This window comes from Aeromonas sp. 600479, from assembly GCF_049175515.1.
GTDB lineage: Bacteria > Pseudomonadota > Gammaproteobacteria > Enterobacterales > Aeromonadaceae > Aeromonas > Aeromonas veronii_A.
In genome coordinates this window covers 1-57,671 of sequence record NZ_JAAKVF010000023.1, presented here as the reverse complement: position 1 = coordinate 57,671, position 57,671 = coordinate 1, and the positions used below count along the sequence as shown (strand labels likewise).

General features: G+C 58.6%; 50 protein-coding genes and 1 riboswitch (1 of these 51 running past the window's edge). Of the genes, 21 read left to right on the top strand and 29 right to left on the bottom strand.

Annotated features, from left to right (window positions below):
- Positions 1-446, top strand: the 3' portion of a protein-coding gene (gene hemB, locus G5149_RS19180) for a porphobilinogen synthase (RefSeq protein WP_421213388.1). It extends 571 nt beyond the left edge of the window; 446 of the gene's 1,017 nt are visible here — the last part of the coding sequence; the start codon falls outside the window, past its left edge; the stop codon is at positions 444-446.
- 64 nt (positions 447-510) lie between these two features.
- Here hemB and G5149_RS19175 read toward each other — a convergent pair whose 3' ends face one another.
- Positions 511-2,700 (bottom strand): immunoglobulin-like domain-containing protein, encoded by a 2,190-nt coding sequence (locus G5149_RS19175; protein WP_421213386.1) that lies wholly within the window; start codon positions 2,698-2,700, stop codon positions 511-513.
- 55 nt (positions 2,701-2,755) lie between these two features.
- Positions 2,756-2,841, bottom strand: a riboswitch (cyclic di-GMP riboswitch).
- A 437-nt stretch (positions 2,842-3,278) separates the two neighbouring features.
- Between G5149_RS19175 and prlC the strand changes: the two genes are divergently transcribed.
- Both prlC and G5149_RS19165 read left to right on the top strand, forming a co-directional pair.
- A complete protein-coding gene (gene prlC, locus G5149_RS19170) occupies positions 3,279-5,321 on the top strand; it encodes an oligopeptidase A (protein ID WP_421213384.1) in 2,043 nt (680 codons plus the stop codon).
- A 204-nt stretch (positions 5,322-5,525) separates the two neighbouring features.
- The gene (locus G5149_RS19165) at positions 5,526-8,072 is read left to right on the top strand and encodes a putative bifunctional diguanylate cyclase/phosphodiesterase (RefSeq protein ID WP_421213382.1); all 2,547 of its coding nucleotides are present in this window, start codon (positions 5,526-5,528) and stop codon (positions 8,070-8,072) included.
- Positions 8,073-8,078: 6 nt separating this feature from the next.
- Here G5149_RS19165 and G5149_RS19160 read toward each other — a convergent pair whose 3' ends face one another.
- Entirely contained in the window at positions 8,079-8,819 is a 741-nt protein-coding gene (locus tag G5149_RS19160; protein ID WP_216979822.1) for a substrate-binding periplasmic protein, read from the bottom strand.
- Positions 8,820-8,888: 69 nt separating this feature from the next.
- Here G5149_RS19160 and G5149_RS19155 point away from each other — a divergent pair, with 69 nt between their 5' ends.
- Positions 8,889-9,638, top strand: a complete 750-nt coding sequence (locus tag G5149_RS19155) for a class I SAM-dependent methyltransferase (RefSeq protein WP_337073712.1) — start codon at positions 8,889-8,891, stop codon at positions 9,636-9,638.
- A gap of 70 nt (positions 9,639-9,708) precedes the next feature.
- Here G5149_RS19155 and G5149_RS19150 read toward each other — a convergent pair whose 3' ends face one another.
- From G5149_RS19150 to rhlB, 3 genes are read right to left on the bottom strand one after another with little or no spacing between them, the layout of a single operon-like run.
- Complete coding sequence (locus tag G5149_RS19150) at positions 9,709-9,963, bottom strand: Rho-binding antiterminator (protein WP_337073713.1); 255 nt, start codon at positions 9,961-9,963, stop codon at positions 9,709-9,711.
- Between the two features lie 30 nt (positions 9,964-9,993).
- Entirely contained in the window at positions 9,994-11,484 is a 1,491-nt protein-coding gene (gppA, locus tag G5149_RS19145) for a guanosine-5'-triphosphate,3'-diphosphate diphosphatase (RefSeq protein WP_421213379.1), read from the bottom strand.
- An 11-nt stretch (positions 11,485-11,495) separates the two neighbouring features.
- On the bottom strand, positions 11,496-12,785 hold the full coding sequence (gene rhlB, locus G5149_RS19140) for an ATP-dependent RNA helicase RhlB (protein ID WP_005339414.1): 1,290 nt from the start codon (positions 12,783-12,785) through the stop codon (positions 11,496-11,498).
- 113 nt (positions 12,786-12,898) lie between these two features.
- On the opposite strand from rhlB, the gene trxA reads away from it, so the two are divergent.
- The 6 genes from trxA to G5149_RS19110 all read left to right on the top strand — a co-directional run bounded on the left by trxA (position 12,899) and on the right by G5149_RS19110 (position 19,389).
- Positions 12,899-13,225 (top strand): thioredoxin TrxA, encoded by a 327-nt coding sequence (gene trxA, locus G5149_RS19135; protein ID WP_005339416.1) that lies wholly within the window; start codon positions 12,899-12,901, stop codon positions 13,223-13,225.
- Positions 13,226-13,432: 207 nt separating this feature from the next.
- The gene (gene rho, locus G5149_RS19130) at positions 13,433-14,698 is read left to right on the top strand and encodes a transcription termination factor Rho (protein WP_005342418.1); all 1,266 of its coding nucleotides are present in this window, start codon (positions 13,433-13,435) and stop codon (positions 14,696-14,698) included.
- Between the two features lie 108 nt (positions 14,699-14,806).
- Positions 14,807-15,799, top strand: a complete 993-nt coding sequence (locus G5149_RS19125; protein WP_421213377.1) for a hypothetical protein — start codon at positions 14,807-14,809, stop codon at positions 15,797-15,799.
- Positions 15,800-15,832: 33 nt separating this feature from the next.
- The gene (gene ubiD, locus G5149_RS19120) at positions 15,833-17,302 is read left to right on the top strand and encodes a 4-hydroxy-3-polyprenylbenzoate decarboxylase (RefSeq protein ID WP_158114355.1); all 1,470 of its coding nucleotides are present in this window, start codon (positions 15,833-15,835) and stop codon (positions 17,300-17,302) included.
- Between the two features lie 146 nt (positions 17,303-17,448).
- Positions 17,449-18,147, top strand: coding sequence for an NAD(P)H-flavin reductase (gene fre, locus G5149_RS19115; protein ID WP_128816411.1), 699 nt, complete (start codon positions 17,449-17,451; stop codon positions 18,145-18,147).
- A gap of 330 nt (positions 18,148-18,477) precedes the next feature.
- Positions 18,478-19,389: a GGDEF domain-containing protein gene (locus G5149_RS19110; RefSeq protein ID WP_421213376.1), complete on the top strand. Its 912-nt coding sequence runs from the start codon at positions 18,478-18,480 to the stop codon at positions 19,387-19,389.
- 54 nt (positions 19,390-19,443) lie between these two features.
- Here the strand turns inward: G5149_RS19110 and ubiK are convergent, their stop codons facing one another.
- A complete protein-coding gene (gene ubiK / locus G5149_RS19105) occupies positions 19,444-19,701 on the bottom strand; it encodes a ubiquinone biosynthesis accessory factor UbiK (RefSeq protein ID WP_005339429.1) in 258 nt (85 codons plus the stop codon).
- 297 nt (positions 19,702-19,998) lie between these two features.
- Between ubiK and G5149_RS19100 the strand changes: the two genes are divergently transcribed.
- Complete coding sequence (locus tag G5149_RS19100; RefSeq protein WP_421213374.1) at positions 19,999-22,437, top strand: VolA/Pla-1 family phospholipase; 2,439 nt, start codon at positions 19,999-20,001, stop codon at positions 22,435-22,437.
- 66 nt (positions 22,438-22,503) lie between these two features.
- Here G5149_RS19100 and glpG read toward each other — a convergent pair whose 3' ends face one another.
- The 7 genes from glpG to G5149_RS19065 form a co-directional block, all read right to left on the bottom strand.
- Complete coding sequence (glpG, locus tag G5149_RS19095; protein ID WP_421213372.1) at positions 22,504-23,337, bottom strand: rhomboid family intramembrane serine protease GlpG; 834 nt, start codon at positions 23,335-23,337, stop codon at positions 22,504-22,506.
- Positions 23,334-23,657 (bottom strand): thiosulfate sulfurtransferase GlpE, encoded by a 324-nt coding sequence (gene glpE / locus G5149_RS19090; protein WP_005342431.1) that lies wholly within the window; start codon positions 23,655-23,657, stop codon positions 23,334-23,336. The genes glpG and glpE overlap by 4 nt, the downstream gene beginning before the upstream one ends.
- A gap of 122 nt (positions 23,658-23,779) precedes the next feature.
- Complete coding sequence (locus G5149_RS19085; protein WP_005342433.1) at positions 23,780-24,481, bottom strand: ABC transporter ATP-binding protein; 702 nt, start codon at positions 24,479-24,481, stop codon at positions 23,780-23,782.
- A 10-nt stretch (positions 24,482-24,491) separates the two neighbouring features.
- A complete protein-coding gene (gene livG / locus G5149_RS19080; protein WP_005339435.1) occupies positions 24,492-25,265 on the bottom strand; it encodes a high-affinity branched-chain amino acid ABC transporter ATP-binding protein LivG in 774 nt (257 codons plus the stop codon).
- Positions 25,262-26,530 carry a high-affinity branched-chain amino acid ABC transporter permease LivM gene (locus G5149_RS19075; RefSeq protein WP_421213370.1) on the bottom strand — a complete coding sequence of 423 codons (1,269 nt, stop codon included), beginning with the start codon at positions 26,528-26,530 and terminating at the stop codon, positions 25,262-25,264. Before G5149_RS19075 ends, livG begins: the two co-directional genes overlap by 4 nt.
- A complete protein-coding gene (livH, locus tag G5149_RS19070; RefSeq protein ID WP_005339439.1) occupies positions 26,530-27,456 on the bottom strand; it encodes a high-affinity branched-chain amino acid ABC transporter permease LivH in 927 nt (308 codons plus the stop codon). Before livH ends, G5149_RS19075 begins: the two co-directional genes overlap by 1 nt.
- A gap of 66 nt (positions 27,457-27,522) precedes the next feature.
- The gene (locus G5149_RS19065) at positions 27,523-28,644 is read right to left on the bottom strand and encodes a branched-chain amino acid ABC transporter substrate-binding protein (protein ID WP_005342436.1); all 1,122 of its coding nucleotides are present in this window, start codon (positions 28,642-28,644) and stop codon (positions 27,523-27,525) included.
- Between the two features lie 434 nt (positions 28,645-29,078).
- Between G5149_RS19065 and G5149_RS19060 the strand changes: the two genes are divergently transcribed.
- Complete coding sequence (locus G5149_RS19060; RefSeq protein WP_005355925.1) at positions 29,079-30,083, top strand: substrate-binding domain-containing protein; 1,005 nt, start codon at positions 29,079-29,081, stop codon at positions 30,081-30,083.
- Positions 30,084-30,147: 64 nt separating this feature from the next.
- Here G5149_RS19060 and G5149_RS19055 read toward each other — a convergent pair whose 3' ends face one another.
- Together G5149_RS19055 and G5149_RS19050 are read right to left on the bottom strand one after the other, a co-directional pair.
- The gene (locus G5149_RS19055; protein ID WP_206665121.1) at positions 30,148-31,473 is read right to left on the bottom strand and encodes a 6-phospho-alpha-glucosidase; all 1,326 of its coding nucleotides are present in this window, start codon (positions 31,471-31,473) and stop codon (positions 30,148-30,150) included.
- Positions 31,470-33,059, bottom strand: coding sequence for an alpha-glucoside-specific PTS transporter subunit IIBC (locus tag G5149_RS19050; RefSeq protein ID WP_421213397.1), 1,590 nt, complete (start codon positions 33,057-33,059; stop codon positions 31,470-31,472). The genes G5149_RS19055 and G5149_RS19050 overlap by 4 nt, the downstream gene beginning before the upstream one ends.
- A 282-nt stretch (positions 33,060-33,341) precedes the next feature.
- Between G5149_RS19050 and G5149_RS19045 the strand changes: the two genes are divergently transcribed.
- Together G5149_RS19045 and G5149_RS19040 are read left to right on the top strand one after the other, a co-directional pair.
- Positions 33,342-34,049, top strand: coding sequence for a GntR family transcriptional regulator (locus tag G5149_RS19045; protein ID WP_421213368.1), 708 nt, complete (start codon positions 33,342-33,344; stop codon positions 34,047-34,049).
- Positions 34,050-34,205: 156 nt separating this feature from the next.
- On the top strand, positions 34,206-35,423 hold the full coding sequence (locus G5149_RS19040) for a 4Fe-4S binding protein (protein ID WP_421213367.1): 1,218 nt from the start codon (positions 34,206-34,208) through the stop codon (positions 35,421-35,423).
- Positions 35,424-35,545: 122 nt separating this feature from the next.
- On the opposite strand, the gene G5149_RS19035 is transcribed toward G5149_RS19040, so the two are convergent.
- From G5149_RS19035 to glyQ, 6 genes are all read right to left on the bottom strand, one after another.
- Positions 35,546-36,310, bottom strand: coding sequence for an EAL domain-containing protein (locus tag G5149_RS19035; RefSeq protein ID WP_421213366.1), 765 nt, complete (start codon positions 36,308-36,310; stop codon positions 35,546-35,548).
- A gap of 258 nt (positions 36,311-36,568) precedes the next feature.
- The gene (locus tag G5149_RS19030) at positions 36,569-37,162 is read right to left on the bottom strand and encodes a DUF4326 domain-containing protein (protein ID WP_108541168.1); all 594 of its coding nucleotides are present in this window, start codon (positions 37,160-37,162) and stop codon (positions 36,569-36,571) included.
- Positions 37,162-37,602, bottom strand: a complete 441-nt coding sequence (locus G5149_RS19025; RefSeq protein WP_139433822.1) for a DUF488 family protein — start codon at positions 37,600-37,602, stop codon at positions 37,162-37,164. Before G5149_RS19025 ends, G5149_RS19030 begins: the two co-directional genes overlap by 1 nt.
- Complete coding sequence (locus G5149_RS19020; RefSeq protein WP_375061369.1) at positions 37,603-38,304, bottom strand: dual OB domain-containing protein; 702 nt, start codon at positions 38,302-38,304, stop codon at positions 37,603-37,605.
- A 126-nt stretch (positions 38,305-38,430) separates the two neighbouring features.
- Positions 38,431-40,512: a glycine--tRNA ligase subunit beta gene (gene glyS, locus G5149_RS19015; RefSeq protein ID WP_421213363.1), complete on the bottom strand. Its 2,082-nt coding sequence runs from the start codon at positions 40,510-40,512 to the stop codon at positions 38,431-38,433.
- A gap of 9 nt (positions 40,513-40,521) precedes the next feature.
- Complete coding sequence (gene glyQ, locus G5149_RS19010) at positions 40,522-41,445, bottom strand: glycine--tRNA ligase subunit alpha (RefSeq protein WP_005339464.1); 924 nt, start codon at positions 41,443-41,445, stop codon at positions 40,522-40,524.
- Positions 41,446-41,667: 222 nt separating this feature from the next.
- Between glyQ and G5149_RS19005 the strand changes: the two genes are divergently transcribed.
- On the top strand, positions 41,668-42,240 hold the full coding sequence (locus G5149_RS19005) for a DNA-3-methyladenine glycosylase I (protein ID WP_047434822.1): 573 nt from the start codon (positions 41,668-41,670) through the stop codon (positions 42,238-42,240).
- 129 nt (positions 42,241-42,369) lie between these two features.
- Positions 42,370-43,026: an OmpA family lipoprotein gene (locus tag G5149_RS19000; RefSeq protein ID WP_005339468.1), complete on the top strand. Its 657-nt coding sequence runs from the start codon at positions 42,370-42,372 to the stop codon at positions 43,024-43,026.
- Positions 43,027-43,104: 78 nt separating this feature from the next.
- On the opposite strand, the gene G5149_RS18995 is transcribed toward G5149_RS19000, so the two are convergent.
- Together G5149_RS18995 and tusA are read right to left on the bottom strand one after the other, a co-directional pair.
- On the bottom strand, positions 43,105-43,452 hold the full coding sequence (locus G5149_RS18995) for a RidA family protein (protein WP_005355943.1): 348 nt from the start codon (positions 43,450-43,452) through the stop codon (positions 43,105-43,107).
- Positions 43,453-43,473: 21 nt separating this feature from the next.
- Positions 43,474-43,719 (bottom strand): sulfurtransferase TusA, encoded by a 246-nt coding sequence (gene tusA / locus G5149_RS18990; RefSeq protein ID WP_005339470.1) that lies wholly within the window; start codon positions 43,717-43,719, stop codon positions 43,474-43,476.
- Positions 43,720-43,888: 169 nt separating this feature from the next.
- Between tusA and G5149_RS18985 the strand changes: the two genes are divergently transcribed.
- The gene (locus tag G5149_RS18985; RefSeq protein WP_005339471.1) at positions 43,889-44,080 is read left to right on the top strand and encodes a hypothetical protein; all 192 of its coding nucleotides are present in this window, start codon (positions 43,889-43,891) and stop codon (positions 44,078-44,080) included.
- A gap of 75 nt (positions 44,081-44,155) precedes the next feature.
- Here the strand turns inward: G5149_RS18985 and G5149_RS18980 are convergent, their stop codons facing one another.
- The 6 genes from G5149_RS18980 to G5149_RS18955 form a co-directional block, all read right to left on the bottom strand.
- Positions 44,156-45,394 (bottom strand): ABC transporter substrate-binding protein, encoded by a 1,239-nt coding sequence (locus G5149_RS18980; protein ID WP_021229266.1) that lies wholly within the window; start codon positions 45,392-45,394, stop codon positions 44,156-44,158.
- Positions 45,395-45,398: 4 nt separating this feature from the next.
- Positions 45,399-46,844 (bottom strand): ATP-binding protein, encoded by a 1,446-nt coding sequence (locus tag G5149_RS18975; RefSeq protein ID WP_021229267.1) that lies wholly within the window; start codon positions 46,842-46,844, stop codon positions 45,399-45,401.
- Complete coding sequence (locus tag G5149_RS18970; RefSeq protein ID WP_005339475.1) at positions 46,841-47,563, bottom strand: response regulator; 723 nt, start codon at positions 47,561-47,563, stop codon at positions 46,841-46,843. Before G5149_RS18970 ends, G5149_RS18975 begins: the two co-directional genes overlap by 4 nt.
- Before the next feature lie 278 nt (positions 47,564-47,841).
- Positions 47,842-49,005: an acetyl-CoA C-acyltransferase FadA gene (fadA, locus tag G5149_RS18965; RefSeq protein WP_005342451.1), complete on the bottom strand. Its 1,164-nt coding sequence runs from the start codon at positions 49,003-49,005 to the stop codon at positions 47,842-47,844.
- A gap of 21 nt (positions 49,006-49,026) precedes the next feature.
- Positions 49,027-51,174: a fatty acid oxidation complex subunit alpha FadB gene (fadB, locus tag G5149_RS18960; protein WP_421213361.1), complete on the bottom strand. Its 2,148-nt coding sequence runs from the start codon at positions 51,172-51,174 to the stop codon at positions 49,027-49,029.
- A gap of 204 nt (positions 51,175-51,378) precedes the next feature.
- On the bottom strand, positions 51,379-53,316 hold the full coding sequence (locus G5149_RS18955; protein ID WP_421213359.1) for an acetoacetate--CoA ligase: 1,938 nt from the start codon (positions 53,314-53,316) through the stop codon (positions 51,379-51,381).
- Positions 53,317-53,507: 191 nt separating this feature from the next.
- On the opposite strand from G5149_RS18955, the gene pepQ reads away from it, so the two are divergent.
- From pepQ to hemG, 4 genes are read left to right on the top strand one after another with little or no spacing between them, the layout of a single operon-like run.
- A complete protein-coding gene (pepQ, locus tag G5149_RS18950; RefSeq protein ID WP_263085018.1) occupies positions 53,508-54,830 on the top strand; it encodes a Xaa-Pro dipeptidase in 1,323 nt (440 codons plus the stop codon).
- Complete coding sequence (locus G5149_RS18945; protein ID WP_236348643.1) at positions 54,830-55,447, top strand: YigZ family protein; 618 nt, start codon at positions 54,830-54,832, stop codon at positions 55,445-55,447. The genes pepQ and G5149_RS18945 overlap by 1 nt, the downstream gene beginning before the upstream one ends.
- Before the next feature lie 36 nt (positions 55,448-55,483).
- On the top strand, positions 55,484-56,941 hold the full coding sequence (locus tag G5149_RS18940) for a TrkH family potassium uptake protein (RefSeq protein WP_421213358.1): 1,458 nt from the start codon (positions 55,484-55,486) through the stop codon (positions 56,939-56,941).
- A 7-nt stretch (positions 56,942-56,948) separates the two neighbouring features.
- Positions 56,949-57,473: a menaquinone-dependent protoporphyrinogen IX dehydrogenase gene (gene hemG / locus G5149_RS18935; RefSeq protein WP_005339483.1), complete on the top strand. Its 525-nt coding sequence runs from the start codon at positions 56,949-56,951 to the stop codon at positions 57,471-57,473.
- Positions 57,474-57,671 lie beyond the last annotated feature (198 nt).

Genomic DNA, 57,671 nt, shown 5'->3' with positions numbered 1-57,671 from the left:
ACGGCTTCATCAACACCCAGATCATGGCCTACTCCGCCAAGTACGCTTCCTGCTACTACGGCCCGTTCCGTGATGCGGTTGGCTCTGCCGGCAACCTCGGCAAGAGCAACAAGGCCACCTATCAGATGGATCCGGCCAACAGTAACGAAGCCCTGCACGAAGTGGCGCTGGATATTCAGGAAGGGGCCGACAGCGTGATGGTCAAGCCGGGCATGCCCTATCTGGACGTGGTTCGTCAGGTGAAGGATCAGTTCGGCGTGCCGACTTTCGCCTATCAGGTCAGCGGCGAGTACGCCATGCACATGGCGGCGATCCAGAACGGCTGGCTGAAAGAGAAGGAGACCATCATGGAGTCTCTGCTCTGCTTCAAGCGGGCCGGGGCCGATGGCATCCTCACCTACTTCGCCAAGCGCGTAGCGCAGTGGCTGAAGGAAGATGCCCGCTAAGCGGGTTGAATAGATAAACGAGAGGGGGAGCCGATGGCTCCCCCTCTTTGTTATGGCTGGCTGATTACAACTGGATCCAGGCATCGCTCCAGGCTGTGCCGGTACCCGGCGCATAGTGGCTGCTCGAGCCGCCACACCAGCCGCTGTAGGGCCAGGGTTTGCACTCGTAGTTGCCACCGGCATTGCTGACCCGATCACCGGCCTGATAGCCGGTGTTGGGGGCATAGGCCGGGTAGTCACCTTCGCCACCCCCGCTGCTCTCTTCGGTCAGCGCAACCGGGAAGCGCTGCACCACCGGCTGCTGGCCGTCAGCCAGACCGGTGATCACAACGTCGTAGCTGCCATCGGTGACATTGCTGCCCTGCAGTACCAGGGTGCTGGTGCCATTCACCTGGCTGCTGGTGGTACCGTGGCTGTGGCCGCTCTGCTCCAGAGTCGCGGTGATTTGGACCGGGTTGGCGGTCGTCACGTTGAAACGGATGCTGACCTGACCGTTGACTATGGTGTACTCGCTCGCCATGGCGCTGACGGTGAAGTCGCTGCTGCCTTCGGCGGGTGGCGTTGTGCCGCCGCAGTCGCTGTCGCCCTGTACGCGCCAGACGCCCCAGTCACCCGTGGTGCCCGGCTCTTCGTTCTGGGTCCACCAGCCTGCCAGCCAGTTCTTGCCGTTGTGGCTGACGATGTCGCCGCCCACGTAGACCTTCTTGGCATCCCAGCTGTTTTCACAGACGGCGCCCTGCTCCCTGACGGTCACGTTGCGCTGCTGGGTTACCTGCTGACCGGCGCTGTCGCTTACCTGATAGGTGAGGGTGTAGCGGCCGACCTTGCTGCTGTCGACGCTGCCGCTGACCTTGATTTGGGCGGTCAGGTCGCCATCTTCTTCATCATGGGCGCTGACGCCAGCCATCGGATCGAAAGCGGTACCCAGCTCCAGCGTGGTGTCGGTGACGCCGCTGAATACCGGCTTCATGCTGTAGACCTCGACGCTGCGAACCTGCTCGGTGGTCTGGTTGTCGCTGTCGCTCACCTTGTAGGTGAGGGGATAGAGACCGATGCGCTGGGTATCAACGCTCCCTTCTACCTGGATCTGACCAGTCAGATCGCCATCTTCCTTGTCACTGGCGCTGACGCCGGCCAGCGGATCAAAGGCGGAGCCCTGCTTGATGCGGGTATCGCTCAGGCCGCTGAACACCGGCTTGCCGTTCTCGTCCGGCGGGGTGATGTTCTGATCGTGGATGAAGGGGCCGTAGCTCTTGATGAAGGCTTCGTTGTAGGCCTGACCGGCCGCGTTGCGACCCATGTCCCAGTTGATGGACCAGGTCATCACGCCGCGCAGGGGCTGACCCTGGCTCTTCAGCTTGTTGAAAGCATCGAACAGATCCTGCGGATTCTTGACGTAACCGGTGGCGGCCGCATCGATATTGGTCGGAATGCCGAATACCAGCTTGTCGTGGGGGATCTTGTAGTAGCCGCGACTGCCGTTGATGAGGGAGTCCGCCATGTAGTAGATGAACTCTTCTTTCAGGGCATCGTTGTTCTGGGCGATCCAGCCTACCCCGTCGATCCAGATGCCGTCGCCACCCTGGTTGTAGAACTGGGGATTGATCCAGTCGTAGTAGCCTTCCAGCGCCCGCAGATAGGGGGTATAGAGACCGCTGGCGGTCAGGTAGGGGAACTCGGGCGCCATGGTGATGAGGAAGTTTTTCCCCTGGGCGCGGTAGTGATCCTTGACCAGCCGCAGGGCCGCCGGGATCACGGTCTGGTTGTTGGCGGCAGTGATGGCGGACTGCTCCAGATCGATGTCCAGACCGTCGAAGCCATAGGTCTCCACCAGACGGATGATCTCGTCGGCGAAGGTCTGCTCCTGACCGGTACGCAGCTCGATGTGTGCATCGGCGCCGCCCAGCGCCAGCAGCACGGAGCGGCCCTGGCTGTTCAGCAGGGCAATTTGCTCGATAAACTGGCTCTCGCTCATGCCGGTGGCTGGGTCGAGTTTGAAGGTGGGGATGGGATCGCTGCCGTACACCTTCATGAAGGAGACATCGACCACGTTGTATTGCGGATTGACCTGGTCGAGCTTGACGCAGGGGGCAGTACCGCCCTGATAGCCGGCGCCACCGCACCAGTTGTGCCAGTAACCCACCACGACACCGGACTGGGGATTGACCATGGCCTGGCCGGCTGAGGCAGCCTGCGCCATGGGGGCGCCCATGCCGAGCAGACAGCCCAGCAGGGATAACTTCAGTTTGTTCATCTTGATATCTCCATACAGTACAAAATGGAGCGGTCAGCTTTGGCCGAACGCTCCCGGGGGCAGCCCCGCTGTCATAGGAAATCTCCCTTAGACCGGTAGCTTTGCGTCGCGCCCTTTCGGGTCACTTTGCCTTTTTCACCCGATTTCTGTGCATCACAGAGAATCAAGTGACCTGCATGGCAGGTTGCCTATGATAGATGCTTGAAAATAAATTAATCAATAGTTGGTTTTGATTCTAATTGACTGAAAAATATTGATAATTTGTTACGGCTACCACATTTTGTCAGTTTCCATGATTGAGCATGACGGTACTTGGCTGGCAGCTGTGGCGCCGGTAAATGGCGACTTTTTGCCCCTTGAAAGTAGCGGTAAGAGCCAAAAAAGGCCCACAGATTCATTCTGTTACTGGCTGTTGATAGCAAAACTGCGGCAACTGCAGAGATCCGGGTCGCAATGGCTGGAAAAGTACAGGGTTGCGGCGGATTCCCGCTTGATTATTGCGTGGCTTGGCCACATGTTAGAAAGCCATACAGAGCTGCTAAAGCGGTCTGTTCAAGACCAAACAAGAGGTAACCGGGATGAATAACCCTTTGCTGACAATGGATTCACTGCCCCCTTTCAGCCAGATCAAGCCGGAGCAGGTTCAGCCTGCCGTGATTCAGGCGATTGCTGACTGCAAGCAGAAGATCAGCGATGTGCTGGCCCAGCGTGATCCCCATACCTGGGATAGCCTGATTGCCCCGCTGGAAGAGGTAAATGACCGTCTGTCACGGATCTGGTCACCGGTCAGCCACCTCAACTCCGTACTCAACAGCGAAGCGCTGCGCGAGGCCCATGATGCCTGCCTGCCGCTGCTCTCCGAATTCCAGACCTATGTCGGTCAGCATGAAGGGCTCTATCAGGCCTATCTGGCCCTCTCCCAGAGCGATGATTTCCCGCTGCTGAGCGGCGCCCAGCGCAAGGAGATCCAGAATACCCTGCGTGACTTCCGCCTCTCCGGTATCGGTCTGCCTGCCGAGGCGCAGCAGCGCTACGGTGAAATTCAGGCCCGCCTCTCCGAGCTGGCCTCCCGCTTCAGCAACAACGTGCTGGATGCGACCCAGGGCTGGCACAAGCTGGTGGCCGATGAAGCCGAACTGGCCGGCTTGCCCGACAGCGTGCGCGCCGCTGCCCGTCAGATGGCTGAACTTAAAGGCAAAGAGGGGTGGCTGTTCACTCTGGATATCCCTTCTTACCTGCCGGTGATGATGTATGCCGACAACCGCGAGCTGCGCGCCGAGATGTATGAGGCCTTCACCACCCGCGCCTCCGATCAGGGCCCCAATGCGGGCAAGTGGGACAACTCCGCCATCATGAGCGAGCTGCTCACCCTGCGCCGCGAACTGGCTCAGTTGCTGGGCTTTGCCAACTATGCCGAGCTCTCCCTGGCCACCAAGATGGCGGACAAGACCGAACAGGTGGTGAGCTTTCTCACCGATCTGGCGGCCAAATCCCTGCCGCAAGGCAAGGCCGAGCTGGAGGAGATCCGCGCCTTCGCCGCCGAGCAGCATGGTCAGAGCGAGCTGGCCGCCTGGGATCTCGCCTACTACGCCGAGAAGCTCAAACAGCACAAGTTCTCCATCTCCGATGAGCAGCTGCGCCCCTATTTCCCTGCCAACAAGGTGGTGAAAGGGTTGTTCGAAGTGGTCAAGCGGGTGTTCGGCATGAAGGTTCGCGAGCGCCTCGGCATCGACACCTGGCACCCTGACGTGCGCTTCTACGACATCTTCGATGCCGACGACGAGCTGCGCGGTAGCTTCTATCTCGACCTCTATGCCCGCGAGCACAAGCAGGGCGGGGCCTGGATGGATGTCTGTCTGGGTCGTCGCTACCGTCAGGATGGCTCGCTGCAAAAGCCGGTGGCCTACCTGACCTGCAACTTCAATGGTCCGGTGGATGGCAAACCGGCGCTGTTCACCCACAACGAAGTGGTCACCCTGTTCCATGAGTTTGGCCACGGCATTCACCACATGCTGACCCGTATCGACGTTGCCGGTGTCGCCGGTATCAACGGCGTGGCCTGGGATGCAGTGGAGCTGCCGAGTCAGTTCCTCGAGAACTGGTGCTGGGAGTCCGAGGCGCTGGCCTTTATCTCCGGCCACTACGAGACCGGCGAGCCGCTGCCTGCCGATCTGCTGGAGAAGATGCTGACCGCCCGCAACTTCCAGGCGGCGATGCAGATGCTGCGTCAGCTGGAGTTCGCCCTGTTCGACTTCCGCCTCCATCAGGAGTTTGACCCGGCTAATTCGGCACAAATCCCGGCGCTGCTGGACGAGGTTCGCAGCCAGGTGGCCGTGATGACGCCGCCAGCGTTTAACCGCTTCCAGCACAGCTTCTCCCACATCTTCGCGGGCGGCTATGCGGCGGGCTACTACAGCTACAAGTGGGCCGAGGTGCTCTCTGCCGATGCCTTCTCCCGCTTCGAGGAGGAGGGGATCTTCAACCCGGCCACCGGCCAATCCTTCCTGAAGAATATTCTGGAGAAGGGGGGCTCGAAGGAGCCGATGGAGCTGTTCCGAGCCTTCCGTGGTCGTGAGCCCAAGGTGGATGCACTGCTGCGACACAGCGGGATTGCCGCATGAGGCTGATGGCCACGACTGCACAGAGCCTCAAGCAGATACATTTTTGAGCCATAGTGAGATCAAGACGTGATTTCTGCGATAAAAAGGGACCTTTTGGTCCCTTTTTTCAAGGCTTTTTAATATCTTGCTGATTGCATATTTGCACAGTCCACTGCTCTTCAGTAGAGTCGTGTTCTAACCTTCAAGGAGAGAAAGCCACTTGCCATGAGGCGAGCACTCGATTCCGTCTGTCAAATCATCTCCAGTCTGGCTCACTCGAGCGGTCAGGGATATTTCGATACCTTTGTGAGTGAAATCGCCGCTGCTGTGATGGCTGATGTCGTCCTGATCGCCAGCAGGGAATCAAATGCTACCCACCTGACGGTTCAGACCGCTTATCCCTCCTCTCTTGACACCGATACCCTGACGCTGCCACTTGCTGACTCTCCCGATGCCATTACCTGGCAGGAGGGGGAAGCCTGGTTTATCGATCGTCTGCTCCAGCTCTTTGCCAACGTTCCCCTTGCGCAGGAATGGCAACCTCAGGCTTATGCCGGGATCGCCCTCAAGAATGCAGATGGCGAGACCATAGGTATCTGCGCTCTGCTTTACCGTCAGCCACAGGCCAATATGGGCAAGGTGATGGGGCTGCTTCGGTTGCTGGCTCCGTTGGCGGGTCGTGAGCTGGCGCTGATGCTGCAACGACAGCTGCCCCCCCCTATGCCTGAACCGTCCCATGCATTGCAGAGCATGCTGTTCCAGGCTCCGGTGGGGATCGGCAAACTGGATCTGGCTGGCCGTATCCTCTGGGCCAACCCGGCCATCGAGCAGATGCTTGGCTATCCCCTCGACGAGTTGCTACAGCGATCCATCTCCGACATCAACCATCCTGAGGATTGGCAGGGCAGCCTCGTCTGCTACGAAGAGATCCGCCGTGGTGAGCGCAGCAGTTTCACCCGGGAGAAGCGCTACTTCTGCAAGGGGGGTCAGATCCTGTGGGGCCGGGTAACCGTCACCCTGATCCGTGACGAGCAGCAGCAACCTGACTACCTGATGGTTTTGCTGGAGAATATCGATCCTCTCAAGCGCCATGCGGAGCAGCTCAAACTCTCTCACCGTGTCTATGACAATCTCTCCGAGGCGATTCTGGTATGCGATGCCGATAGCCGCATCATCTCGGTCAACCCGGCCTTCGAGCAGATCACCGGTTATAGCAGCGACGAGGTGCGGGGCCAGCGCCCCAGCCTGCTCAAGTCGGGGCTGCACGATCAGACCTTCTATGCCGATATGTACCACGCGCTGGAGCGGGTGGGGGTATGGCGTGGTGAGGTGTGGAACAAGCGCAAGAATGGCAAGCTCTATCCACAGCAGCTGATGATTAGCACCCTGCGTGAAGGAGGCAGGATCAGCCAGTACATCGCCATTTTCAGCGATCTTTCTCAAACCAAGCTGGCCGAGCAGAAGATCGCAGCCCAGGCCAACTATGACAACCTCACCAGCCTGCCCAACCGCTGGCTGTTCAGTCGCTGTCTCAGCCGCTTCTGCGAGCGGGGCGAGCGCTTCGCGCTGATGGTGCTCGACCTCAACAACTTCAAGGCGGTCAACAACAGCATGGATCACCATGCCGGAGACGCCCTGTTGCGGGAGGTGTCTGACCGGCTGGTGAGCCGGGTGCGCACCGAGGACCTGGTGGCCCGCATCGGTGGTGACGAGTTCGCCTTTCTGGTGACAGGCATCGTCACCCGTCGTCAGGCCGAGGTGTTTGCCAAGCAGGTTATTGGTAGCTTTACCCGTCCCTTCATGCTGGCCAACCAGCATCTCTATGTTACGGCAACCGTGGGGATGACCCTCTGCCCCGTCGATGGTAGCGAGAGTGACGAGCTGCTGCGCAACGCCGAACAAGCGCTGTTTGCCGCCAAGCGGCAGGGGCGGTTGATCGGTACCTACTGCTCCTCCATGCGGGAAGAGGTGCGTCAGCGCCACCAGATGCAGCAGGATCTGGCGGAGGCGATCAAGCTGGAGCAGTTAACCATGGCCTACCAGCCGATCTGGGACAACCGCAGCGGTCGGGTCGCCAAGCTGGAGGCGCTGGTGCGCTGGTATCACCCCCAGTGGGGACAGGTGTCGCCAGCCGAGTTTATCCCGCTGGCGGAAGAGGCGGGGTTGATTCAGGGGCTGGGGGCGCTGGTGTTGTGGCAATCATGCCGGGATCTGGCACGGTTGCAGCAGTCCGGCTTCCCTGATCTGCAGATGTCGATCAACCGCTCCACCATGGAGTTCCAGACTATCGACCCCGAGGCGAGCGAGTGGCTCAAGGTGATCCAGCACTTCGGGCTCGATCCTGCCGACATCGTCATCGAAATCACAGAATCTCTGCTGATGGAGAGCAGTGATCAGCACCGGGTGCGGATCGATGCCCTGCGCGAGGCGGGTTGCAAGCTGGCTATCGATGATTTCGGTACCGGCTACTCTGCCCTCAACTATCTGCGCTCTTTCCCTGTGGATCTGGTCAAGATCGACCGCTCTTTTGTGCGCCATATCCCCTTCAACGAGCAGGATCGGATGCTGCTGGACGGCATCATCAACATAGTGCACAACCTCGGTATGCAGGTGGTGATTGAGGGGGTAGAGACCCGCGAGCAGCTCAATTTCCTCTGCCAGAAGGGATGTGCCTTCACCCAGGGTTATCTGCTCAGCCGCCCGCTGGCCTATGACGATCTCACCGAATATCTGCAGCTCAATGACAAGGGGATGTTTCTGCAGATCAGTTAGGTGTGCTTACTCCTTCGATGTCATCTGTTCCTGCTTTGCTTGCAGTGTCCGGTAATCCTCGCCGAGATAGCGCAGGTAGATGCGATCCAGGACTCCCTCGTCCAGCATCTGTTGCAATGCCTTGTTGTAGGCAGGCAACAGGTCTGCTTTCTGCTTGCCAAAACAGAGGTAGAGCGGTGTCGAGTCGATAAAGGGGGTGAGGGGGCGGATCTTTACGTCCTGCTCCCTGGAGAGGATGGGGGCCGAGAAGTAGTCGAGGATGATGAGGTCAACCCGGCTCTTCTCAAGCAACAGCAGCAACTGCTTGTCTGAATGGGCCTTGATGGGGTCCCATCCGGTGAAGTTCCTGATCTTGTCGGTATAGTCATAGCCCCTGACCATCCCTACTTTCAGTCCCTTGGCCATCTCCCACGAGAAGGTCTGTAACGGACTGTCGGTACGCACATAGGCGGCCAGCGGGTAGAAGGCTGTGGCAAGGTCAGAGTGATAGCAACCGGGGAGAGGGGCATTGTCGAGAATGCCATCCGCCAGCTGGGTGCTGACATACTGTTCGCAGCGGCCCCAGGGCAGTTCGAGCAGGGTCAGGGTCATACCGAGGCGTCTGGTTGCTTCCTGATGGATCTCCACTGATATCCCTTCCATCAGTTTGCCTTGTTCGGCGTAGGAGAAGGGAGGCCAGTCTACACCGCATACCTTGAGACTGGTGCTGCTCTGGGCGGCAAGCAACAGGGCTATCAGCAGCTGCATGGGATTCTCCGGGATATGAGGGGGTTGTGGTACACTCGCTTCACTGAACTTAGAACGCATCCAGAGACCATGCAAATCCTCCTCGAAGACCCCGCCAAGGCCGCGCAGGCAGACGCGCTGGCCAGCCAGCTTGGCCAAATCGACCTTCCCCTGTTTGCTCTGGTGTTTACTCCGGAGCGGCTGGAGTTGCGCAAGCTGGATGAACCCAAGCTGGGTGCCGTCTATGTGGATTTCGTGGCGGGGACGGTGGCGCATCGCCGCAAATTTGGTGGAGGTCGTGGCCAGTCCATCGCCAAGGCAGTGGGGCTCAAGGCCGGTGCCACACCGACCGTGGTGGATGCCACTGCCGGTCTGGGACGCGATGCCTTCGTGCTCGCGTCCCTCGGTTGCAAGGTGACCCTGATCGAGCGCAGCCCTGTGGTGGCAGCTCTGTTGCAGGACGGGCTGGCACGGGCGGCGCAAGATCCCGAGATTGGCCCCTGGGTGCGCGAGCGGATGCAACTGCTGCACGGGCCTGCCGTGGACAATCTGCTGGCGCTGCCGGAGCGGCCCGAGGTGATCTACCTCGACCCCATGTTCCCTCACAAGCAGAAGTCGGCGTTGGTGAAAAAAGAGATGCGGGTATTCCAGTCGCTGGTGGGACCGGATCTCGATGCGGATGCCCTGTTGCCTGCCGCGCTCAAGATGGCTGAGAAGCGGGTAGTGGTGAAGCGGCCGGACTATGCGGGTTGGCTCAACGAACAGAAGCCCAGCATGGCCATCGAGACCAAGAGCAACCGCTTCGATGTCTACGTGATGGCTGCATTGGCAGCGAGTTAACGGCCGGAGTGAGCTGCAGATGCAAAAAGGAGGGCCAACATGACGTTGGCCCTCCTTTTGCGTATTGGGTTCAGTTGCTTGGCGTGAAGTGGATCAGCTTCTCTTCCCCTTGCCAGCTCAGGCGCAGGGTCGCCAGATCCGCGAGGCTGAGCCGCTCGCCACTGTGCAGCAGCAGATACTCGACCCCTTCGCTGGCCTCGATGGTGCGGATCTTGTCAGCCCATTGGCGCTCGTCGCGACTGGTGAGGGTCACCGACAGTTGCCAGCTGGCGGCAATTTCGAGCCAATCGTAGAGATCGCAGCTGATAGGTTGGTAATCCGGCATGATCGGCTCCAAAACAGGTAAACTACTGGTTCAGGCTTCCTGCACGCGGGTCGGCCAGCCCATCTTCTGCTGACGTTCCATTTCGAGCCGTAGCTCGCTGGCGCGCAGGTAGTGCTCCTCCATCCATCCCTTGGGCAGGGTCAGGGTCAGTGACTCCTCTTCTGCCTGCAGGGTGAAACTAGGTACCGTGCCCTGGGTGCGGCGCATGCAGAGGATCAGGGCGATGCGCAGGATGCGGGCCAGCCGGATCGCCTGACGAGCGGTGACCGCCCCCTGCTTCTCCAGTGGCTCCAGCTTGAATTCATCCCGCTGGTTGAACAGCAGGGCCGACAACAGCTTCTTCTGCGCAGGGGTAAAGCCCGGCATATCGATGTTGTCGATGATGTAGGCGGCGTGTTGCGGCGCCTTCTTGTACTCGATACAGAGACCGATTTCGTGCAGCAGTGCTGCGTAGCGCAGGATCGGGCGACCGTAGCGTTTGGAGAGCCGCCAGGCCGGTTGCAGCTGGTTGAACGCCTCGACGGCGGTATCACGCACCCGCTCGGCATGCTCCTTATCCAGCTGATAGCGGCTGATCAGGCTGTCTGCGGTGCGATCCCGGGCATCACAGTCGTGATTGTTGCCCAGCAGGCCATAGATCAGCCCTTCACGCAGGGCGCCACCCGCGAGGGTCATACTCTCGATATTGAGAGTTTCGAAAATGGCGATGAGGATGGCGAGGCCGGAGGGGAACACGGTCAGCCGCTCGGCCGCCAGCCCTTCCAGTTGCAGCTGGTCCAGCTTGCCGCAGGCGATGGCCTGACCCATCAGCTCCTGCAACTTCGGCAGGGTTACCCGTTCGCTCTTCCCTTGCGCCAGCATGATCTCTTGCAGCGCCTGTACCGTGCCGGAAGCGCCGACGCAGGTACGCCAGCCGAGGGCGCGGTAATCTTCCGCCACCTTCTCCAGCACCGCCTTGGCGGCAGTAATCGCCTGTTCGAAACGGGCTTCAGAGAGCTCGCCATCACCAAAGTGATTGTTGAGCCAGGTGACGCAGCCCATGTGCAGGCTGTTGAGCAGTTTTGCCTCGCTATGTTCGCCGATCACCAGTTCGGTACTGGCACCGCCGATGTCGATCACCAGCCGGTTGCCTTCCCCGGCAGAGGTCCAGGAGACCCCTTCATAGATAGTCTTGGCCTCTTCCTCGCCCGAGATGATCTCGATGCTGTGGTTGAGAACCCGTTCCGCTTCGCTGAGGAACTCATCGACGTTGGTGGCAAGCCGCAAGGTGGCGGTGCCCACCACCCGGATGTTGTCGGCCGGAATGTCCTGCAACTGTTCGGAGAAGAGACGCAAACAGTCCCAGCCCCGCTCCATGGCGGCACGGCTGAGACGAAATTCCGGATCGAGCCCGGCTGCGAGGCGAACCTTGCGCTTGACCTTGGCGACGGTGCGCAGAGCACCGGCGACCTCGCGCACCACCAGCATATGAAAGCTGTTGGAGCCGAGGTCGATAGCGGCATAGAGAGGCGAGTTGTGCAACGGGCCTGTCCTTAGCTCTTGCGCGGCGGACGACGACGGTTGTTGCTGTTGCCACCGCCCTGACGATCTCGCATGTTGCGGTTCACCGGCTGACGGTTGCGGAATACCCGTTTCGGCGGGGTGACATCATCCAGCAGCGCTTCACGGTCGTACTTGCTGACCGGAATGGCGTGGTGGATGTACTCCTCGATGGCCGGCAGGTTGAAGGCATAGTCTTCACAGGCCAGGCTGATGGAGTGACCGCTCTTGCCGGCACGACCGGTACGACCGATACGGTGTACATAGTCTTCGGCGTCGTCGGGCAGATCATAGTTGAAGACGTGGGTCACGTCAGGGATGTGCAGACCGCGGGCGGCAACGTCGGTGGCGACCAGAATATCGAGCGCACCCTTGGTGAAATCCTCGAGGATCTTCATCCGCTTCTTCTGCGGCACGTCACCGGTCAGCAGACCGACGCGGTGGCCGTCGTTTTCCAGCCAGGCATGGACGTCTTCACAGACATGCTTGGTGTTGGCGAAGACGATGGCTTTTTCCGGCCACTCCTCTTCCATCAGGGAGAGCAGCAGCAACATCTTGTCTTCATTGGAGGGGTAGAACAGCTCCTCCTTGATCCGCACGCCGGTCATCTGCTCCGGCTCTACCTGCACATGTTCCGGGTGGTTCATGTGTTCATAGGCCAACTCCTGCACACGCAGTGAGAGGGTGGCGGAGAACAGCATGCTCAGACGCTCGGTCGCGGGCGGCATGCGGCGGAACAGGAAGCGGATGTCCTTGATGAAGCCCAGATCGAACATGCGATCTGCTTCGTCCAGTACCACGACCTGAATGTTGCTCAGATCGATCACCTTGGACTTGAAGTAGTCGATGATGCGACCGGTGGTGCCGATCAGGATATCGACGCCCTGCTCCAGTACGGCCAGCTGCTTGTCGTAACCTTCGCCACCGTAGGCGAGGCCGAGTTTCAGGCCGGTAGAGGCGGCGATGCTGTCGGCATCGTTGTAGATCTGTACTGCCAGTTCCCGGGTGGGGGCCATGATGATGGCTCTGGGTTGGTTAACCAGACGGGGCTTGGTCAGCGGGTGAGTCAGCAAATAGTTGAAGGTGGCGGCCAGGAAGGCGATGGTCTTGCCGGTGCCGGTCTGGGCCTGTCCGGCGAGGTCATGGCCTTCTACCAGCAGTGGCAGAGAGAGTGCCTGGATGGGCGTACAATAGTGAAATCCCTTTGATTCCAGACCAGCCAGAACTTCGGGTTCGAGGCCCATTTGGGCGAATTTGTCGGTCGTTAAGTGTGTTTTGCTCATGGCGGTAGGTTATCAGGTTAGGCTTGCAATAATAAACAGGATCATTTCAAATAGGGCAACTATTGCCTTTATTGACGAGTCAATAAAGCCTTATTTACTGACTGGAGTTGGAGATGAGTGACAAGATTGTTCAGCTGAGCGATGCCAGCTTCGAGGCAGATGTAATCAAAGCCGATGGCGCCGTTCTGGTCGACTTCTGGGCCGAGTGGTGTGGTCCGTGCAAGATGATTGCCCCGATCCTGGAAGAAGTTGCCCAAGAGTACGAAGGTCGCGTAACCGTAGCCAAACTGAACATCGACCATAACTCTGATACTCCGCCGAAGTACGGCATTCGTGGTATTCCGACCCTCTTGCTGTTCAAGAATGGCGAAGTGGCAGCGACCAAGGTCGGTGCTCTGTCCAAGACTCAGCTGAAAGAGTTCCTGGACGGCAACCTGTAATAATCGAAGAGGAGCGCATTGCAATAATGCGCTCCTTCTGTTTTATCACCTAGACGCTCACCCCGATTGGTGCTAATTTATCGCTCGTTTGCTAACCTTTTTGCCTGACTCTTTGCTCACACATCAGCCTGGCAAATCAAATCCGATCAGCATCAATCCAGCAGACTGTCTCCTCATTTCAATCCTTGCTTACAGACTTTCACCACTATGAATCTGACTGAATTAAAGAACACTCCTGTGTCCGAGCTGGTCAAGCTTGGCGAATCCATGGGGTTGGAAAATCTGGCTCGGGCGCACAAGAAAGATATTATTTTTGCCATCCTCAAGGCACACGCCAAGGGTGGTGAAGATATCTTTGGCGACGGTGTGCTGGAAATCCTGACCGATGGTTTCGGCTTCCTGCGCAGTGCAGACGGCTCCTATCTGGCGGGCCCTGACGATATCTACGTCTCCCCGAGCCAGATCCGCCGCTTCAACCTGCGTACTGGCGATACCATCTCCGGCAAGATCCGGCCACCGAAAGAGGGCGAACGCTACTTCGCACTGCTCAAGGTCAATGAGGTCAACTACGACCGCCCGGAAAACTCCCGCAACAAGATCCTGTTTGAAAACCTTACCCCCCTGCATGCCAACGAACGTCTGCGTATGGAACGGGGTAACGGCTCTACCGAAGATATCACCGCCCGTGTACTGGACCTGGCTTCCCCCATCGGTAAAGGCCAGCGTGGCCTGATCGTGGCGCCGCCCAAGGCCGGTAAGACCATGCTGCTGCAGAACATCGCCCAGAGCATCGCCTACAACCACCCGGACTGTGAACTGATCGTTCTGCTGATCGACGAGCGTCCGGAAGAGGTGACCGAGATGCAGCGCATGGTAAAAGGTGAAGTGATCGCTTCCACCTTTGACGAGCCGGCTTCCCGCCACGTTCAGGTTGCCGAGATGGTGATCGAGAAGGCCAAGCGTCTGGTTGAGCACAAGAAAGATGTGGTGATCCTGCTGGACTCCATCACCCGCCTGGCCCGTGCCTACAACACCGTTATCCCGTCATCCGGCAAGGTACTGACCGGTGGTGTGGACGCCAACGCCCTGCACCGTCCCAAGCGCTTCTTCGGCGCCGCGCGTAATGTGGAAGAGGGCGGCAGCCTGACCATCATCGCCACCGCGCTGATCGATACCGGCTCCAAGATGGATGAAGTCATCTACGAAGAGTTCAAGGGTACCGGCAACATGGAACTGCACCTCTCGCGCAAGATTGCCGAGAAGCGTGTCTACCCGGCTATCGACATCACCCGCTCCGGCACCCGCAAGGAAGAGCTGCTGACCACTGGTGACGAGCTGCAGAAGATGTGGATCCTGCGCAAGATTGTCCACCCGATGGGCGAGATCGACGGTATCGAGTTCCTCATCGACAAGCTGGCGATGACCAAGACCAACGACGAGTTCTTCGACGCCATGCGGCGCCAGCAGAAGTAAGTCCGGTCAGAAAATGACGAAACCGCGGCCCTGGTCGCGGTTTTTGTTTATCTGTTTTCCGGTCGCCCTAGTAGTATGAGATCCCGATGTCACATGGATGGAGACGTCATGAAGCCTGTTTTCTGGTTATTGCTGGGGTTGCTGAGTGCAATGCCGGCCTGCGCACAGAGTGTTCCAGCCGTGCTGACAGCCGAGACGTTACAGACTCACCAGCGCTATCTGGCGGGCCGTCTGAAGGAGGGGCAATTTGCAGCCATCGACTCTCTGCTGGCGACCCTGAGTCGCGAGCGGCGGGAGTTCCTGCTGCTGCAACTGCTGCGGGATATTCCCGCTACCACCCTTGCATCCCCTGCGTTGCAACAGTGGGTCGAGGCTCAGGCCGACAAGGCCCCCGAGTGGCTCATGGAGCAGCAGGTCGACGGTTTTCTGGTGCAGCAACCAGTCTATGATTTTGCCGCGCAGGCCCGTCAGCTGCTGGGGGAGTGGCAGCTGCAATCACTGATGCAGCGCTATCGGCATCAGCTTGCCCAGGGCAGCTTCCAGCTAAAGTCCATCTACTACAGCAGTAACCCCGATCTCGCCATGCAGCAGCAAGCCCTGTTGTTGGCCCTCGACAGCTTGCCGCAACCGATCTGGATGCGGGAGGCGCAAGTGCTGGCCAGCCAGAATATCTATCTGCCCGACAATCATCTGTTGTTCCATCTGTTGCAGCGCACCGGGGAACCGGCGCTCTATAGCATGCTGTGGCGGCGGCCGGCAGATCAGGATGCGCTGCGCGCACTCTCCACCATCAGCCGCTTTCATCACGGCAGTGCTGCCAGCGATCTGCTGATTGCCGCCAGTGGCAATGAGGGATTGAAGGGGGCCGCACTGCGTCAGCTGAGCGCACTCTCCCCCTTGCCACCGCAAGCCCAGAAATACCTGCTGGCGGAGCTCTCCAACCGCCAATACGGGGCGCTGGTTGCCGGTTTGTTGATGGAGGTGGACGAGCCCCAGCTGCTCTCTGCGCTGGCCAGACGCCTCGGCCAGCGTGACATGCCACCCATTGCACCGAGTCTGCTGCCCGATTCGGGTACACCCGATGGGCAGCCAGGGTTATAATGCCTGACCTCCTGAACCCGGTTGGGAACTTGCATGAAATACAAGGATTTGCGTGATTTCATCGCGCAGCTGGAACAAAACGGACAACTCAAGCGCATCACCCGCGAGATAGATCCCTATCTGGAGATGACCGAGATCAGCGATCGCACCCTGCGTGCGGGTGGCCCGGCTCTGCTGTTCGAAAATCCCAAAGGCTACACCATGCCGGTGCTGACCAACCTGTTCGGTACCCCGGATCGGGTTGCCATGGGCATGGGGCAGCCCGATGTGGGCGCCCTGCGTCAGGTCGGGGTCTGGCTCTCCTATCTCAAGGAGCCCGAGCCGCCCAAGGGATTCAAGGAGCTGATGGAGAAGCTGCCGATCTTCAAGCAGGTGCTCAACATGCCGACCAAGCGCCTCTCTTCCGCCCCCTGCCAGCAGGTGGTGCAGGAGGGAGATGCGGTCGATCTCGACCAGATCCCGATCCAGCACTGCTGGCCCGGCGATGTGGCGCCGCTGGTCACCTGGGGCCTCACCATCACCCGTGGCCCCTACAAGAAGCGCCAGAACCTCGGTATCTATCGCCAGCAGAAGATCGGCAAGAACAAGCTGATCATGCGCTGGCTCGATCATCGTGGCGGTGCCATCGATTTTCGCGAGTGGCAGGAGGCCCATCCGGGCGAGCGCTTCCCGGTGGTGGTAGCGCTTGGCGCCGATCCGGCGACCATCCTTGGTGCCGTGACGCCAGTGCCGGATACCCTCTCCGAATATGCTTTTGCCGGTCTGCTGCGCGGCAGCCGTACCGAGGTGATCAAGGCCATCAGCTGCGATCTGGAGGTGCCCGCCAGCGCCGAGATCGTGCTGGAAGGCTATCTTGAGCCGGGTGAGATGGCGCCGGAAGGCCCTTATGGCGACCACACCGGCTACTACAACGAGGTAGACGAGTTCCCGGTCTTTACCATCACCCACATCACCAAGCGGCGCGATGCCATCTATCACAGCACCTACACCGGCCGTCCGCCCGATGAACCGGCGGTACTGGGTCTGGCGCTGAACGAGGTGTTCGTGCCACTGCTGCAGAAGCAGTTCCCCGAGATTGTGGACTTCTATCTGCCGCCGGAGGGGTGCTCCTACCGGATGGCGGTGGTGACCATCAAGAAGCGTTACCCGGGCCACGCCAAGCGGGTGATGCTGGGAGTCTGGTCATTCCTGCGCCAGTTCATGTACACCAAGTTCGTGGTGGTGTGTGACGATGACGTCAACGCTCGCGACTGGAAGGATGTGATCTGGGCTATCACCACCCGGATGGACCCGGCACGGGACACCACCTTGATCGAGCACACCCCGATCGACTATCTGGACTTCGCCTCGCCTGTCTCCGGCCTCGGCTCCAAAATGGGGCTGGATGCCACCAACAAGTGGCCGGGCGAGACCAATCGGGAGTGGGGTCAGCCCATAGTTCAGGATGAGGCGGTGAAGCAGAAGGTTGATGCCATCTGGGATGAGCTCAATATCCTCGGATGAGGCAAACATGACAGCTTTGCTGCAAAAAGTGATGCGATCCGCACTGATTTGAGTATTCTCGACTGACGGGGCCAGGGCTGCTGGTCGTCACTCCATAGTGAAACAATGAGCGAAGCGGGCCGAGCGAGCCCGCCACAAGGACAAGAATGCAACGTATCAAATGCCGCGTAGAGGAACTGCGCGAATATGTCGACACCATCTGGCATGTGGCCCTGACGCCGCAGCAAGCGATCAGCTTCAAGCCGGGCCAGTATCTGCTGGTGGTGATGAGCGATTCGGACAAGCGCCCCTTCTCCATCGCCAACTCGCCGACCCGCCCGGGCGTGCTGGAGCTGCAAATTGGTGCCACTCCCGAAAATGCCTACGCCGGTCAGGTGCTGGCCCGCATGCGCGAGCAGGGGGAGATCGAGGTCGAATTGCCCGCTGGCAAGGCGTTCCTGCGTGATGAATCCCCCCGTCCGCTGATCCTGATGGCGGGCGGCACCGGCTTCTCTTACGCCCGCTCCATTCTGGAGTACCTGATCGACACGGGCAGCAAGCGCCCAGTGTTCTTCTACTGGGGAGTGCGTCAGGCTCACTGGCTCTACGAGCTGGAGCAGATGCAGCAGTGGGAACGTGACTATGCACCGCTCACCTTTATCCCGGTGGTACAGGAGCCTGATACTGACTGGACCGGCAAGAGCGGGCTGGTGCACAAGGCGATCATGGATGACTTCGTCAGCCTCCACGACTACGACATCTATGTCGCCGGTCGCTTCGAGATGGCGGGTGCCGCACGGGAGGAGTTCAAGATCCTCGGTGCCGAGCCGGAGCGCATCTTCGGTGACGCCTACGAATTTATTTGACGGTATCCCCGTATAGATGACGCAGCCCCCGGTTTTGCCGGGGGCTTTTTTTGGGCCTTCCACCGTGCACAATGATGCACCTTGGTATGGCAATCGCAGCTTTACCCCATGACCTTCCACCATTTTTAACATGGGTGGCTACTAATTAACCGTGGCTGGTGGCATCTTGGTCGGGGATTCTCAGCGGACTGGATAAGGATATCCATAGTGATAGCACGAGGTGGAACAGTGTTGAGTGAAGAGGGCAGGGCATCTGCGGAGGATAACCGGTTGGAGTCCGGCGCTGTCGAGCTGATCTCAACCTTGATCCCGTCCCTTCATGGTAGTGAAATGGCCCGTTTGCAGGCTGAAATCGCCGCACTGAAGCATGAAAATGCCCTGTTGCAGGAGAAGCTCAATGCCGCCCTCGATGGCACCGGCATCTGTCTCTGGCAGGGCACCATTCCCACCGGTGAGCTGCGGGTCTTCAATCTGCAAAACTTCCAGGCTGGCGATATGGCTCCCAGTTTTGAGCTCTGGAGCGCCAAGCTCCATCCCGACGATCGCGCTCATGCCATGGGTAGCTACTTTGCCCATCTTGAGGGTCAAACGCCCTTCTACGAGGCTGAATATCGTACGGTCAGTCCGGATGGATCTGTCACCTGGCTATGGGATCGGGGGCGTGTCGTGGAGCGGGATGGTGATGGCAAGCCGCTGCGGATCATGGGCTCCCATATCGATATCACCCAGCGCAAGGCCTATGAACAGCGGCTGGCGGAGCGGGCCAACTGCGATGCGCTCACCGGGCTGCTCAACCGGCAGGGATTTGGCAAGGCGTTCGCTCTGCAGCCGCCGCAAGGAGCTGGGGCGCTGCTCTTTATCGATCTGGATGATTTCAAGGGGATCAATGACCAGTTGGGGCATGCCTGCGGTGATCAGGTTCTGCAGCAGATGGCGGAGTGGTTGCGTCTCATCATGCCGGGCTCGGCCCTGTGCGGCCGTTATGGCGGTGACGAGTTTGTGGTTTATCTGCATCGTGATGTATCAAACCATGCACTGGCTCATCTGGCCGATGCCCTGATCAGCCGGATGTATGGTTATGTACCCAAACCCGGTTGCCCGCAACGGGTCGGGCTCAGTATCGGTATCGCCCTGTGGGAGGAGGGGCCATTGACCTTCCGGCAGGCGCTGGAGGTGGCTGACAGGGCCATGTACGAGGCCAAGGCTCGCGGCAAGCGGGCCTGGTATCTGCTTCAGGTGTGATGTTTTTTACAGGTTCAATTTAAAGCAAAAACCCCAGCCGAGCCGGGGTTTTCGTTATTCGCCTTTGGCGCCGAGCTGCTGCTCGAGCTGAGCCAGCTTGCTTTCGAGGGCGGCCAGTTTTTCACGGGTACGCAGCAGTACCTTGGTCTGCACGTCGAACTCTTCGCGGCTGACCAGATCCAGCTTGCCCAGCTGGGCCTGCAGCACCTGACGCATCTTCTTCTCGGCCTCTTCACCCATGCTGCGAATGCCGGGTGGCAGGGAGTTGTGCACCTGCTTGGCGATCTCTTCCAGTTTCTTCGGGTCGATCATGATGTCCTCCTTAAGCGTTGGTGGACATTCTACCGACAATTCCCTCACTTTGCCGAGATCGCGACGGCTTTTTAGTCGTGATGGTGCCTGCTGGCTGGTCGGGTCTGGTTAATCCTCCACTGTTGCTACCCTTGCGCCCCTTTGTTGCCGTAAAACCTTGATTTTCTCCACAAACCTGAGCAGAAGATGACCAACATGAGTCTCGTTGGTTGTTGGTTTTATGTTAACTTTGAGCGGTCGAAGTGGTGAATGCTTCGTTGGCTTGTGATGGACAACAACCTATAAAGAGAACAAAAAATGAAGAAGAAGCTAATTTATGCAGCTGTGGTCAGCGCCCTGCTGGCCGGATGTGGTGGAGATAACAACAAGGGAGACACCACCAGCTCCCTGGACTATGCCCTGAGTGGTGGCAGTGGTCTTCGCCCGAGTGTGCTGGCCCCCCGTGCCAGCGACGGTACCCTGAAGTTTTCCACCGAGACTGCCGATCTGTCGAACCCGGTATCTGCCCTCTCCACCCTGGATGGCTGGTCAACCACCCAACCTGTCCAGCTGGTGCCGGCGACCGTGACCGGCGTCTCTGTGCCGGCACCGGCCGCCGGCGAGTATGCCTCGGCCATTGCACCCCTCTATCTGCTGGAGCTGGTGCTGGATCCGGTGACTCAGCGTCCTGTCGGAGTGAAGAACAACAAGCCTCTGACCTATGGCACCGATTTTGTGGTAAGCGATGGTGGTGGCAAACTCAATCTGGTGCCGCTCAAGCCGCTTAATCCCTCTTCCTACTACATGATCGTGGCGACCGACGCCCTCAAGGACAGCCGTGGTGTGCCACTCAAGGCCGGTGGTGATTACAGCAACTTCAAATCGACGGCTGGTGCAACCGTGCAGGAGCAGACCATCAGCAGCCTGATTGCGCTGCAGGAAGGGCTGTTCAAGGCAGCTACCGGGATCACCAGCGATCGGGTGATCTTCTCCGACTGGTTTGCCACCCAGTCCGGTGCCGATGTGCTGCTGGCAGTGAAGGGCGCTGCGGCCACCGTGTTGCAGAGCCCGACCCTGGATGCTGCATCGCTGTGGAAGCAGGACGCCAAAGGCAACACCAGTCTGCCGGGAACATATACGATTGATGCGCTCAATGGCGGGGTGCCCTTCCTGACACAGCTGGCGAACGAGCCATTCTTGCCTCAAGATGATCGGGATGCGATTGCTGCAGCTGTGGCTGCTAATGCCACATTGAACGGCGTCGCGGCGGCGACCAAGGTGTATACCGGTACCGTCAAGCTCCCTTATTTCCTCTCTACTCCAGCGATAGCCGGTTCCTGGGACAAGGCCAAGACCCAATCCTGGCACGGCGCCATTCCCAGCCTCTATGCCATCGCCAACGCGCTGAAAGCGGGTGATAGCGAGGTGATCGGTGGGCTGGTAGGCGCCGGAGTGAATCCGGAGCTGCTGGGTGAGCTGATTGCCGATCCGAGCCGTCAGGCCGATCTGCTGAGGGAGGCGAGCAAGCTGATCGGGGTGACTCTCACCTCAGGTGGCAAGCCGCTGGATGCCGAGCGCAATATTGGCCGTTTCAACCCGCTGCCGACCCTGACCGAAGTACAATCTGTACCGCTGCGGATCTTTGCCCCCACCACTGACCTCAGCACTGTCACTGATGTGATCATCTATCAGCACGGGGTCACTTCTATCAAGGAGAACGCCTATGCGCTGGCGCTGAGCCAGATAGGTGCCGGGTTAGACCCCTCAGTGAACAAGGTGGTTGCTGTCGTGGTGATCGATCACCCGCTGCACGGCGAGCGTGGCTATGCCCTGAGCGGCAGCATGGATACTGTCACCACCTCCGAGAATCCGACTCCCTACCTGAATCTGGGTTATCTGACGGTGGCGCGGGATAACCTGAAGCAGAGCGTGGCCGATCTGCTGGGTCTGCGCCTGGCTGTCGGTCTGGCTAATGCCAAGGGGCTGGGCGGTCAGTTGGGCGGTGCCGGTCTGAAAGTTCACTTCCTTGGGCACTCGCTCGGCGCCATTACCGGGGCCAATCTGCTGGCGGTGGCCAACCAGAAAATGGGTAACGCCGCTGATAGCATGTTCGAGTTTTCAACCGGTGGTCTGTCGATGCCGGGTGGCGGCATCGCCCCGTTGCTGCTCAACTCGCCGAGCTTCGGGCCGACCATCAAGATGAGCGTGCTTACCTCGGGCAGTCCCGAGTTGAAGGCCGGGTTTGAGGCTTATGCTCCCGGTTGCCAGACGGCGGTGCCGACCTGTTTCGTGAACGAGTTCCTGCCCAGTCTGGATGCGGCTACTCAGGCGGGGGCTGCGAGCACCTTGCAGAGCTATACCTTTGCCGCCCAGTCAGTGCTGGACTCTGCCGACCCGATCAATCTGGGCAGTGGCGTCGCCAAGAGCTTCCCGCTATTCGCCACCGAAATTGTTGGTGATGGTGCGCTCAGCTTGCCGGATCAGGTGATCCCCAACAGCATTGCCTCTGCGCCGCTGGGTGGTACCGAGCCGCTGTTCCGGGTGATGGGATTAAAACCGTTGACCGATAGTTACCTTGGCCCCGTCCATCATGCTGCGCGCTTCCTGAAAGGGGGCCATAGCTCGCTGCTGGCCCCTGATGCGAACTTCGATCAGGTTGGTGCGGTCACTTCAGAGATCCAGACCCAGTTTGCCAGCTTCTTTATGAGTGGCGGTGCGGCGGTCAAGGTAACCGATGACACCCTGATCAAGCAGTAACTGCCTATCGCGTAAAAAAACGCCGCCCTTCGGGGCGGCGTTCTCGTTTCTGCAACTGCTGAAAAATCAGGTCGGCTGGTGGTTGCGATCCAGCCAGCCTTGCAGCAGGCCGACCAGCAGACCGGTCAGGTGGGCGATGTTGGCGGTGCTGGTGCCGAGCATGTCGAAGAAGCCGAGCACCATCCAGAACAGCATAAAGCCCATCAGCGCCGGTGGCAGAGTGAGGCCGCAGGCCGGTTGCAGCTTGCTGCGCAGCCAGCAGTAGCCGAGCAGGGCATAGACCACGCCGGAGAGGCCGCCAAACAGTGGGCCGCTGGCAAAGAACTCGGCGATATTGGGCAGGGCAGCGCCCACCAGCAGCAGGATCAGCAGCTTGCCGCTGCCGAGGCGCTGCTCGATCTGGCCCCCCAGATACCACCACCAGAGCAAGTTGAACACCAGATGGAGCACCGAGAAGTGGATCAGAGCGGGGGTGAAATAGCGCCACGCCTGCCAGTCGGTGAACTGGGCCAGCGTCGGGTGGAATGCCAGTTCATCGTAGATGGGCAGGCCGATGGCCTCGATCCCGTAGATGGCGAGACAGGCGATGATCACCACCAGCGTCAGCGGCCCTGCCTGATGGAGGAAGTCGGTGATGGGATCCGTCATCCCCTTGCTGTAGTCGATGCGGGCATCGGCGCGGCCGGATTGCCAGGAGGCCTCCATGTAGCGCGGGTGGGCCGGCTCGGCCAGAAAGCGCTTCACCTCCAGCTGGGCCTGAGCAAGGCGCTGCTCGTCCGCCAACCAGATGGTGACCCCCAGCTCGGACTGGGTCAGCTCGCAGGAGATGCCCAGGGTCGCCAGATAGTCCACCAGCGCCTGCGCCATGCGGGCGTTGTCGAGCACCAGCAGCTGGATCATGCCTCGCCTGCCTCGATGGGAAACTCCCGGCGCCACGCCTCGAAGCCGCCATCCAGACTGTAGACCTCGTCATAACCCTGTTGCAGCAGGTATTGGGCCGCCCCCTGACTGCTGTTGCCGTGATAGCACATCACGATGACCGGGGTATCGAAATCCACTTCGTTCATAAAGCGCACCAGGGTGCCGTTGGTGAGGTGGAAAGCGCCGACCGCGTGGGCCGCTTCAAAGGATTGTGGGTCGCGAATATCCACCAGACGGGCTTCACCCGCGCTCAGTTTCTGGTAGGCATCATGGGCATTGATATGGGCAAACTGGTCCATCGGGATGTCCTGCGAATAGGTTGATTACGGGCCAGTGTACCGCAAGCTTGGGCGCAAACTAACCCCACAAAAGATAAGGGAGCCAGCGGCTCCCTTGTTGATATGGCATGCGGGTGAGTGGGTTAACCGCCCAGATAAGCCTGCCGTACCGCCGGGTTGGCGAGCAGGGCGGCCCCTGTGTCTTGCAGCACCACGTGGCCGTTCTCCAGCACATAGCCGCGGTCGGCCAGCTTGAGCGCCTGGTTGGCGTTCTGTTCCACCAGAAAGATGGTCATCCCCTTCTGGCGCAACTGCTCTATGGTGTCAAAGATCTGCTGAATGACGATGGGGGCCAGCCCCAGCGAGGGTTCATCCAGCAGCAGCAGGCGCGGTTTGCTCATCAGGGCGCGGCCGATGGCCAGCATCTGCTGCTCGCCGCCGGACATGGTGCCCGCCCGTTGTTGCAAGCGTTCGTGCAGGCGCGGGAACAGGGTGAACACCTGATCCAGCAGGCCATGCTGCTCTGCCTTGTCGACGAAGAAGGCGCCCATCAGCAGGTTCTCCTCCACCGTCAGGCGGGCGAAGATGCGGCGTCCCTCCGGCACTACGGCGATATCTTTGCGCATGATGCGGGCGGTGGTGAGGGAGCTGATCTGTTCCCCCTCAAACCAGATGGAGCCGCTGCTGGGCTTGGGTTCGCCGCAGAGGGTCATCAGCAGGGTGGTCTTGCCTGCGCCGTTGGCGCCGATCAGGGTGACGATTTCACCCTCTTTCACCTCGACGCTGACATCGTGCAGTGCCTGAATTTTGCCGTAGTGGGTCGATACGTTGCGAAGTTCTAACATCTTTTTGTCCTTACGACTCGCCCAGATAGGCCTTGATCACTGCCGGGTTGTTGCGGATCTCATCCGGCTTGCCGTGGGCCAGCGGGGTGCCCTGGCTGACCACGAAGATGCGGTTGGAGATGCCCATTACCAGCTTCATATCGTGTTCGATCAGCAGTACCGAGACCCCGAATTCGTCCCGCAGGCTCATGATCAGCTCGTCCAGTTCGTCGGTCTCCTTCGGGTTGAGACCGGCGGCCGGTTCATCCAGCATCAGCAGCTCGGGACGAGTCGCCATGCAGCGGGCGATCTCGAGGCGGCGCTGCTGACCGTAGGCCAGGTTGCCGGCGGCGCGGTTGGCGAGATCCTTGAGCCCCACTTTATCCAGCCAGAAGGCGGCCCGCTCCAGCCCCTCCTGCTCGGCACGGCGGAAGGCCGGGGTCTTGAACAGGCCGGCGATAAAGCTGGTGTTGAGGTGCTGGTGCTGGGCAACAAGCAGGTTCTCCACCGCTGTCATCTCCTTGAACAGCCGCACATGCTGGAAGGTACGCACAATCCCCTTGCGGGCAATGAGGTGGCCGGGCAGCCCCTGGATCTCCTCACCCTTGTAGCGGATGGTGCCGCCGCTCGGGCAGTAGAAACCGGTCAGGCAGTTGAAGATGGTGGTCTTGCCCGCACCGTTGGGGCCGATGATGGAGATCACCTCGCCCTTGTCGATATCCAGCTTGACCCCGTTGACGGCCAGCAGGCCACCGAAGCGCATCGACAAATCAGAGACTTCCATTAACTTCTGATGAGTACTCATTTCTTCAACTCCAGATGAGGACGGGTCATCGGCAGCAATCCTTGTGGCCGCCAGATCATCATGAACACCATCAAGAGGCCGAACATCAGCATGCGGTACTCGTTGAATTCGCGGGCCAGCTCCGGCAGCACCGTCATCACGATGGCTGCCAGCACCACCCCGATCTGCGAGCCCATGCCGCCCAGCACCACAATCGCCAGCACAATGGCCGATTCGATAAAGACGAAGGATTCCGGGCTGATAAAGCCCTGCCGCGAGGCAAAGAAGCTGCCGGCAAAGCCCGCGAAGGTGGCGCCTATGGTGAAGGCGGTCAGCTTGATGATGGTGGGGTTGAGCCCCAGCGATTTGCAGGCGATCTCATCTTCCCGCAGCGCTTCCCAGGCGCGGCCAAGGGGCATGCGCAGCAGGCGGTTGATGACGAACAGGGTCACCAGCACCAGCACCAGCGCCATCAGGTAGAGGAAGATCACCTTGTGGTTGGCGTTGTAGGTAATGCCGAAGAAGTTGTGGAAGGTATCAAAGCCCCCATCCTTGACGGTGCGGTTGAATTCCAGCCCCCCCAGCGTTGGCTTGGGGATGCCGGAGATCCCGTTCGGACCGCCGGTCAGGGTGGTCATGTTGTTGAGCAGGATGCGGATGATCTCGCCAAAACCCAGAGTGACGATGGCCAGATAGTCCCCCCGCAGCCGCAGCACCGGGAAGCCGAGCAGGAAGCCGAAGGTGGCGGCCATCAGCCCGGCGATGGGCAGGCACTCCCAGAAGCTCAGTCCGAAGTAGGTGTTGAGCAGGGCATAGCTGTAGGCACCGACCGCGTAGAAGCCGACATAGCCGAGATCGAGCAGACCGGCGAGGCCGACCACCACGTTCAGCCCCAGCCCCAGCATGATGTAAATCAGGGTGAGGGTGGCGAGATCGATGGCGCCACGAGAGGCCATAAAGGGCCAGCTCACCGCGAACAGCAGCACCAGCACTGCGGTGAGGTTATAGAGCTTGGGCGCCTCTTCCGGGCTCGGCAGCACCAGCTTGGTGAAGCCGACCGAGAAGCCGCTGATGGAGGCCTGAAACAGCTTGGCAATCTGGCCGCGCAGCATCTGGAACCAGAAAACAATGGTGGCGCCCCCCAGCAGCCAGGCCAGCGACACATCGAGGCGGCTCACCACCTGCAGGCTGGCGCCATCGGTCTCCAGCTTGAAGCCGAGCAGCCAGAAGGAGAGCACCAGCAGCACCAGGCTGGCGATACAGGCGTGGATAAATTGATGTTTCATCACACTTTCTCCACTTCCGGGCGACCCAGGATGCCGGTCGGCATAAAGAGCAGCACAAAAATGAGCAAGGCGAACGCCATCACATCCTTGTACTCGGTGCTGAGATAACCGGCGGTGAGCGCTTCAACCACGCCGAGCAGCAGGCCGCCCAGTACGGCGCCCGGAATGCTGCCGATACCGCCCAGTACGGCAGCAGTGAAGGCCTTCAGACCGGCCATAAAGCCGAGGTAGGGGTTGATGACGCCGTAATACATGCCGAGCAGCACCCCCGCCACGGCGGCCAGTGCAGCTCCCAGCACGAAGGTGATGGAGATGACCACGTGGGTGTCGATGCCCAGCAGGTTGGCCATCTTGATATCTTCCGAGCAGGCGCGGCAGGCGCGGCCCATGCGGGAGCGGCCGATGAACTGGGTCAGCGCCAGCATGGTGATGAAAGTCACCACGAAGATGATCAGTTGCATATAGGAGAGGCTGGCCTGAAAACCATCCTCACCCCCTAGGGTCCAGCCACCGGAGATCAGGCTGGGCATGGCGATATCCCGCGAGCCCTGTGCCATCCGCATCATGTTCTGCAAGAAGATCGACATACCGATGGCGGAGATAAGGGGGATCAGCCGGTTGCCACCGCGCAGTGGCCGGTAGGCGACCCGCTCGATGCTCCAGCCATAGGTGCCGGTGATGATGATACTGACCAGGAAGGCGCCCCCCAGCAGTAGAAAGGTGCTGTCGATGCCCATCATCATGAGCCCCGCCATCACCATAAAAGCGACATAGGAGCCGATCATGTAAACCTCGCCGTGGGCGAAGTTGATCATGCCGATGATGCCATAGACCATGGTGTAGCCAATGGCGATCAACGCATAGGTGCTGCCTATGGTTAATCCGTTCAGCAGTTGCTGAACGAGATAAAGGAGGTGTTCGGACATACTGCGTTCCCTGTACTTGCCCGCAAAGAGAGGAGGGGGTGAGCGTACTCACCCCCGATCGGCAGATTATTTGACTTGGCTGGAAGTACCGTCAGCGTGCCACTGGAACACACCGAATTCGAAGCCTTTCAGGTCACCGTTAGGTGCCCAGGTCAGGGGGCCCATCACGGTATCGATCGGTGCGGCCTTGATGGCGGCGGCAACAGCGGCCGGGTCATCTTCACCCGCCTTGGCGATACCGGCAGCCAGGCTCTGCACCGCGGCATAGGTGGTCCAGACGAACGGGCCGGAGGAGTCCTGACCCTTGGCCTTGAACGCCGCCACCAGCGGGGCGTTGGCAGGCACCAGATCGTATTTGTTCGGCAGGGTCACCAGCAGGCCTTCGGAAGCCGGGCCGCCGATGGCGGAGATATCCTTGTTACCGACCCCTTCCGGGCCCATGAACTTGGCTTTCAGTCCCTTCTCGCCAGCCTGACGCAGGATCAGGCCCAGCTCAGGGTGATAGCCGCCGTAGTAGACGAAATCGACGTTTTCTTTCTGCAGCTTGGCGATCAGGGCGGAGAAGTCCTTGTCACCGGCGGTGATCCCTTCATAGGCCACCACCTTCACGCCAGCCTTGTCCAGTGCTGCTTTGACGCTGGAGGCGATCCCTTCACCGTACTGCTTCTTGTCGTGGATAACGGCGACGCGCTGGGGTTTGACCTGCTCGATGATGTACTTGGCGGCAGTCGGGCCCTGATCGCTATCCAGACCTATGGTGCGCAGAGTCAGCTGGTAACCGCGCTCGGTGATCTTGGGGTTGGTGGAGGCGGGGGTGACCATCAGAATCCCCTCGTCTTCATAGATGTCGGAGGCGGGCAGGGTATTGTCGGAGCAGAGGTGGCCGACCACGAACTTGACGCCATCATTCACCACCTTGTTGGCAATGGCTACCGCCTGCTTGGGATCACAGGCATCGTCATAGATGACGGCTTCGATCTGCTTGCCATTGATACCGCCAGCCTTGTTGATTTGCTCGACCGCCATCTTGCCGCCGGTGAACTGCATGTCCCCGTACTGGGCAACCGGGCCGGTGAGTGGGCCTGCGATACCTATCTTGATGGTGTCTGCCGCGTGTGCGATGGAGATCGATCCAAACAGAGCCAAAGAAACCGCTGCGCTAACTGTAATTTTGCTCAACTTATGCATTGATTCGTCCCTTAATCAGTGGATTGTTTCATTTACGAGTGCCATTCCGGATCGACATCCCGTGCATCCGGCAATAGGTATGGTTCTATCATTCCTCACGGGGCAATAACAAGCTGTTAAAGATACTAACCAGAGGGGCTGGGGTGGGCTTATTTTGAAATAAATGACCTGTTATTTGTGGTTAATTGGAATTTAGTAGTGATTCACCACCTTAACATCTTGGTAACCAGAGGTGATTGTGATGAACCCCAGAGGATTAATCTGGTGATATTTTACTCTGATGGTGCTCCCATTTTGACCATTAATCGTTTGCGCAAACAGAAATGAGCGCCTAAATTAGCCGGCATTGACAATTCCGTGGCAGAGCCCGTTAAAACCAAGCCTTTATTCGGGAAATCTGCTAATGTTCCGCCTTTGACAGTCAGGAGACAGAGATGGCCACTATCAAGGATGTCGCCTCGCGCGCAGGCGTATCCATCTCCACCGTCTCACATGTGCTCAACCACACTCGGCGGGTCAGCGAAGACGCGACCCAGAAAGTGATTGAGGCGGTGGCAGAACTCAACTACGCGCCCAACTCGGTAGCGCGCAGTCTTAAAATAAATTCGACCAAGACCATTGGTATGCTGGTGACCACCAGCGTAAACCCCTTCTTCGCAGAAGTGGTGCAAGGGGTTGAAGCGTACTGCTTCGAACAGGGCTACAGCCTGATCCTCTGCAACACCGAAAACCAGCCGCCTCGCCAACAGCATTACCTGAGAATGCTGATGGAAAAACGGGTGGATGGCCTGCTGGTATTGGGTACCGATATCGACACCCCGTTGCGCGACATGCTGCGCATCCACAAGAACGTGCCGCAGGTGGTACTGGATTGGGGCACGGAGTGCGATTTCGCCAACGTCATCAACGACAACGCCCGCATCGGCGCCCGCATGGCCGTACGCCATCTGCTGGAGCTGGGGCACCGCGACATCGTCTGCATCACTGGCCAGCTCTCCAAGCCGACCACCCAGCAGCGACTGGACGGGGTACGTGATGCGCTGGGTGAACACGGTCTGACCCTCAAAGATGAACAGGTCTTTGAAGGGGATTACGAGAGCCAGAGCGGCTTCGATGCCATGCAGCGCATCCTGGCCCTGCAGCCTCGTCCGACTGCGGTCTTTGCCTTCGATGACCCCATGGCGATCGGCGCGATTTGCGCTGCCTGGGAAGCGGGAGTCAAGGTGCCGGACGATATCTCCATCATCGGCTACGACGATGTGGAGATGGCGCGCTTCTCCAGCCCGCCGTTGACCACCATCCGTCACCCTAAGGCGGAACTGGGCCAGCTGGCGGTGAAGCATCTGGTCAGCCGGATCCGCAACAAGGAGCTGGAAGTGGAATCGATGACGGTACAGCCCGAGCTGATCGTCCGTCGCTCGGTCAAACCGCTGCGTTAATCCGCACCCGTTGCCAACACGAAAAACCCCCTCTGTCACGAGGGGGTTTTTGTTTATGGGCGGTTTATTTCAGTTCCGGCCAGTAGGCTTTGTTGGCCTCTATCAAGTCATCGAGAATGGACTTGGCCACCGATGCACTGGGCACTGTCTTGGAGAGGGTGATGGCTTGCCACAGCTTCTGGTAAGAGTGCTCGACCCAGGCTTCGACCACCAGTTTCTCGACCGCGACCTGCTGACCCATCATGCCCTGCTGGAACAGCGGGATGCTGCCCACCTGCAGCGGCTCTGGCCCGCTGCTGCCGACCAGGCAGGGGATCTCGACCATGGCTTCCGGGTCAAAGTTGGGGATGGCGCCGCGATTGGGAACGATCAGCAGCATCCGCTCCTGAGTGTTGAAGGCGATGGCGGTTGCCAGGTCAACGATATAGGAGGCGTGTTCATCGATCTCCAGCTCGCCCGCTGCTGAATTGCCTGCCTTGACGATGTCGCTACAGGCGGTGAAGACCTGCTTCTCGCGGTGCTCCATCACCTCGTTGGCGCGGGTGTGTTCCGGGTTGGAGTGGGCCACCACATAGTCCGGGTAGAGGTAGTACTTCAGATAGGTGTTGGGCAGGGTATCCGGGTCGAGCGCCCACACATCCTTTGCCTTGGCGAAGGTATCGTTCCAGCTTGCTTCGGCATGGCTGGCGCTATTGGGCACATAGCCGTGGCGGGCGACGTGCTCCTTGATCTTCGGCATCAGGTCGTTACCTTCCAGATCCTCGATGCGGGTCCACCAGCCAAAGTGGTTGAGGCCGTAATAGCGTACCCGCATCTCTTTGCGGGATTTGAGACCGGCAATCTGGGCCATGCGCCCCTCGATCCCGATCGGCATGTCGCAGATGTTGAGGATTTTGGCGTTGGGACGCAGGCGACGGGTCGCTTCGGCCACAATGGCGGCCGGGTTGGAGTAGTTGAGCATCCAGGCATTGGGTGAGTACTGCTCCATATAGTCGACCAGCTCCAGCACCCCGCCGATGGAGCGCATGCCGTAGGCGATACCGCCCGGGCCGCAGGTCTCCTGACCGACCACGCCATGACGCAGCGGGATCTTCTCGTCCAGCTCGCGCATTGGATATTTGCCAACCCGGATATGGGCCATGACAAAATCTACATCGCTAAATGCTGCTTTGGGGTCGGTGCCATAGCTGAAGGCGATCTCGGGAGCCTTCTCTTTCAGCAAGATTTTGCAGGCTTCGGCGATGATCTCCTGACGGGCACCATCGTTGTCGTAGAATTTGATCTCCTTGAGCGGGAAGCGATGTTGATTTTCCAGCAACATCAGAACGATACCAGGAGTAAAAGTGCTGCCACCACCGGCAATGACTACAGAGAATTTTTTCATGATCATGACTCCATTACTAAAGACGATTGTTGATGACTGTTGTTCATAATCGATTCCATATTTTCACGTACCTGAGGTACATGCAGACCGATAATTACCTGGATACTATCGCCATGGCGGACGACCCCATGGGCACCCAATTTAATAAACTCCTCATCTGCTGCTGCCAGCTTGCTGTTAACCAACGATATTCTTAAGCGGGTGGCGCAGTTATTCAGACTGCGTATATTTTTGACTCCACCAAGCGCTTCGATAATTTGTGTTGCACTATCACTGCCACGCTGGTTTTTGGCTGCCTGATAATCTGATTTTGAATAAAGCTTTATTTCACTGTCTTCCCGGCCCGGTGTTTTAAGATTGAGCCTGATAATCAGCGCGCGGAATATCAGGAACCAGATGCCGGTAAAGACCAACCCGATAGCGATCTGGGTGAACATCATTCCCGCATGGTTGTGGAACATGGGTATCCAGTTTTGCGGCAGGAACTGGTCGAGCAGACCTCCACCCATGTTGCCGACCACACCAAACAGGTACATCACAGTCGACATGGTGGCTGCCAGCAGGGCGTGGATGGCAAACAGCAGCGGCGAGATGAAGAGGAAGGTGAACTCCAGCGGCTCGGTGATACCGACAAGAATGGCGGTCAGGGTGGCCGGGATCAGCAGGCCTGCCACCTGGGCCTTGTTCTCTTTGGCTGCCGTGGCATAGATGGCCAGAGCAATCCCCATGGCACCGAAAATCTTCGAGTTGCCGTGCAGGGCGAAGCCACCCTGAGGGAACTGTTCAATCAGCGGGCGAGTACTCTGGCTGAACTCCAGCATGTGCTGCGCCCAGTAGAGCTGAATGCCTCCCTCTACTGCCGCTGGGCCGAAGATGAAGGGGCCGTAGATAAAGTGATGCAGGCCGGTCGGGATCAAAATCCGCTCTAGGAAGGTGTATACCCATACCCCGACCGGACCCGAGATCAGCATGAAATTCTGCAGGGAGGCGATGCCCATCTGTACTTTTGGCCAGCCAAGCAGGGTCAGCCAGGCGCAGGGGATCATCACGAAGAAGGCGACAATGGTGACAAAGGAGCTGCCCTGAAAGATGCCGAGAAAGACCGGCAGTTGGCGATCAAACAGGCGGTTGTGCAGTGCCGTCACGATGCCGGAGATGACGATGGCCCCTATGATGCTGGTATCCAGGGTCTTGATCCCCGCGACCATGGCGAGGCCACTTTCACCCCCTACATCCTGACTGAAGTCGACCCCGAAATAACTGCCCCAGGTCATGCCCATGGCGTTGATAAAATAGTTCCAGGTCATGAAACTGACCAATACAGCCAGACAGGCTCTGGCTTGTGCCTTATTTGCCAGACCGATTGGCAGGCCAATCGCAAATATTAGCGGCATATTTCTGAATACTGTCCAGCCACCCTCTTCAATAATATGGATGATCTGAAAAAATAATCCTTGTGGGTTTGCCAGTGATTCACCGACAAACATCGGGTTTTTCAGCATAATTGCAATGCCTACTACCATACCTGCAAAAGGAAAAAGCAGTACAGGAGTGAACATTGCTCCGCCAAAACGTTGAATTTGACTGAGCATATATTGTCCCTTGGTTGAAATAGCTAATCGAATCCTTGCCGGTGTTGCCAGATGCAAATTAGCAACGATAAAAAGAGACCTCATGAAATATCTTGGAATAATGTGATCTGACGCATGCAGTTATTTAGACAAAGATGTCTAACTTTTGCGATATTGTTGTACCTCTTGGTTTTGTGATGTTCTTGCAGCTTTAGTTTAAATTTAAGTTATTGTTTTTATGCAATTTATCCACTTACTTAAGAATAAGATGGTTGGCGTTGTGACCACAGGAGATGTCTAGCAGTGATCTATAAATCGGTGGCTGATCGACTCAGGATCAGGGTAAACGGTGCCGAGTGTCGGGTGGGAGATGTGTTGCCGGGCGAAAAAGCGCTGGCAGAACAGTATGGCGTCTCCCGCATGACCATTCGCAAAGCGGTAGACATGTTGATCGAGTGGGGATTGGTCGAGCGGCGCCACGGCAGCGGCACCTATGTGACGAAAAAGGATGTCCAGCATGAGACCAAAGGGCTGAGCGGGTTTACCGAACTGATGCGCGAGCAGGGGCGCACTTTGACCAGCCAGGTGTTGGAATTTCGCACCATGCCTGCGCCACCGGCCATCGCCAGTCAGCTGAGGGTGAAGGTGAATGAACCCGTCTATTACTCCAGCCGGATCCGCTCGGTGGATGGTCGGGCTCTGCTGCTGGAAGAGAGCTATATGCCGGTCAGACTGTTTCGCAATCTGTCGGTCGCCCATCTGGAAGGGTCAAAATTCGACTACATCGAACGGGAGTGCGGCATCGCGATTGCGGGCAACTATGAGTGCTTCAATGCCGTGCTGGCGGATCGGGCTACTGCCGAGCTGCTCCATATCGAGCAGGGGGCCCCTATCCTGCGGCTCACCTCGCTCTCATACAGCGAGAGCGGAGAGTTCCTCAACTACTCCATCATGTTCCGTAATGCCAACGACTATCACGTTGACTACCACCTCCACCGTGCCCGCGGCTAGTTCCTGGCTGGTGAGGCGGTGTGTCGTTGAAAGAGGGGAGAGCCTGCGAGGGAGGCATTGGCCATAACTCCTCCCTCGGCCCATGCAGATCAAAATAATCAACTCAAATGTTAGTTATCCTTGCTGCCGGATCCGGATGTAGGCAGTGGGGGATGCATGAGCGTGATTGAAGCGATAACCATGGTGGCCGGTATGGTTTATCTGGTGTTGTTGGCGTGGCAGGTGCGCACCGGTTTGCCGGGGCGTCTTGCGCTCGGCCTGCTGGGGCTGGTCTGGTTGCTGGCGGCGGACAGCCTGCTCTGGCTCGCACTGGGGACGGTCACCGCCGTGCTTGCCCTCCGGCATCAGAGGCGGCCGCTGCCCGAGTTCGGGGCGATCGACAGTCAGCAGTTGCGGGCAGGCACTCGCCATCTGCTGCTGCTCTGCTGGGGGCTGGTCACAGTGCAATACAGCCTGCATATCTGGCAGTTGGGACAGGGGATGAGCCCCTGGCTGGTGCGCCCGGACGTGGTGGATGCCTTCCTGCCCATCGCCGGTGGCCTCGGGCTGCGGGCCTGGTTCGCGCAGGGGCTGGTGGATCCCCACCATCCGGCGGCCACCGTCACCGTACTGGTGCTCTCCCTGTCGGCCCTGCTGCTGGGGCGGGCGCTCTGTGCCTGGTTCTGTCCGCTCGGGCTGGTGGGGGAATGGCTGCATGGCCTGCGCCACCGGTTGCTGCCGGGGGAGTGGAGCCCGCCGCGCTGGCTGGATCTTGCCCTGCGCACCCAGAAATTTCTGGTGCTCGGCTTTCTGCTCTTCATCATCCTGCTGGCGGTGCCGGCTGCTGCCCTGCCCGGCTACTTCACCAGCCCCTACCATCAGGCGGCGGATATGAAGATGGGGGCCTTCTTCTTCAACCTGACCCTGATCTCGGGTCTGTGCCTCGGCTGGGTGTTGCTGCTTACCGCGACCTTTCGTCAGGGATTCTGCCGCTACCTTTGCCCCTATGGCGCCTGGCTCGCCCTGCTGGGGCTACTGACGCCGCTGCGCATTCGCCGCGACCCTGCCCGCTGCCTGCGAAGCCAAGGTCACGGCTGTGACAAGTGCAGCCGGGCCTGTCCATCGCGCATTGCGGTGCACCAGCTTATCGCGGTACGCAGCCTGGAGTGCACCGGCTGCCTGAGCTGCGTGGCCGCCTGCCCCAAGCGGGTCGAGGCCCTGCACCTTGGCAGCAAGGTGCATCGGCTCGCACCAAGCCGTTTGCTGGGGCTGCTCTGCCTGTTGCTGCTGGTGCTGCCGTTGCTTGCGTATGGCCTGCTGGATATCTGGGCCAGCCAGACGCCGCTGGCGATACGGGCTCACCTGCTGCAACTGTTGCCACAGCTGACCCATTAACCGGGGAGGGTGACAGTGTGACCATGGCGCAAGGTCACAGGGTATGCACATGGACACCCTCGGGCGTCCGTTTTCTTATTCGGGCGGGTATGGGATGAGGAGAGCAGGGCAGGCCGATTGGCTTACAGGCTGGCGAAATCTACTTCCGGCAGGGTTTCGAAGCCGGGGCGGGCAAACAGATAGCCTTGCATCAGGCTGATGCCCATCTCCCGCAGGCAGGCCATCTCTTCGCGGGTTTCGATCCCCTCCGCCAGCGGGGTGATCTGCAACTCGGCAAACAGCGCCAGACAGTGGCGCACTATGGCTTGTCGGGTCGGGTCATGGTCGATGCCGCGCAGCAGGTGCATATCGAGCTTAACGATGTTGGGGTGAAAATCGGCCAGCAGGTTGAGGCCCGAGTAACCGGCGCCAAAGTCATCGATCGCCGTTTTGAAGCCGAGGGCCTGATAGTGATCGACGATACTGCGGAGATGCTGGCTATCCTGCACCTGCTCCACCTCGGTCAGCTCGAACATGATCTGCTCGATGGGGAAGAGGTGCTCGCGGGCCGCCTGCAGAGTGGTGCGGATGCAGCGCTCCGGGCGGTAGACCGCATTGGGCAGAAAGTTGATGCTCAGCATGCCCCGCATCTCGAGCCGGGCGGCCAGTGCGATGGCCTTGATGCGGCACAGCTGGTCGAAGCGGTAGCGATTGCCATCGTTGACCCGGGTAATCACGCTCTGCGCCGGCTCGTTGTTGAGCCCCCGCACCAGCGCCTCGTAGCCGAAGATGGTGCGCTGGCTGCAATCGACGATGGGCTGAAAGGCCATGGTGAAGTCGAAGTCGAGATCGGCTTTCTCCTGACACAGCTGGCAGATGGCGGGGGACGGGGCGGCAGGTATATCCATGACTTTCCTCTTGGGCGTGGCGGCGCTGGGCACTATCTCAAATGATAACAGCTCATTACCGCCCTGCAGGTTCGATTAGCGAAGCGTAATCGGACGATCGAGAGGCTTTTGTTTCGGTTGTTCCTGCGAGTCAGGGTTGGCCAGCCGGAGTTGGAAATTCGGCTGGCCGTTATGGCGATAGAGCCTATTTACGCTAACGTCCGATTACGCCTGACGGCTAATCTAACCTACGAGATAGAAATATTTTAGATAAATGATTTAATCCTCATCATCAATACTATTTAGATAATGGGCTATAATATCGCCGTGGCATTTATCTGGCTTGCAAAAACATCCTAATGTTTTCCCTCGAAGAGTTAAAAAATCACTCTTATCAACATTGATGAATTTATTGTATTCAAAGTCATATTCAAATTTTCTTATGACCTCATCTCTATCACCATCTTCACCTATTGCGTAAGGGTTACCCCATTTAGACCCTCTCCCGATGTATTCATATGTTGAGTCACTTTTAATGCCATTAAATTGGCTGTCTTTTTTGATGTTTATTACTCTTGTTATGGCTATTTTTATTCTGCGAATGGGGATGTTCATTGATTTAAAGATATCATACTCGAAAGAAAACTCGTGTCCATCATCAAAAATAATAGCGTGAGTCGGTCTTGCATTATTGATATCAATAACAGATTCTACAGTAACATCGCTACAGGCGCGGCTAGATAAGAAACCATGATGGTCCTCAACATAAAGTAAAGTATGCGCCTTCATTTTTGACGTTATGTTGTCCAGTTTTCGGTGGAATTTACTCTCGCAGAGAAATTCTTTTGGGTAAAGAACAATTATTCTTATCATCAGTAAAGGTGCTTTATCTGAAAGTTTGTTTCAGAATACTTTGCAAGGTATTCAAGCACAAGCCTGCGATGACATTGGTGCGGTTTGTGTTCGCTACACAACAAGCATCCGTCATATAAGTCATTAATTTTAATGTTTTTTTCTATGTTTCTTCTTGCCATTAGGTTGAGGAACTCTTCCTCGTATTGAGTCCAAGAGAGCTTCTTTTTTTGATATGTAGCAAGTAGTTCCTTGGTCGGTGCTAATTCTGGTAAGTGTACATATTCTGCCTGCGTCAGTCTGCTTAAAAAAAATGACAAGTCATCTCTTTTCGCAAAACCAGACAATTGTGAAGTATTGTTGACCCTCACATCAACAATCCTCTTTATATTATTACTAGCGATAAGTGTAAAAAAGTCCTCAGCACTTTTTTGAGTAAATCCAATGGTATAAATGTTCATTTAGTATTCTCTTAATTCTTTGTAGTAATTAGGGAATGTATATATTCCATTTACTTGAATCCAATATCCATTATGTTGGCTAGGTGGTTGATATGCTCGGCTAAGACCGACCCTTAAAAAGGCGGTTTCTTGTGAATTTATGAAATAATTAAGTTTGTCCAGTTCATTTATACCATGTTTTTCTTGAGCAAAATCATGAAATCCCAAATCAGTAATTGGTAAGTAATTAAACCATGTGCCTGCACCGTCTTGAAAGTTAACTTTTAGTTTTCCTGGTTTAAACTTATCTTCAATTATACTTATTGTCCTTGGATTTACTTTGATAGTGATAATGGATGTGTTAATGTCGTGACCTATTGGAATATGTTTTTGCTTATGTTCTAAGGCAATTTTGAAACCTGTGCTGACGTCAGGAACACAGCTGTCATTTAATATTTTGTAGAACATTCCTTTATTACAGGCATCTACTAATGTTAATCCCTCATAATTATGATCTTCAGTATGTGGGCCTGTTGGATTGGGTGATTTTTTAAATTTTCCCTCAATTATAGAGCCAGGTATTATTTTTAATTTTTCGCAGTTTTCAAATCTTATATATGGCATTGGTCTTATACATGACCCTGTTTCTATATCGATACCTGCCATGCAGACTAGATCTTTATTGTGGAATCTCGTTAAGTCTGTAATTACGATTTTACTCATGCTTCACCATATGAACATTTGTGTCATTAGTGGCTATTGTAAGGACGTACTGGTGTAACTAATGTGACTCGAATAACAAAAACGGCGCCTTACGGCGCCGTTTTTAATATCACTTACCCAACCATATCACTGCAGCAGGGAGATATCCGCGACTTGCAGGAACAGGTTGCGCAGGTTGTTCAGCAGTGCCAGACGGTTGGCCTTGAGGGCTTCGTCGTCGGCCATCACCATCACTTCGTTGAAGAAGGTGTCGACCGGCTCGCGCAGGGCGGCCAGACGGGTGAGGGCAGCCTGATAGTCACCGGCAGCGAACAGCGGGGCCAGTTCGGCTTGCAGTTCGGCAACCTGGGTGGCCAGCGCCTTCTCGGCGGCATCTTGCAGCAGTTCCGGTTTGACGGCAGTCGGCAATTCGCCTTCGACCTTGGCCAGAATGTTGCTCACGCGCTTGTTGGCGGCAGCCAGTGCCAGTGCGGCATCCAGCGTGCGGAAGTGGCTGACGGCCTTGACGCGACGATCGAAGTCGAGCGGACGGGTCGGGCGGCGGGCCAGTACGGCCAGCACCACGTCGGCACCGATGCCTTCGTCCTGATAGGCGGCGCGGAAGCGGCCCAGCATAAAGTCGACCACGTCGGTGACGACGGTCTTGTTGGTCAGCTTGTCGCCGTAGACGCGTACCGCTTCTTCAACCAGTTCAACCAGATCCAGATCCAGCTGCTTCTCGGTCATGATGCGCAGGGCACCGATGGCGGCGCGACGCAGGGCGAACGGGTCTTTATCACCCTTCGGCAGCATGCCGATGCCGAAGATACCGGCCAGGGTGTCGAACTTGTCGGCCAGCGCGACGGCGCAGGCAACCAGACCGGACGGCAGGGCATCGCCGGCAAAGCGCGGCATGTACTGCTCGTTGAGGGCCACGGCAACCGCTTCATCTTCGCCATCGTGACGGGCGTAATGCATCCCCATGACACCCTGGGTGTCGGTGAACTCGCCGACCATGTTGGTCATCAGGTCACACTTGGAGAGCAGACCGGCACGGCGGGCCTGAGTCACGACGGCATTATCGCCACCACTGATACGCTCGGCGATAAAGCCGGCGACGGTCTCGATGCGCTCGACCTTGGCCTTGACGGTGCCCAGCTGTTGCTGGAACAGCACGGTTTCAAGGCGCGGCAGGCGGGAGGCCAGGGTCTGCTTGAGGTCGGTCTTGAAGAAGAACTCGGCGTCTGAGAGACGGGGGCGAACCACCTTCTCGTTGCCGCTGATGATCTGGCTCGGGTCTTTGGACTCGATGTTGGTGACGAAGATGAACTTCGGCAGCAGCTTGCCGTTCTTGTCGTAGACCGGGAAGTACTTCTGGTCACCCTTCATGGTGTGAACCAGCGCCTCAGCCGGCACGGCCAGGAACTTCTCTTCGAAGTTGGCGGTCAGCACCACAGGCCACTCGACCAGTGCAGTCACTTCTTCCAGCAGGGCGTCGTCCAGATCGGCCACGCCACCGAAGGCGGCAGCGGCCGCTTCGACGTCAGCCTTGATCTTGGCCTTGCGCGCCATAAAGTCGGCAATCACCATGCCGCGCTCCTGCAGGATCTGCGGGTACTGGCTGGCGTTGTCGATGGTGAACTCGCTCTCGCCCATAAAGCGGTGGCCGCGGATGGTGCGGGCAGAGTCGATACCCAGAATGTAGGCGGGGACCAGCTCGCCATCCAGCAGCAGGGTCACGGTGAAGACCGGACGCACGAACTGGATGGTCTTGTCGCCCCAGCGCATCATTTTCGGGATGGGTAGCTTGGCCAGTGCAGCAGCAACCAGCTCGCCCAGCAACTCTTTGGCCGGACGGCCTTCGACCTTGGCGGTGTGAACCAGCCACTCGCCCTTGTCGGTGACCAGACGCTCGGCCTGCTCAACTGTGATGCCGTTGCCACGGGCCCAGCCTTCGGCAGCCTTGGTCGGCTTGCCTTCGGCATCGAACGCCTGCGCCACGGCTGGGCCGCGCTTCTCGACGCTCTTGCTCGGCTGTTCGCCAGCCAGCTCGCTTACCTTCAGCGCCAGACGGCGCGGTGAGGCAAACCACTCGACGTCGCCGAAGGCCAGATCGGCCTTGGTCAGTTCGGCTTTGAAGTTGTCGGCAAAGGCTTCGGCCAGGGAGCGCAGGGCTTTGGGCGGCAGCTCAGCAGTACCGATCTCTACCAGAAATGTATGTTGTGCCATGTCCGTTCCTTAACCTTGCTTGTTCTCACTGCGCTGACACATAGGGAAGCCCAGCGCTTCGCGGGAGGCGTAGTATGCCTCTGCCACGGCCTTGGTCAGGGTGCGAATGCGCAGGATGTAGCGCTGACGCTCGGTGACCGAGATGGCCTTGCGGGCATCCAGCAGGTTGAAGGAGTGAGCGGCTTTGAGGATGCGCTCGTAGGCAGGCAGCGGCAGCGGTTTTTCCAGTGCCAGCAGGTTCTGGGCTTCCTTCTCGTACTGCTCGAAGCAGTGGAACAGGAACTCCACATCGGCGTGTTCGAAGTTGTAGGTGGATTGCTCCACTTCGTTCTGGTGAAACACGTCGCCGTAGGTGGTCTTGCCCAGCGGGCCGTCAGACCAGACCAGATCGTAGACGCTGTCCACGCCCTGAATGTACATGGCCAGACGCTCGAGACCGTAGGTGATCTCGCCGGTGACCGGCTTGCACTCGAGGCCGCCCACTTGCTGGAAGTAGGTGAACTGGGTCACTTCCATGCCGTTCAGCCACACTTCCCAACCCAGACCCCAGGCACCCAGCGTCGGGTTTTCCCAGTTGTCTTCCACGAAGCGGATGTCGTGGATTTCAGGATCCATGCCCAGCTCTTTCAGGGAGCCCAGATAGAGTTCCTGAATGTTGTCGGGGGAAGGCTTGATGATTACCTGGAACTGGTAGTAGTGCTGCAGGCGGTTCGGGTTTTCACCGTAGCGGCCGTCGGTCGGACGGCGGGACGGTTGCACGTAAGCGCAGGCGATGGGCTCCGGGCCCAGGGCACGCAGACAGGTCATGGGGTGGGAAGTACCGGCACCCACTTCCATATCCAGCGGCTGAATGATGGTACAGCCCTGGCGGGACCAATAGTCCTGCAGCTGCAGGATCAGGCCCTGAAAGGTTTTGACATCGAATTTTTGCATAATTTTTTTCGCGCGAAGTGAAAATCAGAGCAAGATTTGCTGAATGTGAACCGAGGGAGTATACCGTCTGGCATGGTCGGATAATAGGCGAAATTGCAGCGGATTCGCGGGATGGTGCTGCGCTGTGGCTGGTCGGGCGGGATGTCCGGTATATGATGTGAGCAGTGCCGCCTGCAGAGTGGGCAGGGTCGGGCAAACCGCTGAAATGACGAGGGAGAGGAAATGGAACTGCGCTGCGCCTGGGTGACCAAAGACCCGGAATATATTGAATACCATGACAAACAGTGGGGCAGGCCGGTCTATGACTCGCGCGAGCTGTTTGCCAAGCTCTGCCTCGACGGCCAGCAGGCGGGGCTGTCGTGGATCACCATCCTCAAGCGCACCGAGAGCTATTACCGCGCCTATGCGGACTTTGATCCGGTACAGATTGCCCGGTTCGACGAGCAGGATGTGGAGCGGTTGATGCAGGACAGCGGCATTATCCGCAACCGGCTCAAGGTGCAGTCGATCATCAGAAATGCCCGCGCTTATCTGGCGTTGCAGGAGCAGGGGATCGACTTCGCCGACTACCTGTGGGGCTTTGTCGGCGGCGCCCCCATCGTCAACCAGCGGCAGGGCAACGGCGATATTCCGGCGACCTCGCCGGAGTCGGATGCCATGTCGAAAGCGCTCAAGAAGCTCGGCTTCAACTTCGTTGGCAGCACCATCTGTTACGCCTTTATGCAGGCGGTGGGGATGGTGAACGATCATCTGGTCAGCTGTCCTTGCCACGCCGAGTGTCAGTTACCGCGCTGACAGTCCGCCGATTGCACAAAAAAACACCACTCTCGCCATCTGTTCAGGCTTGCGTCAGACAATGGCGTGCCAGCGCGTTACAATCCGGCCCCCGGCATGGTGCCGGATTGTTTTCACAGAGGTTTTTTCATGCGAGCCAAGATCCTGGTGCCTGCTCTGGCACTGACCGTTGCCCTGAGCGGCTGTACCACCAACCCCTACACAGGTGAATCCCAGACCTCCAAAGGTGCCTGGGGCGCGCTGGCTGGCGCCGCTGCCGGTGCGGCCGTAGGTGCGCTCTCCTCCAGCAAGGGTGACCGCAAGAAGGGCATCCTGACCGGCGTTGCTGCTGGCGCAGCCCTGGGTGGCGGTATCGGCTACTACATGGACGTGCAGGAAGCCAAGCTGCGCGAGAAACTGCAGGGCACCGGCGTCAGCGTGACCCGCAATGGCAATGAGCTGATCCTCAACATGCCGAACAACGTCACCTTCGACAGCTCCAGCTCCCAGCTGAAAGCGGCCGGTGCCAACACCCTCTCCGGCGTGGCCATGGTCGTTGCCGAGTTCGACAAGACCCGCCTGAACGTGGTCGGTCACACCGACAGCACCGGTTCCCGCGATCTGAACATGAAGCTCTCCCGCGATCGTGCCGATGCCGTTGCCGCCCAGCTGATTGGTCAGGGCGTAGCAGGTAGCCGCATCTCCACCACCGGCGTAGGCCCGGATCAGCCGGTTGCTACCAACAGCACCGCCGCTGGCAAAGCCCAGAACCGCCGCGTGACCATTACCCTGACCCCGACCGCCTAAGTCGTTCAGGTTTCGGTAACGAAAAGGCCCCGCCAGTGATGGCGGGGCCTTTTGCTATCCAGCTGTCGGTATGACTGTTTAGACAGCCGCAGTCAGCTGCACTTCGACCTTGTAGCCCTCGTGGGCGAGGCGGGCTTGTACGCAGGCGCGCACGGGTGCGGTGCCAGCCGGGATCCAGGCATCCCACTGCTCGTTGAAGGCAGCGATGTCCTGAATGTCTTTGAGATAGATATTGGCCATCAGGATCTTGTCGACGCCGGAGCCGTTGGCTTCCAGCAGGCGCTGCAGGCTTGCCAGCACTTCGCGGGTCTGCTGGTGGATGTCGGCCTCTTCGCTGACGGGCACTTCCACCACGTAGAGGGTGCCATTGTGGATGACCACGTCTGACCAACGCTGGGTGGTGCCGATTCGGGTAATGGTTGTCATGGAGTGCTCCGGTACGGGGGCTTATTGACCCTTGCGGATCAGGTAGCGGTAGGGGGCCTGCTCTGTCTCGCTGGCGACCAGGGTGTGATCCATAAAGCGGCAGAAACTGGGGATGTCGCGGGTGGTTGAAGGATCGTCAGCGCTGACCAGCAGGGTCTCGCCATCCGCCATCAGCCGCACTTTCTTGCGAACCATCATAACGGGTTCCGGGCAACGAAGCCCGATTGCGTCCAACTCGTGGGTTGCGCCGCAGAATAAATCACTCATCTATTATCAACCTTCAACCTATTCGGCTGCCAATGATACTCAGGGCTAAAAAATAATCAAACAAACGACCCATTCACCAGCATATGTAACCGAAATGTTATTCGACCCTATCCAGCTTGCGCCGGACGAGTAATATAAAAATTGAACCATATTCAACAAGGAGGTGAATATGCAGGTCTCCTACGGCAGATTACAAGCCTATGCAGGCATGGGGTTCTTGTCCTTCGCCATGATAGTGATGGGCAGCCCGATCGGGAATACCGGTACCTGGTTCGGCTCCATGGTGATGGTCGGGTTGGGGCTCTGGATCGAGCTCAGCGATTACTATGACGAGGATGAGGACGAGAACGATCAATCCTGAATCGGATGACGATTCAGCAACAAAGGCGGAGCAATTCCGCCTTTGTCATTTCTGCCGTTTGGCTATGTGCCCGGATCAGCGGGTCGAGCGCATCGCCCGCTCCAGATGCAGCGCCGTCTGCTCCGGGCTGGCCTTGGGGTCGTTGAAGAAGTTGCTCAGCACATCGAGGATTGCCTGCCGCATATTGGTCGGCGTCGCCATCCCTTCTGCCATGCTGGGCAGCAGGTTGTCCTGCTTTTCCGCCAGCAGGAAGTCCTGATAGGAGCGGACTGCGCAGCGGTCGAACTTGCTCATGTCGGGGTTGGTCAGCGCCGGGATCGACCCCTTCACCCGATTGAACTCCTCCTGAAATTGCGGCGTCATCAGCAGTTGGGCCAGATCCCCCTGCGCCTGCAGCTGGGCCGGATCCCGCTGTTTGAACATGGCGATGGAGTCGAGGTTGTAGCTGAACAGTCCGGCGCTGCCCGGGCTCGGCAGGCAGGCGATATCCTCACCCGGTCGGTAGTTGCCCGCACTCAGTTCACCCTTCACCCAGTCCCCCATCAACTGCATGGCGGCGCCACCGCTCTCCAGCAGATTGGTGGCCTGATGCCACTTCAGACCAGCGTATTTTTGCGGCACATAGGCGCGCAGTTGCTGGAAACGGGTCAACACCCGCACCATATCGGGGCCGGTCAGGGTGGCGCTGTCCTGTTCGAGGAACGCCTTGCGATAGAATTCTTTTCCGCCCTCACCGAGCGCCACCGTTTCAAACAACACCGCCAGCTGCCAGGGCTCGTTGCCGATGGCGAGCGGAGTGATGCCCCGTTTTTTAAGCTGGTCGGCGACGGTAACAAACTGGGCCCAGTCGGTGGGTGGAGTCAGCTTGTTGCGCTCGAAGATCTTGCGGTTGAGCCACAGCCAGTTGACCCGGTGGATGCCGGTGGGCACCGCCATCAGGGCGCCATTCTGGCTGAGGGTGGCACGCACCATGGGCGGCATCTGACTGTACCAGCCGAGGTGTTCGGCCATGGGGGTGAGATCGCGCAAAAAGCCCAGCCCGGCCCACTCCTTGAGCTCGTAACCCTTGAGGTGGGCCGCTTCGGGCGGGTTGGCCGCCAGCGCCCGGCTCTTCAATACCGTCATGGCACTCTTGCCGCCGCCGCCCTGTACCGCGAAGTCGTTCCACTGGTTGCCCTGTTTGGTCCACTCGGATTTGAGCACTTCGACCGCTTTCGCTTCGCCGCCGGACGTCCACCAGTGCAGCACTTCCACCTGGGAGGCGGCAACGGGAGCAGAGAGCAGGGCGATGACAGAAAAAGACAACCACTTCATAAGGTTACTGCCTTGGTAGGGAGAGCGTGGCCTGCAGGCCACCTTGAGGACGGTTTTCCAGCACCAGATCGCCGCCGTGGGCGTGGGCTATGTTGCGGGCGATGCCAAGACCGAGGCCGGTGCCGGCCTGATCGGTACTGAGCCGGTAATAGGGTTCGAAGATGCGCTCAAACTTATCGTCTGGCAGGCCGGGGCCCTCATCCATGATGAAGAGGATCAGCATCTCCTCGTCATCCATGATGATGATGCGCACCCGCTGGCCGTACTTGATGCCGTTGTCTACCAGATTGCCGATGCAGCGCTTGAGCGCCAGCAGCTTGCCGCGGTAGGGCCACTTGCAGTGGCCTTCGATGGTCAGCCGCTCGTCGTGCAGGTTCATCGACTCCGCCATCTGCTCAAGCAGGGCGTTGATATCGATCTCCTCGATATTCTCGTGAATGTCGGTCTCTTTGACCGTCTGCAGCGCCCCTTTCACCATCAGCTCCAGCTCGTCGAGATCCTTGTTGAACTTGGCGATTTGCACCTCGTCGTCGAGCAGTTCGACCCGCAGCCGCAGTCGGGTGATGGGGGTCTTGAGGTCGTGGGAGATGGAGCTGAACAGCCGCTCTCTATCGTCGATATAGCGACGAATGCGGTGCTGCATGATGTTGAAGGCGCGGGTGGCCGCCACGATTTCCGATGCTCCTTCCTCCTTGAGCGAAGGTTGGTCGATATCCTTGCCCAGATTCACCGCCGCCTTGGCGAGACGGCGCAGCGGGCGGGTCTGCCAGCGCACCAGCATAAAGGTGAAGAAGCAGAGGAACACCGTCATCAGGGCGATGAAACGCACCTGGTTGCTCGGCATCACGGTATCGTCGAGGGTCATGTAGGGGGCGGGCAGCAGGGCCGCCAGATAGAGCCACTCCCCCTTTTCGATCTCGATCTGGGTCACCAGCACCGGCGGATTGAGCGGCTCCAGCGACAGGGTGTAGCGGGCCCAGGAGGAGGGAAGATCCGCCAGCAAGGTGTCGTTGTTGAAGACGTGGAGGTCGTCGGGCCGGGAGAAATCCACCTTGATCGCCATGGCGTCGGAGAGCTTGCGGGTCAGCACTCCCTGCACCTCCTCCAGCACCTGCGTCTTGCGTTCGCTGTCGGGGATGGCGTTGATGTGGATCTCTTCCTCGTTGAGCGAGACGAAGAAGCGGCTGCCCCCCATGTTGCGCAGCTGGTCCAGCGCGATATGGCGATACTGCAGCGGCAGGGATTTGAAGAAGTTGACGGTGGAGGCGGCAGACATGGCGAGGTTGCGGGTGGTGCTGAGCATCCCCTCCAGCTCCCGCTTCTGGATCTGCTGCATCCAGATGCCGGTCAGAATGGTCTGGGAGAGCAGGATGGCCAGCAACAGCAGCAGGATCATCCGTGACAACAGGGAGCGGGGCACCAGCGCCCCCCAGGACCACTTGTTGCTCATGGCAGCTCGTGCACCTCGGCAATCAGCATGTAGCCGCTACCGCGGATGGTTTTGATGATGCGCGGGCTCTTGCCGTTGTCGCCCAGCTTCTGGCGCAGACGGCTGATCTGCACGTCGATACCGCGCTCCATCGGCAGGCTTTCGCGGCCGCGGGTGGCATCCGAGATGGTGTCCCGATCCAGCACCACGCCGGGCTGTTGCAGGAACATGCCGAGCAGCATGGCGTCGCTGCCGGAGAGATCCAGCAGGCTGCCATCATCATGGGTCAGCTGGTGGCTCAGGGTGTCGAGGGTCCACTCGGCAAAACGCAGGCGGCGGCTCGGCTCTTTCTCTTTTTCCGGCTGGCGGAATTCGGCGCGGCGCAGCAGCGCCTTGATGCGGGCCTGCAGTTCACGGGGGCTGAACGGCTTGGCGATATAGTCGTCGGCGCCGAGTTCGAGGCCGATCACCCGATCCGCTTCGTCGGAGGCGGCGGTCAGCATGATGATGGGCACCTGGGAGTCACGACGGATCTGCTGGCAGAGGGTAAAACCATCCTCGCCGGGCATCATGATGTCCAGAATAATCAGGTCCGGGCTGTGCTGGGCGAGTTGCTGGCGCATCTCATTGCCCTCCGCCGCCGTCAATACCTGAAAGCCCGCCCGAGTCAGGTACTCATTGAGCAGCTCGCGGATCTCTTGGTCGTCATCGACGATCAGCAGTTGTTTGCTCATTGACATATGTATGTGCATCCACCCATTTTTTTGTGCAGATTGAACCTGTCGGGGGAGTAAAAAGCAAGCAAGCCCCCTATCTAATGTGAGGTTTAAGGCAATAACAGCCTATTGATAAGATTAAAACGAAAAAAGGCCGACCCAAACGGGACGGCCAACAGACAGCTTCTGACCACTGACGAGCACCCCGTGTGGCGATCGTCACAGACTTGAAAAGGGGCCAGTCAGACTGGCCCCGAAAAGGGACAACTCTCAGTAGTGCATCCCGTCGATCCGGCTGGTTATCACACCCGTTCAAACACGGTGGCGATACCCTGACCCAGACCGATACACATGGTGGCAACCCCCAGGGTGGCATCCTTCTCCTCCATCAGATTGATGAGGGTAGTGGAGATGCGGGCACCGGAGCAGCCGAGGGGGTGACCCAACGCAATGGCGCCGCCGTTGAGGTTTACCTTCTCGTCCACCAGATCCTGCAGACCCAAATCCTTCACGCAGGGCAGGGACTGGGCGGCAAACGCCTCGTTTAGTTCGAACAGGTCTATATCACCGACTGTCAGACCAGCCCGTTTGAGCGCCTTCTGGGTCGCCGGCACCGGGCCGTAACCCATGATGGCGGCGTCGCAGCCGGCGATGGCCATGGCACGAACCTTGGCGCGCGGCGTGAGGCCGAGGGCCTTGGCGCGATCCGCGCTCATCACCAGCATGGCGGCGGCGCCATCGGACAGGGCCGAGGAGCTGCCGGCAGTGACGGTGCCGTTGACCGGATCAAACACCGGGCGCAGCTGGCTCAGTGTTTCAACCGTGGTCTCCGGGCGGATCACCTCGTCGTAGTCGTAGAAGAAGCGGGCGCCGCTGGCGTCATGGCCTTCCAGCCCGACGATCTCCTTGGCAAAGCGTCCTTCCACGGTGGCGGCGTGAGCTCGGCGGTGGGAGCGGGCGGCAAACTCGTCCTGCTGCTGGCGGCTGATGCCGTGCAGCTTGCCGAGCATTTCGGCGGTCAGCCCCATCATGCCGGAGGCTTTCGCCACCGACTTGGCCATGCCGGGATGGAAGTCAACGCCGTGGCTCATCGGCACGTGACCCATATGCTCGACGCCGCCGATGATGAAGATATCCCCATCACCTACCTGAATGGCGCGAGAGGCATCATGCAGCGCCTGCATACTGGAGCCACACAGGCGGTTGACGGTGACTGCCCCTACCTGCTTCGGAATGCCGGCCAGCAGCGCGGCGTTGCGGGCGATGTTGAAGCCCTGCTCCAGGGTCTGCTGCACGCAGCCCCAGTAGATATCCTCGATCTCGTTCGGGTCGAGGTTGGGGTTGCGCAGCAGGATGGATTTCATCAGGTGCGCGGACAGATCTTCTGCACGCACGTTGCGGAAGGCGCCGCCCTTGGACCGGCCCATCGGGGTCCGGATACAGTCGACAATGACTACGTCTTTCATGAATGGATCTCCTTTCCGCAATCAGTAGAAGGTTTTGCCCTGGGCAGCCATCTCGCGTAAGCGGTCGCTGACGCGGTAGAGCGGGCCCAAGTCGGCATACTGGTCGGCCATGGCCACGTAGCGATCCAGACCGATAGTGTCCAGATAGCGGAACACGCCGCCGCGGAAGGGAGGGAAGCCCAGACCGTAGACCAGTGCGATGTCGGCTTCGGCTGGCGTGGCAACAATGCCCTCTTCCAGACAGAGCACCACCTCGTTGATCATCGGGATCATCATGCGGGCGATGATGGCGTCCTTGTCGAAATCCTGTTTCGGCTTGGCGATGGGGGCCAGCAGCTCGTAGCTGGCGGCGTCAGCCACCTTCTTCGGCTTGCCCTTCTTGTCCTGCTCGTAGGCGTAGAAGCCCTTGCCGTTCTTCTGACCGAAGCGGTTCACTTCGTACATCACGTCGATGGCGGTGCGGCCTTCCTTGCTCATGCGTGCCGGGAAGCCCTGCGCCATCACGTCACCGGCATGGTGACCGGTGTCGATGCCGACCACGTCCAGCAGGTAGGCGGGGCCCATGGGCCAGCCGAACTCTTTCTCCATCACCTTGTCGACGGCGGCGAAGTCGGCGCCATCGGCAACCAGTTTGTTGAAGCCGAAGAAGTAGGGGAACAGCACGCGGTTGACGAAGAAGCCCGGGCAGTCGTTGACCACCACCGGGGACTTGCCCATGGCGGCGGCATAGGCCACCACGCGGTTGATGGTTTCATCGGAGGTTTGCTCGCCGCGGATGATCTCCACCAGTGGCATGCGGTGCACCGGGTTGAAGAAGTGCATGCCGCAGAAGTTCTGCGGGCGCTTCAGCCCCTTGGCCAGCAGGGAGATTGGGATGGTGGAGGTGTTGCTGGCGAGCACTGCGTCTTCGCCAATGATCCCTTCCACTTCGCCCAGTACGGCGGCCTTCACTTTCGGGTTCTCGACCACGGCTTCGACCACCACATCCACATGCTTGACGTTGTCATAGCTGAGAGTCGGAGTGATGGCGGAGAGCACCTGGCCCATCTTGATGCCGTCGATGCGGCCCTTCTCGAGCTGGCCGTTGAGCAGCTTGGTGGCTTCGCCCATGCCAAGTGCCAGCGCCTTCTCGTTGATATCTTTCATCACCGCCGGAATGCCCTTGCTGGCAGACTGGTAGGCGATGCCGCCCCCCATGATGCCGGCACCCAGTACGGCGGCGTGGCCAGTGGCCTTAGCAGCCTGCTTGGCCGCCTTCTTGGCCAGCGCCTTGATGTGCTGATCGTTCAGGAAGATACCGACCAGTGCCTTGGCTACATCGGTCTTGGCCAGCTTGATAAAGCCCTGTGCCTCAACGACCAGCGCTTCGTCACGGCTCATACCTGCGGCGGCCTCGACGGTTTTCACCGCGGTCATAGGCGCCGGATAGTGTTTGCCCGCCACGGCGGCAACCATGCCGGCGGCGGTGGTGAAGCTCATCATGGCTTCCAGTTTGGAGAGGCGCAGCGGCGCTTTTTTGGCGGCGCGACGGCTCTGCCAGTCCAGCTTGCCCGCAATGGCGTCCTGGATCATCTGCAGCGCAGCGCTCTGCAGCGCGTCAGGGGCGACTACGGCGTCGATAGCGCCCACCTTGAGGGCGTCATCGGCACGGTAATCCTTACCGGTGGTGATCCACTCGAGCGCGTTGTCGGCGCCGATCACTCGCGGCAGACGGACTGTGCCGCCAAAGCCCGGCATGATGCCGAGTTTGGTCTCGGGCAGGCCGATTTTGGCGGTGGTGTCGGCCAGACGGAAGTCGGTGGAGAGAATGGTCTCGCAGCCGCCGCCCAGAGCGTGACCCTTGATGGCGGAGAGGGTAGGCACCGGCAGATCTTCGATGGCATTGAAGATGTCGTTGGCCTTTTTCAGCCAGCCGAGCAGATCTTCTTGCGGCAGATCGAACAGTTCCAGGAATTCGGTAATGTCGGCACCGACGATAAAGGCGTCTTTGCCGGAGGTGAGGATCAGACCTTTTAGTTCACGTTCTTGTTGTAATGCGGCGATCGCTTCGCTCAGGGAGAGCAGGGTAGCGCGATCCAGCTTGTTGACTGAACCCGGGGCATCAAACCTCAGCTCGGCGATGCCGTTTTCGAGGTAGCTGACCGACAGGGTTTCGCCTTGGTAGATCATGAGAGTGTCTCCTTGTTCCCACTCAGTGGGGAGTGGTGCTCCTTTATCCCCAGCAGGGGGCGAGGCTCACTATTGATCCAAAAGGAGACATTTTCAACACCTATTTAAAACATTTGTTTAACAGTTATCGAGTAAAAGCTCCTCATCACAAAATGAGCAAAAGAGAGGCGCCTTGCGGCGCCCCGGATAGATGTGAGTTTGTTATCAACTGGCCAGTTCCGGCCGGTTGCGATACTGGTTCAGCACCTCGGGATCGGCGAGGGCATGGGTGTTGTTAACCGGCCGGTTGTGTACCACTTCACGCACCGCCAGTTCGACGATCTTGCCGGACTTGGTGCGGGGGATGGCATCCACCTGCAGGATGCGGGCGGGCACGTGGCGGGCGGTGCAATGTTGCTTTATTTGCTGGCGGATCCGCTCGCGCAGCGGCTCATCCAGCTTGCAGCCAGCCTTGAGCTTGACGAACAGCACCACCCGCTCGTCCTGCTGCCACTGCTGGCCGATGACTATGCTCTCTTCTACTTCCTCCAACTGCTCGACATAGCGGTAGATCTCGCTGGTGCCGATACGCACGCCGCCAGGGTTGAGGGTGGCGTCGGAGCGGCCGTAGAACAGAATGCCACCGGTCGGGGTTAGCTCAATCCAGTCGCCGTGGCACCAGATGTTGTCGAACCGTTCGAAGTAGGCGGCGTGGTACTTGTCGCCATTTTCGTCACCCCAGAAGTAAATGGGCTGGGCCGGGAACGGCTTGGTACAGACCAGTTCGCCCTTCTCCCCCTGCACCGGCTGGCCCGCTTCGTTGAATACCTGCACCGCGAGACCGAGGCCGCGCCCCTGACTCTCGCCGCGATAGACAGGGCTGAGCGGGTTGCCGATGACGAAGCAGGAGCAGATATCGGTGCCGCCTGAGATGGAGCTGAGCTGCACATTCTGCTTTATCTGCTGATAGACGTAGTCGAATCCCTCCGGCGACAGCACAGAGCCGGTGCTGCAGATCAGCCGCAAGTACGGCAAGTCGTGGCTCTTGATGGGGGCATAACCCTGCTTGTGCAGCGCATCAAGATATTTGGCCGAGGTACCGAACAAGCTGACCTGCTCGTCACGGGCGAGATCCCACAGCACATTGCCATCCGGGTAAAATGGCGAGCCGTCATAGAGCACCAGGGTGGCGCCGGAGGCGAGGGCGCTCACCAGCCAGTTCCACATCATCCAGCCGCAGGTGGTGAAGTAGAAAATTCGCTCCCCCGGTTTGATGTCGCAGTGCAGTTGGTGCTCTTTCAGATGTTGCAGCAGGGTGCCGCCAATCCCGTGCACGATGCACTTGGGTTTGCCGGTGGTGCCGGAGGAGTAGAGGATATAGAGCGGGTCATTGAAAGCCATCGGCTCGAAAGCGAGCTGGGCACCGTGCTGGCTTGCCAGCACTTGCTGCCAGTCGTGACCAAGCTGCAGCGGGTTGCCGAGCAGGGGGATCATCACCGTCTGCTCTATGCTGTCGATCTGGCTGACGACCCCTGCCACTTTGTCCTGAATATCGATGGCCTTGCCGTTGTAGCGATAGCCATCCACGGTAAACAGCACCCGCGGCCGTGTCTGGCCGAAGCGCTCTACCACGCTGGCCTCGCCAAAGTCGGGGCTGGTGGAGGTCCAGATCGCCCCCAGACTGGTGGTTGCCAGCATGGCTACCACGGTTTCCGGAATATTGGGCAGATAGGCGGCGACCACATCGCCACGACCAATCCCATGATGACGCAGCCACTGAGCCAGCCGGGCAACCTGATCACTCAGTTCACCCCAGCTCAGAGTACGGCTTGGACCCCCTTCGATGCGGGATATGATGGCCGGGCTCTCGTCCTGACGGCGCAGCAGGTTTTCGGCGAAGTTGAGGCAGCTATCGGGGAACCAGCGGGTGCGCTGCATATCCTGACGGTTCTCCGCCACTATGTTGCCGAGCTCGCCCTTGACGCCACAGTGCTGCCATACCAGTGGCCAGAAACGGGTAGTCTTCTCCACCGACCATTGGTAAAGCTGCGGGTAATTCTGCAACTGCAAGCCGTGGAAACGGTTCACCTCCGCCATAAAACGGTAGAGGTTGGATTGCTGCATCCCGAGCGGATCTGGTTGCCACAGGCAGAGGTTGTCCATGAGTAATCCCTGACTTCATGTATCTACCGGCAGTGTATTGAATTGTTTTTGATTTGTTAATGATTGGTTTTCTGTTGATAACAAACACGTTTGTAACGTATGCGTTACCTCACGAAGCGGCAGCTTGACGGGTCGAGCCGCCAAGCTCTTGATGTTATGCTGCAATTACATTCACCTCGGAGCAGGACGCCATGAGCAGCTACAGCCAACTTTTTGCCCAGCACCTCGATACCTTGCAGCAGCGCAGCCGCGACATTCTGCAACAACAGGGGCTCAGCGGACTGGCCATCCACTCCGGCCAGACTCACCGTATCTTCCTCGATGATCAGGATTACCCGTTCAAGGTAAACCCGCACTTCAAGGCCTGGTTGCCGGTACTGGACAATCCCCATTGCTGGCTGCTGGTGGACGGGGTGAACAAACCGGTATTGCTGTTCTACCGCCCGGTGGATTTTTGGCACAAGGTGGCGGATCTGCCCAATGCCTTCTGGGTCGAGTTCTTCGATATCCGTTTCCTGACCCGGCCGGAACAGGTGGCTGATCACCTGCCAGCCAACAAACAGGAGTGGGCCTATCTGGGCGGCCATCTGGAAGTAGCCGAACTGCTTGGTCTGACCCAGCCCAATCCCGAGGCGGTGCTCAATTACCTGCACTATCACCGCGCCTACAAGACCCCCTACGAGCTGGAGTGCCTGCGTGAGGCGAACCGGATCGGGGTACGTGGCCATATCGCCGCCAAGGACTCCTTTATGGCGGGGGCGAGCGAGTTCGAGATCAATCTGGCCTACATGAAAGCGGTCGGGCAGGGAGCCAATGAGGCGCCCTACGGCAATATCGTCGCCATCAACCGCAATGCGGCCATCCTTCACTACACTCATTTGTCTGCCGTGCGGGTGCCGGATGCGGAGCGCCACTCCTTCCTGATCGATGCCGGCGTCGATTTCCACGGTTATGCCTCCGATATCACCCGTACCTGGGCGTGGCGGCGAGGCGAGTTTGCCGATCTGATTGCAGCCCTCGACGAGCAGCAGCAGGAGATCATCAAGGAGATCAAACCGGGTCGCCGCTACAGCGAGCTGCATCTGCAGATGCACCACAAGCTGGCGCGCCTGCTGCAAGCGACCGAGCTGGTGGACATGTCGGTTGACGAGATGATCAACACCGGGGTGACCAACGTCTTCTTCCCTCACGGCCTCGGCCACTTCCTCGGTCTGCAGGTACACGATGCGGGTGGTTTCATGCAGGATGAGCGCGGCACCCATCTGGCGGCGCCCGAGCTGTTCCCCTATCTGCGCTGCACCCGGGTGATGGAGGTGGATCAGGTGTTCACCATCGAGCCGGGACTCTACTTCATCGACAGCCTGTTGGAGCCGCTGCGTCAGGGCGAACAGGGCAAACGGGTCAACTGGAACAAGGTCGAGGCACTGCGGCCGTTTGGCGGCATCCGCATCGAAGATAACATTGTGCTGCACGCCAACGGGGTGGAGAACATGACGAGACAAGCAGGGCTCTGATGGCGGCTGCTTACTCCATTCCGGCTGCCTCGCTGGAACTGACCGAAGAGATAAAGAAGAGCCGCTTCATTACCCTGATCGCCCACACCCCGACCGTCGAGGTGGCCAAGGGGTGGGTCAACGAGATCAAGCGCCAACATCCGACCGCTCGCCACCACTGCTGGGCTTTTGTAGCGGGCGCACCGCAAGATAGCCAGGTCTATGGCTTCAGCGATGATGGCGAACCGTCCGGTACGGCGGGCAAGCCGATCCTGGCCCAGTTGATGGGCTCGGGGCTCGGTGAAATCTGCGCCGTGGTGGTGCGTTACTACGGCGGCATCCAGCTTGGCACGGGTGGACTGGTCAAAGCTTATGGGGGCGGCGTGGGGGCAGCTCTCAAGCAGCTGCCAACCCTGCTCAAGGTGCCGCGTACTCCTTCCTCCATTCATTGCGACTATGGCGACATGGGCGTGGTCGAGTCACTGATAAGCAGTCACAACGGCGAGCTGCTGGCAGCCGATTACGGCCAGCAGGTCACCCTGCAGGTGGCGTGGGAGTCTGAAGTATGGGAGAGGGTTGACCGCGAATTGACCGATCGGACTCATGGGCGGGTATCCCTCCGTCCCTTAGATGGCTAGAATCCATCGCTCTTTACTTGGGGAAAGGGAGCTGTAATGCACATCCTGAGCATTATTCGCATTGTTGGCTTGCTGGTTGCGCTGTTCAGCTCGACCATGCTGTTGCCTGCGTTGGTGGCTTTTGGCTATCGGGATGGTGGTGGTGCCGAGTTCGTCAGCTCTTTTCTGATCGCCTTGCTACTCGGCGTGGTGCTCTGGTTTCCCAACCGCTATCACAAGAAGGAGCTCAGATCGAAAGAGGGTTTCCTCATTGTGGTGTTGTTCTGGGTGGTGCTGGGCAGTGTCGGTGCGGTTCCTTTCATCATCAGCGATGTACCTGGCATGTCAGTTTCGGAAGCCTTCTTCGAGTCGTTTTCCGGTCTGACCACCACGGGGGCTACGGTGTTGACCGGGTTGGATGATCTGCCCAAGGCATTCCTGTTCTACCGCCAGTTGTTGCAGTGGCTGGGAGGGATGGGGATCATCGTGCTGGCGGTAGCCGTATTACCGTTGCTTGGGATCGGGGGGATGCAGCTCTATCGCGCCGAGATCCCCGGGCCTGTCAAGGATACCAAGGTGACGCCGCGCATCGCCGAAACCGCCAAGGCACTCTGGTTCATCTATCTGTTGCTGACCTCGCTCTGCACCCTGGCTTACTGGATGGCGGGCATGACCTTGTTCGATGCCATCTGCCACTCCTTTTCCACCCTCTCCATCGGTGGTTTTTCTACCCACGATGCCAGCATAGGTTTCTTCAACAGCCCGGTTATCAACCTGATTACCGTGTTGTTCCTGTTGATCGGCAGTATCAACTTCGGCCTTCACTTCATGGTCTTCGCCCACAGGCCGGTACGGTTGTTCAGTTATCTGAGAGATCCTGAGGTGAAGGTGTTTCTCGGCATTCAGTTGTTCCTATTTCTGTTCTGTGCTGCAGTATTACTGCAACACAATCATTACGAACACTGGCAAGAGACCCTCAATCACGCTCTGTTCCAGTCAGTTTCGCTGGGTACGACAACTGGTTATAGCACCGCCAGCTATGCAGACTGGCCCTCTTTCCTGCCCATCATGCTGATGTTCTCCTCCTTTATCGGCTGCTGTGCCGGCAGTACCGGCGGTGGTATCAAGGTGATGCGCTTCATGATTCTCTTTATGCAGGGGATGCGGGAACTGAAACGGTTGGTACATCCAAGGGCCGTCTACACCCTGAAGCTGGGACGCAAGGCGGTGCCGGAACGGGTGGTTGAAGCGGTCTGGGGATTCTTCGCAACCTACATCATCCTCTTTGTGCTCTTTATGCTGGCGTTGATCGCGACGGGTATGAATGAGGTAACCGCCTTCTCGGCAGTGGCGGCAACTTTGACTAACGTTGGGCCTGGACTGGGAGATGTGGCTGCCAATTTCTCCGGTACCAGCGCACCGGCAAAGTGGATTCTGGTGTTGGCCATGCTGTTTGGCCGATTGGAAATCTTCACGCTTCTGGTACTGTTTACTCCTGCATTCTGGCGTAGTTGAGGTAGTTATGGACAAGATTCTGGTGCTTTATTCCTCTCGGGATGGCCAAACCCGCAAAATAGTCGATGTCATGCTGGAGCAGATGCCGGGATGCGAAGTGGTGATGCACGACCTGCACACCTTGCCGATGTGCAACCTCAGCAAGTATGCCAAGGTCTTGATCGGCGCCTCCATTCGTTATGGCAACTTCCATCCCAGCCTGTTCAGCTTTATTCATGCCCATCAGGAGCAGCTGGAGGTGGCCAATGCGGCCTTCTTCTGTGTCAACCTGACGGCCCGCAAGCCAGAGAAGCAGACGCCGCAAACCAATGCCTATATGAAGAAGTTCCTGCGCCTCTCGCCCTGGAAGCCGAAAACTCTGGGTGTGTTTGCCGGAGCGTTGCAGTACTCCCGCTACAACTGGTGGCAGACTCGCATCATCCAGCTGATCATGAAGATTACCGGTGGCAGTACCGACACCAGCAAGGACATTGAGTTTACCGATTGGGAAAAGGTGCGCAGCTTTGCACGCGAATTCTGGTCAAAAAGGTAGCTGTGTGATGTGAATTCAGGGCTTTTTGCCCGAAACAGCCCCGCCGACGCGGGGCTTTTGTTTAATAAAGCAACGGTTGAACCGGAAAACTGTAAAAAGTGCCATTTTTTGCATTTTCCCTCTTGTCATCCCGGCGCGGCTCCCTATAATGCGCCCCTACCAGCACGGCGGAACACGCCGAACTGATGAGCCAGCTTC

Bases quoted from the DNA above. Each gene is read 5' to 3' on its own strand.
- G5149_RS18955 (WP_421213359.1), bottom strand. From the start codon at position 53,316: ATGGACAACCTCTGCCTGTGGCAACCAGATCCGCTCGGGATGCAGCAA.
- hemG (WP_005339483.1), top strand. From the start codon at position 56,949: ATGGACAAGATTCTGGTGCTTTATTCCTCTCGGGATGGCCAAACCCGC.
- rho (WP_005342418.1), top strand. From the start codon at position 13,433: ATGAATCTGACTGAATTAAAGAACACTCCTGTGTCCGAGCTGGTCAAG.
- G5149_RS19025 (WP_139433822.1), bottom strand. From the start codon at position 37,602: ATGAACATTTATACCATTGGATTTACTCAAAAAAGTGCTGAGGACTTT.
- tusA (WP_005339470.1), bottom strand. From the start codon at position 43,719: ATGAGTGATTTATTCTGCGGCGCAACCCACGAGTTGGACGCAATCGGG.
- G5149_RS19110 (WP_421213376.1), top strand. From the start codon at position 18,478: ATGGCCCGTTTGCAGGCTGAAATCGCCGCACTGAAGCATGAAAATGCC.
- G5149_RS18975 (WP_021229267.1), bottom strand. From the start codon at position 46,844: ATGAGCAACAAGTGGTCCTGGGGGGCGCTGGTGCCCCGCTCCCTGTTG.
- G5149_RS19040 (WP_421213367.1), top strand. From the start codon at position 34,206: ATGAGCGTGATTGAAGCGATAACCATGGTGGCCGGTATGGTTTATCTG.
- G5149_RS18980 (WP_021229266.1), bottom strand. From the start codon at position 45,394: ATGAAGTGGTTGTCTTTTTCTGTCATCGCCCTGCTCTCTGCTCCCGTT.
- G5149_RS19000 (WP_005339468.1), top strand. From the start codon at position 42,370: ATGCGAGCCAAGATCCTGGTGCCTGCTCTGGCACTGACCGTTGCCCTG.
- glpG (WP_421213372.1), bottom strand. From the start codon at position 23,337: ATGATCCAGCTGCTGGTGCTCGACAACGCCCGCATGGCGCAGGCGCTG.
- ubiD (WP_158114355.1), top strand. From the start codon at position 15,833: ATGAAATACAAGGATTTGCGTGATTTCATCGCGCAGCTGGAACAAAAC.
- G5149_RS19160 (WP_216979822.1), bottom strand. From the start codon at position 8,819: ATGCAGCTGCTGATAGCCCTGTTGCTTGCCGCCCAGAGCAGCACCAGT.
- glpE (WP_005342431.1), bottom strand. From the start codon at position 23,657: ATGGACCAGTTTGCCCATATCAATGCCCATGATGCCTACCAGAAACTG.
- G5149_RS18940 (WP_421213358.1), top strand. From the start codon at position 55,484: ATGCACATCCTGAGCATTATTCGCATTGTTGGCTTGCTGGTTGCGCTG.
- livG (WP_005339435.1), bottom strand. From the start codon at position 25,265: ATGAGTACTCATCAGAAGTTAATGGAAGTCTCTGATTTGTCGATGCGC.
- trxA (WP_005339416.1), top strand. From the start codon at position 12,899: ATGAGTGACAAGATTGTTCAGCTGAGCGATGCCAGCTTCGAGGCAGAT.
- glyQ (WP_005339464.1), bottom strand. From the start codon at position 41,445: ATGCAAAAATTCGATGTCAAAACCTTTCAGGGCCTGATCCTGCAGCTG.
- G5149_RS18970 (WP_005339475.1), bottom strand. From the start codon at position 47,563: ATGTCAATGAGCAAACAACTGCTGATCGTCGATGACGACCAAGAGATC.
- G5149_RS19150 (WP_337073713.1), bottom strand. From the start codon at position 9,963: ATGCCGGATTACCAACCTATCAGCTGCGATCTCTACGATTGGCTCGAA.
- G5149_RS19075 (WP_421213370.1), bottom strand. From the start codon at position 26,530: ATGAAACATCAATTTATCCACGCCTGTATCGCCAGCCTGGTGCTGCTG.
- G5149_RS19155 (WP_337073712.1), top strand. From the start codon at position 8,889: ATGCAAATCCTCCTCGAAGACCCCGCCAAGGCCGCGCAGGCAGACGCG.
- G5149_RS19060 (WP_005355925.1), top strand. From the start codon at position 29,079: ATGGCCACTATCAAGGATGTCGCCTCGCGCGCAGGCGTATCCATCTCC.
- ubiK (WP_005339429.1), bottom strand. From the start codon at position 19,701: ATGATCGACCCGAAGAAACTGGAAGAGATCGCCAAGCAGGTGCACAAC.
- G5149_RS19125 (WP_421213377.1), top strand. From the start codon at position 14,807: ATGAAGCCTGTTTTCTGGTTATTGCTGGGGTTGCTGAGTGCAATGCCG.
- G5149_RS19020 (WP_375061369.1), bottom strand. From the start codon at position 38,304: ATGAGTAAAATCGTAATTACAGACTTAACGAGATTCCACAATAAAGAT.
- G5149_RS18995 (WP_005355943.1), bottom strand. From the start codon at position 43,452: ATGACAACCATTACCCGAATCGGCACCACCCAGCGTTGGTCAGACGTG.
- G5149_RS19175 (WP_421213386.1), bottom strand. From the start codon at position 2,700: ATGAACAAACTGAAGTTATCCCTGCTGGGCTGTCTGCTCGGCATGGGC.
- fadB (WP_421213361.1), bottom strand. From the start codon at position 51,174: ATGATCTACCAAGGCGAAACCCTGTCGGTCAGCTACCTCGAAAACGGC.
- livH (WP_005339439.1), bottom strand. From the start codon at position 27,456: ATGTCCGAACACCTCCTTTATCTCGTTCAGCAACTGCTGAACGGATTA.
- G5149_RS19165 (WP_421213382.1), top strand. From the start codon at position 5,526: ATGAGGCGAGCACTCGATTCCGTCTGTCAAATCATCTCCAGTCTGGCT.
- pepQ (WP_263085018.1), top strand. From the start codon at position 53,508: ATGAGCAGCTACAGCCAACTTTTTGCCCAGCACCTCGATACCTTGCAG.
- G5149_RS18945 (WP_236348643.1), top strand. From the start codon at position 54,830: ATGGCGGCTGCTTACTCCATTCCGGCTGCCTCGCTGGAACTGACCGAA.
- G5149_RS19085 (WP_005342433.1), bottom strand. From the start codon at position 24,481: ATGTTAGAACTTCGCAACGTATCGACCCACTACGGCAAAATTCAGGCA.
- G5149_RS19050 (WP_421213397.1), bottom strand. From the start codon at position 33,059: ATGCTCAGTCAAATTCAACGTTTTGGCGGAGCAATGTTCACTCCTGTA.
- G5149_RS19065 (WP_005342436.1), bottom strand. From the start codon at position 28,644: ATGCATAAGTTGAGCAAAATTACAGTTAGCGCAGCGGTTTCTTTGGCT.
- G5149_RS18985 (WP_005339471.1), top strand. From the start codon at position 43,889: ATGCAGGTCTCCTACGGCAGATTACAAGCCTATGCAGGCATGGGGTTC.
- fre (WP_128816411.1), top strand. From the start codon at position 17,449: ATGCAACGTATCAAATGCCGCGTAGAGGAACTGCGCGAATATGTCGAC.
- G5149_RS19030 (WP_108541168.1), bottom strand. From the start codon at position 37,162: ATGATAAGAATAATTGTTCTTTACCCAAAAGAATTTCTCTGCGAGAGT.
- prlC (WP_421213384.1), top strand. From the start codon at position 3,279: ATGAATAACCCTTTGCTGACAATGGATTCACTGCCCCCTTTCAGCCAG.
- G5149_RS19035 (WP_421213366.1), bottom strand. From the start codon at position 36,310: ATGGATATACCTGCCGCCCCGTCCCCCGCCATCTGCCAGCTGTGTCAG.
- G5149_RS19005 (WP_047434822.1), top strand. From the start codon at position 41,668: ATGGAACTGCGCTGCGCCTGGGTGACCAAAGACCCGGAATATATTGAA.
- glyS (WP_421213363.1), bottom strand. From the start codon at position 40,512: ATGGCACAACATACATTTCTGGTAGAGATCGGTACTGCTGAGCTGCCG.
- G5149_RS19055 (WP_206665121.1), bottom strand. From the start codon at position 31,473: ATGATCATGAAAAAATTCTCTGTAGTCATTGCCGGTGGTGGCAGCACT.
- G5149_RS19100 (WP_421213374.1), top strand. From the start codon at position 19,999: ATGAAGAAGAAGCTAATTTATGCAGCTGTGGTCAGCGCCCTGCTGGCC.
- rhlB (WP_005339414.1), bottom strand. From the start codon at position 12,785: ATGAGCAAAACACACTTAACGACCGACAAATTCGCCCAAATGGGCCTC.
- fadA (WP_005342451.1), bottom strand. From the start codon at position 49,005: ATGAAAGACGTAGTCATTGTCGACTGTATCCGGACCCCGATGGGCCGG.